We start from the raw sequence: 57,671 nt of genomic DNA on the forward strand, positions 1-57,671 counted from the left end.
ACTGGAATGATTGAATGTCGCACAGAAAAAATACAGACACTTGAAAATTCAGTCAAGCTATTTTGGGCCGTAGACATACTGAAAGACCCCACACAATCCATCGTATTTTCAGGCAATCCTTTACTCAGGCATAAAGTAGCGAATCGTCCTGCCTACGATGAGGCTTGGCGTTCGGCAGAAAATTCAGGGGGGTTTGATGCCCTTTTCACTAATGAAAATGGATTTGTCACCGAGGGTGGCCGGACAAACCTTTTTATCCAACCAGGCGACAGTAATGAATGGATTACCCCGCCTTTAAGTGCCGGTTTATTGCCAGGTGTAATGCGCTTTACCATGCTAAGTGACCCACAATGGCATGCCCATGAGGCCAACATTACTATTGAAGACGTAATGCAGGCTAAACGGATTATGCTTACGAATTCCTTACGGGGTTTTATTCCCGCCCATTTTTAGAAGGCCTGCATGAAGTTTTGTTCCCAGTGTGCAGCACCCATTACAGCAAAAATCCCAGCAGGCGACTCGCGTGAGCGCCATGTTTGTGAATCCTGTGGAATAGTTCATTATCAAAACCCACGTAATGTAGTGGGCACCATTCCCGTCTATGGCGATCAGATACTCTTATGTAGAAGAGCAATAGAGCCTAGGCATGGCTTTTGGACGCTACCTGCTGGATTTATGGAGTTAGGTGAAAGCACTGCAGCAGGGGCCGCAAGAGAGACTTTAGAAGAGGCCGGTGTGAAGGCTGCTATTGGGCCACTATATGCTCTTCTGAACGTACCTCATGCTGAGCAAGTACATCTCTTTTATTTGGCTAGTATGGCAACGTCTGAATTTGAAGCTGGCGATGAAAGCCTAGAAGTTGCTCTTTTTTATGAGCATGAAATTCCATGGCATGAACTAGCATTTCCTACGATCAAGCAAACTCTTGAGTGGTTTTTTGCTGATCGTGCCGCCGGGATCTTTAAGAAGTCACAACAAGTCAGTGTCCGTAGCCGAGATATTCTGTCATCAGAAAAAATTAAAGCGTAATTAGCTCAATGAGTAATGTCACCTGGTTAGGCGCGCAAGATCACTTTCCTAATCCACTTATTTGCCAAGATCCAGATCCAAGCGTTCCTGGCCTCATTGCTGTAAGTGAACGCATCTATCCAGGACAACTAGCGAAGGCATATCAACTCGGTATTTTTCCCTGGTATTCGGATAATCAACCGGTGTTATGGTGGTCACCCAACCCACGCATGGTGCTTAAGCCCAAAAATTTTAAATGTCATCAGTCATTAAAAAAAGCAATTAAGCAATTTATACAAGATCAAAATAAGTCAATTGTGATTGACGATAATTTTGGCGCAGTACTCCGTTCATGCGCAATGACTAAGCGCAAGGATCAGGATGGCACCTGGATAACCCATGAAATTATGGATTCGTATACCCAACTCTATGAACAGGGTTATGCTCATAGCATTTCGGTTGTGGAGCATGGCAGTCTTATTGGCGGTCTCTATTGCGTCTCTTTTGGTGGCATGGTTTTTGGAGAGTCTATGTTTAGCCATCATAGTGATGCATCCAAAATTGCATTGGCAGCGCTTTGTGCCTGGTGTAATCAGCATCAGGTAGAGCTAATTGATTGCCAGCAAGAGACCGCCCATCTGCGCTCATTAGGTGCGGCGCCAATTGCTAGAGAACAATTTTTAGTCTATCTGCAAAAAGCCTTAAAGCAATCTAATATTGATATTCCTTGGAACTTTAACAAAGCAATTCTGCAGCACTGGCTATGACTCGCGTAAAAGAACTACCGCTAACTGCTTTGCAATTTTATGCAACAGCACCCTATCCCTGCAGCTACTTGCCTGGAAAAACTGCACGCTCACAGGTAGCAACGCCTTCGCACGTAATTCATGCAGATCTTTATGGTGAATTAGTCAATCTAGGCTTTCGTCGCAGCGGACTGTATACCTACAGACCTTACTGCGATGAATGCAATGCGTGCACGGCTACTCGTATTTTAGCCAAGCAATTTATACCTAATCGCAGCCAAAAAAGATCAAAGAAAAAGCACGCTGGCTTAATTGCCCGTATTCTCAATTTAAGCTACCAAGAGGAGCACTTTGCCCTTTACCAGCAGTATCAAAAAGACCGTCATCCCAGCCAAGAAAGCAATCCGGATAACCAAGAGCAGTACCAACAATTTTTATTACAAAGTCGCGTAAATTCTCGCCTTGTTGAATTCCGTGATGGGCCGAATGATGCGAACCCAGGGCAACTACGCATGGTCAGCATGATTGATATCCTTGAGCAAGGAATTTCATCGGTTTATACCTTCTTTGATACTAGCGATTCTTCCACTAGTTATGGCAGTTACAGTATTTTGTGGCAAATTGAGCGGGCTATAGAGCTGGCGCTTCCCTACTTATACCTAGGCTACTACATTCAAGATAGTGAAAAAATGGCTTATAAAGCCAAGTTTCAACCACTAGAGGGTTTGATTGAGGATCAATGGCAATCCATCATTGGGCCATAATATCGAATTATGATCGATAGCTACCCACTCCTACGCCCTCTACTATTTTCCCTAGATCCTGAGCGTGCTCATGACCTGTCGATGAGCGCCCTAGATCAGGCGCACCGTTGGGGTATGTTGAATTTATTCACTCAGCAACCAGCACCTGACCCCCGCATAGTGTGTGGAATTACCTTTCCTAACCCTGTTGGTTTGGCTGCTGGCCTGGATAAAGATGGGAAGCATATTGATGCACTCGGTGCGCTGGGCTTTGGTTTTTTAGAAATTGGCACAGTCACACCTCAGCCCCAGCCAGGCAATCCGAAGCCCCGTATGTTTAGACTGCCGCAAGCGCAAGCAATTATTAACCGCATGGGTTTTAACAATGATGGTGTTGATGCCTGCGTAGAGCGGGTCAGAAATTCTGCTTATTGGCAAAACGGTGGCATTGTAGGATTAAATATTGGCAAGAATGCCAGCACCCCTATTGAAAATGCCGCAGATGATTATGTCGCAGCGATGAAATCGGTCTATAAAACTGCCGCCTACATTACCGTCAATATTTCCTCTCCTAACACCCAAAATCTGCGAGCCTTACAAGGCGAAGAAATGTTGCGCACTTTGTTGAGCTCACTAGATATTGCCAGAGAAAAACTGTGTGATCAGCACGGGGTTCGCAAACCCTTGTTCCTCAAAATTGCACCGGATTTAGCGCCTAAAGATATCGATTTCATTGCCGACCTCTTATTGGAGTTTGGTATTGACGCCATTATTGCCACCAACACAACTATTGCCAGAGATGCTGTCAGAGGACTTATTTTCGCGCAAGAGGCCGGAGGGCTCTCCGGTGCACCTGTTCGTCTACCATCTACCAAAGTAATCAAGACACTGAAAACAAGGCTAGATGGGGAAATTCCGATTATTGGTGTGGGTGGCATCTTATCTGGGGCCGATGCTAAAGAAAAGATGTCCGCAGGAGCAAGCTTGGTTCAAATTTACAGCGGCCTGATATACCGCGGTCCGAGGCTCATTTCAGATTGTGCGAAGGCGTTAAAAGCCTAATTAATCGCCCTCCTGACTCAAGCAACATAGCTTGATGATTTCATATTGTGCAATTTATAGAAAAATCGCTACAATTTAAGGTATGACTTTATCTAAAGTGGCAAAAGTATCCAAAACAACTAGTGAGGCGGGCAAAACAGCCATCCAGGTAATTGAGCGCATGATGAATTTGCTTGACGCCCTTGCTGTCCACGAAGAATCTACTGGCCTTAAAAATCTTGCTGAAGAAACCCAACTACACCCATCTACGGCGCACCGCATCCTAAATGACCTAGTGGCCTGCAGATTGGTTGAGCGCGGCGATGGCGGTACCTATCGACTTGGCCTCAAGCTACTAGAGTTAGGAAACTTAGTTAAAGCAAGGCTCTCTGTGCGAGAGGCGGCACAAGCACCAATGAGAGCACTACACAAGTTAACCGGTGAAACAATTAATCTATCGGTCCGGCAGGGAGATGAGATTGTCTATATTGATCGCGCTTATAGTGAACGCTCCGGTATGCAAGTGGTTCGTGCCATCGGCGGAAGAGCCCCGCTACACCTCACCTCAGTTGGTAAATTATTTTTAGCGAGCGATGATGCATCTCAGGTACGCGCCTATGTCACGCGCACTGGACTGTCAGGTCACACCAAAAACAGCATTACGGACCTATCAAAATTAGATATAGAGCTCAATCATGTCAAAAAAGATGGTCATGCACGCGATAATGAAGAGCTCGAACTAGGCGTTAGCTGTATAGCTGCTGAAATTTTTGACGATAGTGGCAAGTTAGTAGCGGGCCTCTCCCTTAGTTCACCCACTGATCGCATTCAATCCGAATGGCTACGTCAGCTACAAGATACAGCAATACAAATCTCCAAAGGCATGGGCTACATACCGAAGCCCGCTATCGCCTAAACCTACATTAACCTACGAATTGACTGTGGTTCACCGGCAGGCATTCGCTCATACCATTCTTTAATACGAACGGCATCTGCAAAGCGAGATTGCGTTCCAACTGAGTCTAAGAAAACAAGTAATAGGGGCGTATTGTTTACTCTAGCCTGCATCACTAAACACCGCCCAGCTGCGTTAATGAATCCCGTCTTTTGAAGTCCGATATTCATATCACCTGCACGTACTAATCGATTTGTATTTAAAAATTTCTGCGGGCGATTAGCAATAATCATCGTTAGATCAGGCCAGGTTGAAAATTCGCGAATCATTTTATACTGGTACGCGGCGCCCAACATCCGGGTAAGGTCTTCTGCAGATGCTACGTTCTCACTTAATAAACCAGTGGGATCAGAAAAATGGGAGCGAGTCATCCCCAGCTCTTTAGCTTTGCGATTCATGGCATCAACGAATGCAGGAACTCCCCCAGGGTAGTTTCTAGCAAGCGTATAGGCCGCGCGGTTCTCAGAGGACATCAATGCCAGTAACAAGGCCTCTTCTCTAGTCAGCACGGTACCGCCAGCAAGCCGAGAGCCATGATAAATGTGAACATCTTCAGCGTTGATCACAATAGTTTCGTCAAGCGGCATTTTAGAGTCTAATAAAACCATTGCCGTCATCAACTTGGTGATCGAGGCAATTGGCAAGCTGACAGAGGGGTTCTTCTCAAAATATACTTCTTTAGTGTCTTGATTGACTACCATTGCAACACTAGACTTCAGACTGAGATCGTCATGCTGTCCCCGTAAACCCAGAGCAGTTGCAAAGGACGGTCTGGCAGCAACAAGGGGTTCGGTACTGCGCGTAACCGTGACACGAACACGCTTTTGCTTCTTGGATGATTTTGCCGCTTGTTTGGAATCCGGTTTGCCAGCAGATTTTGCAGCAGGCTTGCTTGGTTTTGAATTTTGCGCCGTTGGATTGGCGGCTACCACTGAAATTGGATTTAAGGTCACAAAGGTGAGTACGGCAATCAATCCAAAAGCCCAAAAACGATTCAAACTCATCCCAAAATGCCTTCCCAAAATTTCAACATCCCCAATGATAGTTAACTTTTTCAATGCAAAGTACTTATTAGCAATGAAAAGCGGGGATAGCCTGATTTATATGAGCCTACTATTCAGCAATGGTTACCACGGCGTTTGTTTGGCGGGCATTGACCAATATCACGCCAAACATGGTGAGTGCTAACCCAGCAACCATTAGCAAAGTAAAAGGCTCATCAAATAGCAGCCATGCCATCACTGCCGTTGTTGGAGGCGTCAGATACAGCAGACTTGTGACCTTGGTAGCCGCCCCCTTTCGGATCATCATAAACAACAGACTGATCGATCCAATGGATAAGGGAAAGACAGCCCAAAGTAATGCGCCCACTACCGGCGCATTCCAGATCATGACGCCAGATTCGAAAAAATACATACAGAAAAAACATAGCACGGCAGAAATGCTAAATTGAATAGATGAGCCCGCCCTGAGATCAAAAACAGGGCAAAACTTCTTTTGATATAAGGTGCCAAAGGTAATGGAAAGTAAAGCTGCAAAAGCAAGCACGTAACTTGTTACAGGAATATGAGCAAAGCCAATTTTTTCGGCCACTACTAGTGCGACACCAGTAAACCCAAAGGCTAAGCCAATCCATTGCCTACTAGTGACCTTCTCAGAAATCCAGGCAGCAAACCAGGCCGTTAGAATTGGCTGAAGACCTACGATAATCGCTACCAGACCAGCAGTCATTCCAAGGCGAACTGCAAACCAAACACCCAGTAGATAGCCAAACTGAAGTAATGCCCCTGCTACGGCGATATGCCTGATTTGCGAGCGACTCGGCCAGCTAATCCGCCAGATGAGACTGAGGCAAGCCATCGCTATTAAGACCCCAATAAAACGCCAAAACAAAAAGGTTGCCGGCTCCACATAGGGCATTGCCAAGCGAGCAATGATAAAACCAGTGCTCCAGATCAGGACAAAAAATGGAGCAATGAGATTGTCCAGCTTCAAATGCATAAGGTATTCATTAAATGGAAGGGAAATTAATCTTGAATTACCAATATTGGTTGTGTTGCTAATTTTAGGCTTATTCAGTCGCTAAGCTCGGTATTTAGCCCAATTGCAACTTTTTATTGCTAAGCAGCAATACATTGGTAGCGCAATTTATTAGTTTATCGGTAGTATTAGGGAGAAGTCTTATGAAGATATGCCGGAAATCCACCAGAAAGCGATTGAGATGAATCTAACACCAGAACAAATGGCTGCAGCTCAAAAGGCCAATTTAGAAACCTTGACCGGCCTCACGAAGCAAGCACTGCAGAGCATCGAAAAATTAGTAGAGCTCAATATGCAAATTGCAAAACAAAGCTTGGGTGATAGCATGACGAGTGCGAAGAAAGCATTGGAGGTAAAAGATATTCAGCAGTTACTCGCCCATCAAGCAGAAGCTGTTCAACCGATGGCTGAAAAAATCATGGCGTACAGTAGACACCTATACGAGCTAGCGCATGACACTCAAGAAACCTTTACAAAATCTGCTGAAAAAGAATTGCAAGCCGGGCAACAAAAAATCAATTCTTTGGTCGAAGATTGGACTAAAAATGCACCGACAGGATCTGATGCTGCTGTCAAGGTTATGAAGCAGGCCATTGCTTCTGCTAATACCGCTTTTGAAACTAGTCAAAAAGCGATCAAACAAGCCGTTCAGCTAACTAAGGGTAATTTAAATACCGCAACTGACTCTGCGATGGATATAGTAAAAACTGCTACAAAGGGTTCAAAGAAATAAAAGAGTTAGCTGCCCTAGTTGCCACTAAAAATAAAAGCCCATATCACTGGGCTTTTATTTATTACTACTGAGCAGCATCCAAGGCTCAATGCCTCTTCTTAACCGGTGGCAAATCAGTGCAATGCCCACTAGCTGCTTCAGCTGCTAAGCCAACAGACTCACCTAAGGTTGGATGCGGATGAATAGTTTTCCCCATATCAATAGTATCTGCACCCATCTCAATGGCAAGACAAACCTCGCCAATCAAGTCGCCTGCGTGGGTGCCAACGATCCCGCCCCCAATAATGCGCTTGCTTGTCGCATCGAAAATTAACTTCGTAAAACCTTCATCCCGACCGTTGGCAATTGCCCTTCCACTAGCCGCCCAAGGGAACAATCCTTTTTCATAAGCAATGCCTTGCGATTTACATTGCTCCTCCGTTAGACCCGCCCAAGCCACCTCAGGATCAGTGTAAGCCACCGATGGAATTTGCTTTGCATCAAAATATGATTTCTGGCCAGCTGCAGCCTCTGCAGCAACATGACCTTCATGAACCGCTTTATGCGCCAACATAGGCTGCCCAACAATGTCGCCAATAGCAAAAATATGTGGTGCATTAGTGCGCATTTGATTGTCAACATGAATAAAACCGCGCTCATCAACCGCAACACCAGCCGCACTAGCATTAATCTTTTTACCATTAGGCGTACGCCCTACTGCAACCAATACCAGATCATAAATTTTCGGTTCTTTAGGGGCATTCTCACCTTCAAAACTAACTTGTATGCCGTCCGCTTTTACCTCTGCTTTTGAGGCACGGGTTTTCAACATAATGTTTTCGAAACGGCCGGAATTAAATTTCTCCCACACCTTTTCCAAATCACGATCAGCACCGGCCATTAAACCATCCATCATTTCTGCGATATCTATACTAGAGCCTAAGGTGCTGTAAACCGTAGCCATCTCCAAGCCAATAATGCCACCTCCAATCACTAGCATGCGCTTAGGAATACTCTTGAGTAACAAAGCGCCAGTACTATCTACAACCCGAGGATCTGCAGGCAGAAATGGCAACTTCACAGGCTGGCTACCAGCTGCAATGATGGACTTCTGAAAACGAATGATTTCTTTCTGACCTGTGAGCTCTTGTCCGTCACCAGAAGTTAATTGGACTTCGACATGATTTGCATCTAAAAAGTGTCCGAGACCACGAACCACTTTTACTTTTCTTGCCTTAGCCATACCAGCCAGACCACCAGTAAGCTTTCCAATGACAGAATCTTTGTAAGCGCGCAACTGATCAAGCTCGATCTTCGGAGCTCCAAAAGTAATGCCATGCTTGGCCATTGTTTTGACTTCGTCCATCACTGCCGTAGTGTGAAGCAATGCCTTAGATGGAATGCAACCTACGTTCAAGCAAACTCCGCCTAAGGTAGCGAAGCGCTCAACGATGATGGTATCCATTCCCAAGTCAGCGCTACGAAAGGCGGCACTGTAACCACCGGGGCCAGCGCCCAATACAAGAACCTCGCATTCGTGATCAACCTTACCGCTATATTGATCACCAGTAGGTACGCTCATCACCGGTGTCTCTACTTTGGCAACTGGGGTTGCCTCTAAAGCAAGGGCTGGGGATGAATTCGAGGTAACTGCCTCAATTTCGCAAACGATGCTCCCTTTACCCACTTTATCGCCCGCCTTAACTGCAATACTGGTAACTGTGCCGGCAGCATCAGATGGAATCTCCATCGTTGCCTTGTCTGACTCGAGTACTAGCAAAGGCTGCTCTTTTGCTATGACGTCACCTACTTTAATTAAAACTTCAATTACCGGGACGTCTGCATAGTCGCCAATATCTGGAACTAGAATGGATAGCTTAGCCATGATGCCTCCTTAAAGCGCTGCACGACGGAAGTCGGACATGAGCTGAGCGATATACACATTAAATCGAGTTGCAAGAGCGCCATCAATTACTCGGTGATCTGCACTCAGAGAAAGAGGGCAGATCAAGCGTGGCACAAACTGCTTACCATCCCAAACGGGCTTCATGGCAGCCTTACTAACACCTAAGATTGCCACTTCGGGTGCATTCACAATGGGAGAAAAATACGTCCCGCCAATACCACCTAAGGAGGATATGGTGAAACTAGCCCCCTGCATTTGATCTGGCTTTAGTTTTCCGTCACGAGCTAGTGCAGCTAACTCCGAAGTCTCACGAGCAAGCTCAACAATCCCTTTTTTGTCTGCATCACGAATAACCGGCACTACTAAACCATTGGGCGTATCGGCAGCAAAGGCAATATTGAAATATTTTTTGAGAACTAGATCATCGCCATCAATAGAACTATTGAACTCAGGATACTTCTTGAGTGCCGCTACTGCAGCCTTCATTAGAAAGGCTAACATTGTGATTTTGACACCCTGCTTTTCATTCTCCTTATTGGTAAGAACCCGAAATGCCTCTAGATCGGTAATGTCTGCATCCTCGTGATAAGTCACAGCAGGAATCATCACCCAGTTACGCCCCAAGTTGGCAGCGGTAAGTTTCTTAATGCGATTCAGTGGCTGACGCTCTGTATCACCGAATTTAGAAAAATCCACTTTAGGCCAAGGAATTAAGTTCAAGCCGCCCAAACTACCGCCCGATGCATTTGCACTATTAGCTCCATTACTAGCACCACCAAGCATCGCAGCTTTTACAAATGCTTGCACATCGTCTTGCGTAATTCTGCCCTTTGGACCGCTACCGCTCACCCGATGAATCGTTACCCCTAATTCGCGAGCAAATTTACGAACCGTCGGGCTAGCGTGGCTTGCAGTGGCGTCAATCTCCACTGGAGTATTAACCACTGGCAGCGGCACTGGAGCACGTTGAATTGGTGGCTCAACAGGCACTACTGAGCTGATTGATGCTGCAGGGGCCACCGCAACAGGAGCCAGTACAGCGGCGGCAGCCGGAGGAGCAGGAACGGCGGCCGCCCCATTTTCTTCCAATACAAGAACAATAGAACCCTCGGAAATAGAATCACCCGTTTTGACTTTAACTTCTTTCACAATGCCGGCATGCGAAGAAGGAATATCCATTGTGGCTTTATCGGATTCCAGGACAACGATGGATTGCTCCACCTCAACCCGATCACCAACTTTGACCAACACTTCAATAACGGGAACATCCTGGTAATCCCCAATATCCGGGACCTTGATATCAATTAATTGGCTCATAGTTTCTATCTCTTATCAAACCGTCATTGGGTTTGGTTTACTTGCATTGATCTCGTATTTTTTGATAGCCTCAGCAAGCTTCTGACGATCCATCTGACCAAAATCTACAAGAGAGCGCAGTGCTGTTAAAACAATCCAACGACGATCGACCTCAAAGAAATCACGCAATTGCTCGCGCGTGTCTGAGCGTCCAAAACCATCTGTACCGAGCACCTCAAATCGTCGACCTAGATGCTGAATTGCTGGACGAATTTGTTCTGCGAATAAACGCACATAATCTGTTGCAGCAATCACTGGGCCTACAGTATCTTTTAGGCACTTCTCCACATGAGAAAGGACTGGAGCAGAAGCTGGATTAAGCAAATTGTTACGATGGGCTGCAGTCCAATCGCGACCAAGTTCAGTAAAGCTTGGGCAACCCCACAAATCAGAGGAAACACCCCAGTCTTTATGCAGGATTTCTGCGGCTTCAATCACTTCACGGAAGATCGTTCCTGAACCCAGTAGCTGAACTCGCAACTTAGCATTCGCCTCACCAACGGAGCTCAGCTTATACATGCCCTTAATGATGTCCTGCTCAGCGCCCTTCGGCATAGCTGGATGTGCATAGTTCTCATTCATTAGAGTGATGTAGTAATAAACATCTTCCTGTTCAGTAAGCATGCGGCGCATACCATCTTGAATTACCACTGCAACCTCAAAAGAAAATGATGGATCGTAACTGATACAGTTAGGAATAGCTGAACTCCAAACTTGACTATGTCCATCCTCATGCTGAAGACCTTCACCATTGAGCGTTGTCCTGCCAGCGGTACCACCGAGCAAAAAGCCACGGCTACGCATATCACCAGCAGCCCAAGCCAAGTCACCAATGCGCTGGAAACCAAACATGGAATAAAAAATATAGAAAGGCAGCATGGGCACACCATGTGTCGAGTAAGCAGTAGCGGCCGCAATCCAGTCGCACATACCACCCGCCTCATTAATACCCTCTTGCAGGATTTGACCGGTCTTATCCTCTTTATAGAACATCAGCTGGTCATGATCCTCAGGCGTATAGAGCTGGCCCGCCTGACTCCAAATGCCAAGTTGGCGAAACATGCCTTCCATACCAAAGGTACGAGACTCATCAGGAACAATGGGCACCACGCGTTTACCAAGCACCTTGTCACGCACTATCGTGTTCAGTATGCGGACAAAAACCATCGTGGTCGATATCTCTCGACCCTCAGTCGTTGCCTCCAATAAAGGTGTAAAGACATCCAATGCTGGCACTGGCAAACTCTCCGCCTTCATACGACGCTGGGGCAAATATCCGCCTAATTCTTGGCGACGCGCTTTCATATAATCGAGCTCTGGACTACCTTCAGCAAATTTCACTAGAGGCATTTCTTCTAACTGCTCATCTTTTACTGGAATCTCAAAGCGATCACGGAAGCGACGAACATCGTCATCGTTCATCTTCTTTGCTTGGTGAGCAATATTCATCGCTTCACCAGAACCACCCATACCGTAGCCTTTAATGGTGTGAGCCAAAATCACAGTAGGTTGGTTTTGGTGGTTTACTGCAGATTGAAATGCTGCAAACACTTTGTGTGGATCATGTCCACCGCGATTTAGCTGCCAAATATCCTCATCACTCCAGTCACTCACTAGCGCTTTGAGTTCTGGGGTATTGAAAACTATCTCACGAACGTATGCACCGTTTTTTGACTTCATGGTTTGATACTGTCCATCGACAATTTCACCAAGACGCTGCATCAAAATTCCTTTTTTGTCGCGTGCAAACAGCGCATCCCAATTTCCACCCCACACAACCTTGATCACATTCCAGCCAGATCCACGAAATTCACCTTCGAGCTCCTGAATAATCTTGCCGTTACCGCGCACCGGACCGTCAAGGCGTTGCAAATTGCAGTTGATAACAAAAATAAGGTTGTCTAACTTCTCCCGGCCAGCCATGCCGATCGCACCCAAAGATTCGGGCTCATCAGTTTCGCCATCACCTAAGAATGCCCATACTTTACGACTTGCAGATTGGATAAATCCACGGTCTTGCATGTAACGCATAAAACGAGCTTGATAAATTGCCATGATTGGGCCAAGACCCATCGACACCGTTGGAAACTGCCAGAAATCAGGCATTAACCAAGGATGAGGGTAACTAGAAATCCCCTTACCACTGACCTCTTGGCGGAAGTTATCCAACTGCTCATCGCTTAAACGCCCCAGCATGTAGGCTCGAGCATAAATACCCGGTGCAGAGTGCCCCTGAACGAATATTAAATCGCCACCGTGCTCTGGTGAAGGTGCGTGCCAAAAATGGTTAAAGCCAACATCGTATAAAGTTGCGGCCGATTGAAACGAGGAAATATGTCCACCAACATTGGTATCCTTGTTAGCGCGCAAGACCATTGCCATCGCATTCCAACGCGTGTACGAGCGAATGCGATGCTCAATATTTTGATCGCCTGGAAGCCTAGCCTGCTGGTCCACCGGAATAGTATTGATATAAGGCGTCTCAGCATGAAACGGCTGGTTCACTCCGTTAACTCTGGCATGGGAGATTTGCTGATCAATTAGATAGGCCGCTCTTTCAGCGCCCTCATTTCGAATAACACCATCCAAAGCTTGTAACCACTCTTGGGTTTCCCCTGGGTCTGAATCTTGCTTGCCTGCACTTCCCAAAATTTGATCTGGAACCGCTGCCATAAACTGCCTCCATTAAATACATTGGTGTTATTGAACTACTTTATAACTCACATTTTAGGAAGGTCCGTGCAGGTAAACAAGCAATCTTTCACATAATGATAATATTTCTCATTATATGGAATAATGTTGCGTTGCATATATAGAGCTGTTACAGCTTAACTAATCCATAACCATTTGATAAGGCAAAATAAAGCCATCATATGAGCGCACTAGCACCACTAATCTTCAAACTAAGACCGACACTTTTGCTTCGCAAAATAAGAAGTTTCAGGCTTGTCTTCACGCCATTAATAGCGATCGTACTGTTTACGATGGTGATGGGCTTAATCCTAGGAACCCTTCAACTGCAAGAAAAAAGTCAGCAAGAGGCGGGATTATTCAGAGAACTCTCCATCGCAAAGCAGCGCATTCAATTGCGCTTCGCAAACAATACAGATTTAATGCAGTCGATGGGAAGGGAGTTTATTGGCAGTAATAATTATGACAAAGCCAAGAACAACTTTACGGCGGAAGCAGAAACGCTAGTCCACGCAAATCATGAAATCATCCAAATTTTATGGATTGATGAAAAAGAACAAAAGCAGTTGAGCATCCCGCCGAGCAATATCAAGTTAGATTGGCTGAGAACACCCAATAATTCACCGATCGTTAGTGAGGCACTTAAAAAAGCAATCGATTTAAGCGCAGCTACAAACCGGGCTGCATTTAGTAAATACCTCACTATCACCATTCCGGGCGATGAGCTTGTTGGCAAAGAAATACGTGATGTATTTTGGCAAACAGTTCCACAGTTTTCCGGAAACGAGATCCGAGGCATGGTGGCTGTTCTGTACTCAACTCAAGGCATCCTGGATATCATTCCGGGCGAACTAAAAGGGCAGTATCGCTTTACTCTAATAACGGATGAGGACAAGGTATTGGCAATCTCATCAGATAAAAATATTCCTAAACGGGCATTTAGCAATCAAACAAGTCTAGATTTAGGGGTGCTTAGTCCAAATCTCAGTTTACGCATTGACACGTATCCACCGCCAACAAACTTAAGTTTTCGCATGCTGATCGGCGTGGTACTTGGCTTGAGCGCCTTTGTTGTGTGGAGCCTGTGGTCAGTGTTAAAGCAAATGCAAGTAAGGCAAGAAGCAGAGGCGAATCTTCGTGCAGAAACAAATTTTCGTAGTGCAATGGAGAACTCAACACCAGTGGGTATTCGTGCACATGATATGAATAAGATGATTACCTATGTTAATCCGGCATTTTGCGATATGACAGGCCTGTCAGCCGATGAATTAATTGGCCAGAAACCACCTTTTGTGTTTTGGCCTGAGGCGGACAAAGATGCCTTAAATGAAAAGATAAATCGGGCATTAGAAGGATCGATGGGGGAGGAAAAAAAGGCCGGTATCGAGGGTTCCATTGTCCACCGCAATGGCACCATCATACAAACCCGCACTTTTATCTCGCCGTTAATTAATGAGAAAGGCAAGCAAACGGGTTGGGTAACTTCGTTAATTGATATTTCTGAGCCGAAGAAAATTCGTCAAGAATTGGCAGCTGCGCAAGATCGTTTTGTAACAGTGCTTGAAGGATTGGACGCCTCGGTATCCGTGGTATCAAATGAAACAGGTGAACTGCTTTTTGCAAATCGCTTTTATCGAGATACCTTTGGTGCAGATGCTCGGGGACACTTTGACTTAGTCGGCATTGATGCTGTAGCCCCCCCTATCAATTCAGAATTAGAATCCGAAGAAATTCAACTTCTCAACGAATCTACTGGAATATCAAAATGGTACGAAGTGCGCCGTCGTTTTATTCCTTGGGTTGATGGTCACTTAGCGCAGCTCTTAATTGCTACCGACATTACAGTTCGAATTGAAGCGGATGACTTAATGCGACAACATGAAGAGCGCATGCAATTTACTAGCCGCTTAACGACAATGGGGGAAATGGCCTCCTCTCTGGCTCATGAGTTAAATCAACCACTGGCAGCTATTTCAAACTACTGCATGGGGGTAGCCAAACGCTTACAAGGTCATATGGACCCTAGCGTACAAAATGATATTCTTCCGGCGCTGGAAAAAGCGTCTAGTCAGGCGCATAGAGCTGGAACCATCATTCAGCGAATCAAGGGCTTCGTAAAGCGCAGTGAACCCCAGCGATCCTCTTGCGATATAAACGACATCATCAATGATGCTACGGGGCTGGTTGAAATTGAAGCCAACCGCCACCGGCTTAGTATTAGGTCTCATGTAGAAGAAAACTTGCCAAAGGTAGATATAGATCCGGTCTTGATTTTGCAAGTTTTAGTCAATCTTCTGAAGAACTCGCTAGACAGTATGCGCGAGGCTTACCCCATTTCCTCCAGATGGTCGGCCCCTCCAGTGACGATTTCTGCGGACTTAGAAACCAGTACCTTTCCAGCCATGCTGCGCATTCAAGTAAGGGATACAGGTGCCGGGATCACTGAAAACGTTCTTGAACGTATGTTTGAGCCCTTTTTTAGCACCAAGAATGATGGTATGGGCATGGGCCTGAATATTTGCAGATCTATTATTGAGTCCCATCAAGGTCGTCTATGGGCAAAAAACCAGATGGATGAGGAACAAATAAAGCTCATTGGCTGCACCTTTACAATACTATTACCTCTTGAGATAACTGACTCTGGAGCCAGTGCCTAATTTTTACCCTTGGATTGACCTAAGAAAGTACACATGAACATCGCTACCGCTTTAAAACCCAATCAAGCCGAGGTGGTTTATGTTGTAGATGATGATGAGGCAGTTCGTGACTCCCTCACTTGGCTCTTGGAAAGTAATGGCTACTTGGTTCGCTGCCATGCGAGTGCTGAACGTTTTTTACAGTCACTGCAAAGTACCGATAAATCAACTATCTCATGCGCAATATTGGATGTGAGAATGCCCGGCATGTCGGGTCTTGAGCTTCAAGAGCGCTTAATAAGCGAGAATCTACCAATGCCCGTTGCATTTATCACCGGCCACGGAGATGTATCCATGGCTGTTTCAACGATGAAGCGCGGCGCCGTAGACTTTATTGAAAAACCTTTTAAAGAAAATGATCTCTGCCTCTTGGTTGATCGGATGCTTGCAAAAGCCCGTATTGATTATGCGCAAGCAAATCAACGTAAAACAAACAACAGTTTACTTAGCAAACTTACTGGGCGTGAGCGCCAAGTTCTAGAGCGTATTGTTGCTGGCCGTTTAAACAAACAATGTGCAGATGATCTTGGAATCTCTATTAAAACAGTAGAGGCGCATCGCGCTAATATTATGGAGAAGCTAAATGTCAATACCGTTGCCGATCTCCTGCGCTTGGCCTTATCCGATCCACAGTCTAATTAATTTTTCTTATGCCCGCTCAATTACTTGATGGAAATGCTCTATCCAAAAAAATTCGCTCTGAAATTGCAGCACGCACCGCTATCGTCACTGCAAAAGGAGTTAAACCAGGTCTAGCTGTCATCGTAGTTGGCGAAAATCCAGCAAGTCAAGTTTATGTCCGCAATAAAGTAAAAGCCTGTGAGGATGTGGGCTTTTATTCAATATTAGAGCGATACCCTGAAGCTTTTACTCAGGCGGAACTACTAAATCGTATCGCCGTTTTAAATGCTGATCCCGATATTCATGGGATATTAGTACAGCTGCCCCTGCCGATCCATATTGCCTCCGAGAAAGTGCTTGAGGCTATTGCCCCAGAAAAAGATGTGGATGGCTTTCATGTAGCAAATGCTGGCGCCTTAATGGTTGGTCAACCCGAATTCAAACCTTGCACGCCTTATGGGTGCATGAAGATTTTAGAGAATATTGACTACCCCATTCGTGGCGCTCGTGCCGTTATAGTTGGCGCCTCCAATATCGTTGGTAAGCCCATGGCAATGTTGTTACTACAAGCAGGTGCGACGGTGACTATTTGTAACAGCAAAACTCGAGATCTAGCCCACCACACTAAAGATGCTGATATTTTGGTGGTGGCTACTGGCAAACCCAAAATGATTACTGGTGATATGGTCAAAAATGGCGCTGTTGTCATTGATGTAGGTATCAACAGAACGCCTGATGGCAAGCTATGTGGCGATGTTGACTTTGATGCCGCTCAGTATGTTGCAGGCTGGATTACCCCCGTTCCGGGCGGTGTTGGGCCAATGACCATCACAATGCTGCTGATGAACACCTTAGAAGCCGCTGAAAAGTACTCAAAAGCATAAAGTTCTAAGGGAAATTATCTCCCTTTGTTGGTAAATTTTGTAGCAGTCCATTAAGCTAGAGGGATGACTACAATCACCACACATTTTCTTTCACCTGAATTACAGGCAAATCCTTTGATTTCATTTGGCAGAGGAATTGTTAATTATCGCGATGTAAAGCCCGAGCATATTACACCGGGCATTGGCCTCCTTCTAGAGAAAGCACAACTAGCAGTTGATCATGCCATTCAAGAGTCAACGCCAGCCACATGGAATGCTCTGGTTGAGCCCTTAGAAGACGCAACTGAATCTCTTAGCCGCTCCTGGGGTGTCATATCCCATTTAAACAGTGTTGCCGATACCCCAGAGTTGAGAGAAGCTTACGGCGATATGCTTCCTAAAGTAACCGCTTTCTTTTCTAGCCTTGGTCAAAATTTAGCGCTTTATGAGAAATTTAAACTATTAAGCCAGAGTCCCGAATTTACATCTCTAAAGGTAGACCAGAGAAAAGTCATTAACAATTCTTTAAGAGATTTTCATCTAGGTGGCGCTGAACTTGCAGATAAAGATAAGCCACGTTTTGCACAAATTCAAGATCAGCAAGCTATCCTAGGAAAAGTATTTTCAGATCACGTGCTTGATGCAACAAATCACTTTACACATCATATTTTAAATAGAGAAGAATTGATCGGACTACCTGAGGATGCTGTCGCAGCAGCGGCTGATCTTGCAATACAAAAAGATCTACAAGGGTGGGCTTTTTCGCTGCATTTTCCTTCCTACTACCCCGTGATGCAGTATTCAGAAAATCGTTCATTGAGACGTTTGATGTACGAAGCTTATGTCACTCGATCCTCAGAGTTGGCGCCCCAGTATGGCCAAGGAAAATTAGAGTGGGATAACGCTGAAAATATGTTGTTACAACTGCGCCTGCGCAACGAAGAAGCGCAGATGCTGGGGTTTGAGAACTACTCCTCGCTTAGTCTAGCTCCAAAGATGGCGCGGGATGTTGAGGAGGTGGATCGCTTCCTGAGTGATATCGCAATACGCTCAAAACCATTCGCAGAAAAGGATTGGGCTGAATTACAAGCATTTAGCCATTCACAGCTTCACCTTGAAGACGGTTTGCAGCCATGGGATATAGCCTTTGCTTCAGAGCGCCTAAAACAAGAGCGCTATGCTTTTTCTGAAAATGAATTGAAACAGTACTTCCCACTACCCCAGGTTTTAAAGGGCTTATTTGGCGTCATTCAGACTCTATTTGGTGTTCGTATTGAAGCGACTGATTTACCGACCTGGCATGATGATGTACAGTCCTTTTCAGTCAGCGATACTACCGGAAGCATTCTGGCCTATTTTTATTTGGACCCCTACTCAAGGCCTGGTAAGCGTGGCGGTGCTTGGATGGATGACGCAAGGGGTAGACGGTTGCTGGCTAATGGAGAAATCCAAATTCCGATTGCGTATTTGGTATGTAATTTTGCCGCCCCCATCAAAGTCGACGGCACGGTACAACAGCCAACGATTACCCATGATGATGCCATCACCCTATTTCATGAAAGCGGTCATGGCCTACACCACCTCCTCACTCAGGTAGGCGCATTGGGTGTGTCTGGTATCAATGGCGTAGAGTGGGATGCTGTTGAACTGCCCAGCCAATTCATGGAAAACTTTTGCTGGGAATGGGAAGTTTTAGAAACGATGGCTGCCCATACTCAAACAGGAAAGCCCTTACCTAGAACTCTCTTTGACAAAATGCTGGCTGCTAAGAATTTTCAAAATGGCTTGAGCACCTTAAGACAAGTTGTATTTTCATTAACGGATTGGCGTTTACATTCCAGCTTTCAGTCTGAGCAAGTCAAAAATTTAGCCGTGCTGGAGTTTTCTAAAACCATTGCCAACGAATTTAATGTCATTCCTCAGGCCGAGATTTCTCGCTGGCCAAATACATTTAGCCATATTTTTTCCGGTGGATATGCAGCTGGGTATTACAGCTATAAGTGGGCTGAAGTACTCTCCGCTGATGTGTATGCTGCATTTGAAGAGGCCGCCAAATTGAGTGGTAGCATTTTAGATGCGGAAATAGGGATTCGTTATCGCACCGAGATCTTGGAAGTAGGAGGGAGTCGGCCGGCCGCAGAATCGTTCAAAGCTTTTCGAGGTCGCGAACCCAGTATTGATGCATTACTTCGACATGGTGGACTAACGGTATAAAAGCCTACTGGTTAGGCCTGAATTTCAGCAATGATGGGGGCATGATCTGATGGCTGCTCCCACTTACGGGGCTCCTTATCGATGAGGCTGGCGCTGCATTTTGTTTTAAGGGCGTCACTTAATAAAATATGGTCAATACGCATGCCCGCATTTCGCCTGAAACCCATCATCCGGTAGTCCCACCAGCTAAATGATTTTGGTACTTGTTCAAACATTCGGAATGAATCCGATAAACCTAGATCAATTAAGCGCTGAAACGCTGCTCGCTCATCCACAGAAACAAGATTCTGTCCGATCCATTTAGATGGATCATGCACATCGATATCACTTGGAGCAATATTAAAATCACCCAGCAAGGCCAAACGGGGGTTGTTGGCCAATTCAACTTTTAGCCAGTTCTCCAGTGCTGTTAACCAGCCCAATTTATAAGCAAACTTATCACTATCCGGAGATTGCCCATTAGGGAAATAGGCTGATACCAATCGCAATGGCTGCAATCCACTAAAACAAACTGTGGCCGCCAAAATACGCTGCTGCTCATCGGCATTGCCGGGGATATTTCGGATGGGATTGATGAAGGTCGTCTCTATATCTGAGCTCATCGACGCCAATGCTGAGCGGCGAACAATAATAGCAACCCCGTTGTAGGTCTTTTGTCCGGCAACCAAATTAAGGTATCCAGCAGCCTCAAGCTCTCGATGAGGGTATTTATCATCTGACATCTTCAACTCTTGAAGGCAAAGAGCATCAATGGGCTTATCAGCCTTTGCTTGTTCACCGAGCCAACGAAGTACTTGTGGCAATCGCACTTTTAGTGAATTGACGTTCCAGGCTGCGATTCTTACAGATTTAGTCATTAATACCAAGTTCCTGTAATTTTCGAGTAATCGTATTGCGTCCGATGCCAAGGCGCTGGGCAGCCTCAACGCGTCGACCGCGAGTAACATCTAGGGCTGCCTGGAGCACGACTTTTTCAAACTTAGACGACAGAGCATCGTACACAGATACGACGCCATCTTGAAGCATTTGGGATGCTACGCGACTGAGCCCACTCTCCCAATCAGTAGGGAGCGATGAGGACGAAGTTATCTCACTAGACCCTGTAAGAGGATGCTCATTTGCTTGGGCCACAATATCGGCCGGCAAATCACTCGCACTAATTAAATTGGATGGAGTCATCACCGTTAACCAATGGCAGAGGTTCTCTAATTGACGAACATTTCCAGGAAAGAGCATTGCCGTGATTTCTTTCAAAACTTCATCAGATAATTTTTTAGGGGCAACGCTCAGAGCTTTTGCACATGACAGCATAAAATAATGGGCTAGCACTGGTATATCCTCAGCCCGCTCACGCAAAGGCGGCATACGCAGCCGAATAACATTTAAACGGTGCAGTAAATCTTCGCGAAAGGCACCTGCGGCAACCCGTGCCTCCAGGTTCTGATGTGTAGAGGCAATGATCCGCACATTGGCCTTAATAGGATCTTGGCCACCAACCCGATAAAAATGACCATCCGTTAGGGCACGCAATAATCGTGTCTGCAAATCTAAAGGAATATCGCCGATCTCATCTAAAAGTAGTGTCCCGCCATCGGCCTGCTCAAAGCGCCCGCGCCGTAGAGTCAATGCGCCTGGAAAAGCGCCACGCTCATGCCCAAATAATTCGGACTCCAATAAATCCTTGGGGACAGCAGTCGTACTAAAGGCCATAAAGGGCCCTTTAGCTCTTGGGCTATGCCTATGTAAAGCTTGAGCAACCAGCTCTTTACCAGTCCCTGACTCACCTGTGATGAGAACTGTGGAGTGCGATTGAGCAAGACGTCCAATAGCTCTAAAAACCTCCTGCATAGCTGGTGCTTGTCCAATAATTTCCGTGGCGTCCTGTCTCCAGCCATTCACTTCTTTGTTGCCTGACTGATTACGCTCGCCCTGCTCCATCCCACGACGAATTAACTCAATGGCTTTGTCAATATCAAATGGCTTAGTCAGATAATCAAAGGCACCGCCCTGAAATGAAGAGACGGCTGAGTCTAGGTCTGAGTAGGCCGTCATAATGATCACGGGCAAGAGCGGATGAGTCTCTTTGATATTCTGTAAAAGATCCAAGCCATTACCGCGAGGCATACGGATATCGGAAATAATAACCTGTGGCAACTCTTTCTCTAGAGCGCTTAAGACATCATTGGGATTAGAAAAACTCTTGTGCGCAATATTCTCACGGGTAAGTGCTTTCTCAAGCACCCAACGAATTGATTGGTCATCATCAACGATCCAAACGGGTTTCATAACGGCTTCTCCTGCTTACGATATGGGATTTGAATATGAAAATCAGTCCGACCGGGACTGCTGTCACAAGCTATAAAACCTTGATGCTGCTGTACAAAAGTTTGAGCTAAAGTCAGACCAAGTCCGCTACCGCCCTCTCGACCAGAAACTAAAGGAAAAAATATGCGTTCACGTATATCCTCAGGAATACCTGGGCCGTTATCAATTACATGCAAATCCATCGCCATCTTGTATCGATGTTTAGAAATCGTGACAGAGCGAGCGACGCGAGTTTTAAATTCAATCTGCGCTACACCCGCACTGATTTCATCTGCGAGAGCTTGAGCAGCATTATGAGCAATATTTAGAATTGCTTGAATTAACTGCTCACGATCCCCTAAAATTTCGGGAAGGCTTGTATCGTAACTACGAATGATCTTCAGACCCTTTGGAAACTCTGCCAAGACCAAACTACGGACTCTCTCTAAGGCCTCATGGACGTTAAATAATTCCATGGCATGCGCTTTGCGATGCGGGGCAAGTAGACGATCAACCAAGTCCTGCAAGCGATCAGACTCCTTAATAATCACTTGCGTATATTCGCGTAGACCTTTATCAGGAAGTTCAAACTCCAAAAGTTGAGCTGCACCACGAATACCCCCTAGAGGATTTTTAATCTCATGGGCTAAATTGCGCATGAGTTGCTTGTTTGCCTCAACCTGCTGAGTCACACGTTCATCACGCTCGCTGCGTAATTGCTGATCGATCGGGAACCACTCCATCATGATGAGCGATGGGTCCTCAAGACTAGCGACCACTACATGAGCGGGTATAGACTCCTGGTGAATACTTCCAGGCAATGAGTGCAGTACCATCTCTTGCCGCTCAGCAGAAAAATGCCCCGCTTTAATCTCTTCAATCATGTTGCTAAGAAAGGGATTGCTTCCAAATAAATCCTGAACGGATTGACCCTCTAATGATTTACGTGATAAGTCAAGGGCAGACTCAGCTGCTGCGTTTACATAGACTAAATGTAGATTGTTGGCCTCAAACACCACAATGGCATTCGGCATTTGGTCGAGCAATGTCGGAAAAAAAGGAGCAGCCGAAGCTGCCCCTTTTAGCGAATTGCGCAAAAGACCTGCGCTCAACTGTGCTTCTCGCTTACAGGGAGTAGTACATGTCAAATTCAATCGGATGTGTCGTCATGCGGAAACGAGTAACATCTTCCATCTTCAATGCGATGTAAGCATCGATCATTGAGTCAGTAAATACGCCACCACGAGTCAAGAACTCACGATCCTTATCCAAGGCTGCTAAAGCCTCTTCTAAACTTGCACAAACGGTTGGAATCTTTGCATCTTCTTCCGGTGGCAAATCATATAGGTTTTTATCTGCAGCTTCACCTGGATGAATCTTGTTCTGAACGCCATCCAAACCAGCCATCATCAATGCAGCAAAACAGAGGTATGGATTAGCCAATGGATCGGGGAAGCGCGTTTCAATACGACGACCCTTTGGACTTGAAACGTGAGGAATACGGATCGAAGCAGAACGATTACGAGCAGAGTACGCCAACTTTACTGGAGCCTCAAAACCAGGGACCAAACGCTTGTAAGAGTTTGTGCCTGGATTAGTAATCGCATTTAAAGCCTTAGCGTGCTTGATGATACCGCCGATGTAAAAGAGCGCAAATTCTGATAAGCCAGCATAGCCGTTACCAGCAAACAAGTTCTCGCCATTTTTCCAGATAGACTGGTGCACGTGCATACCAGAACCATTGTCGCCAACTACTGGCTTTGGCATAAACGTGGCTGTCTTGCCGTAAGCATGGGCAACGTTTTGAATGACGTACTTCTGCCAGATAGTCCAGTCAGCACGCTGTACTAATGTACTGAATTTGGTACCCAGTTCATTTTGACCTTGACCAGCAACTTCATGGTGGTGCACTTCAACAGGAATACCTAAAGACTCAAGAATTAAACACATCTCCGAACGCATGTCGTGGAATGTATCTACTGGAGCAACTGGAAAATATCCGCCTTTTTTACCTGGACGATGTCCTGGATTGCCGCCTTCGATTTCTGCACCTGAAGACCATGGAGCCTCTTCAGAATCTATCTTCACAAAGCAGCCCTGCATGTCAGCGCCCCAACGGACACCATCAAAAATAAAGAATTCTGGCTCAGGGCCAAAGTAAGCAGCGTCGCCTAAACCAGTGCTCTTCAAATAGGCTTCAGCGCGCTTAGCAATAGAACGCGGGTCACGATCGTAGCCCTTACCGTCGGATGGCTCGATCACATCACAAGTAATAACCAGTGTTGGCTCTTCGTAGAATGGGTCAATGTAGCAAGCAGTAGGATCTGGCATGAGCAGCATATCTGAAGCTTCAATACCCTTCCAACCTGCAATGGATGAGCCGTCAAACGCATGACCACTCTCAAATTTGTCTTCGTCAAAATGAGAAATAGGCACCGTTGTATGCTGCTCTTTTCCCTTTGTGTCCACAAAACGGAAATCTACGAAAGTACATTCTTTCTCTTTAACTAACTTCATCACATCAGCGACGGTCTTCGTCATGCAAATCTCCTCTATTAACTAAACGCGGAATTGAAAACTTGGGGATACACCCTTGTTTATTCCAGGCAACAAACATGCCCTTGGGGTGTATCTAATTTACTGAAGCAAACATTTGGGAATAATCATTATTGCACTGTTTAAGTGCTCAAATAAGCTATTTTGGACAAAAACTGCTCAATATTGCACCGATATAGTGCACTTAAGGTGGGGATAGATCATAAATTTCATAGCCCAGCGCTTCAGTGCCAGCACGAAGGGCAATCCATGCACTTTCCAGTAGGACGGTGTTGCCTTTAATGCCCAACTCAATATGGCGATCAGCGTATACCCCTCCACTAGTAGCATCACCAACGGAAGGCAAGCTAAAGACCTTTACCCCTGGAAAACTAGCCTCTATGCGCTCCATTAGCGGGGTTAATGTCGACTCAATCCCCTTGGGAACAATAAAGCTCCGCTCAGATCGATTATCTAGATGAAAAAGTGCATGGTAGTGATGATCCAAACACCAAGCCATCATTGGCGAGGCCATGACCGGAAAGCCAGGCAAAAAATGGTGATCCCGAATACGAAATCCAGGAATTTGATTATAGGGATTGGGAATAATCTCACTTCCAATAGGAAACTCGCCCATCTTGAATCGATGCTGATTCTCTGGCGTGTTGAGGTCCGCTTTAATCGGATCCCCTTCACTCATCGACTGAATACGACCAGCGATGAGCTCTTTTGCAGTCTGATGTAGCTCCGTTTTTGTGCCAAGAGCTAATGCAGCGCATTGCCTAGTATGGTCATCAGGGGTGGCGCCAATGCCGCCAGTGCTAAAAACAATACCGTTGCTTGCAAAAGTTTCTTTCAGGGTATCGATAATTTGCTCTGAATCATCAGCGACGTACTTGGCCCAAGATAAGCTTAGGCCCCGCTCGCTCAATAACTCAATCAACTTACTAAGATGTTTGTCTTGACGGCGCCCCGATAAGATCTCGTCGCCGATAACGATGAGACCAAAGCGTCTACTCGTAAGCCCGGAAACATTAGTCGACCTATTTTCCTTGGCATTAATCATGATCAATAAGCTCCATATTTATTACTCGTGCCTCAGTATTCAACGATCTCTCCTCTTCTATGACTCGTAGATTTTTTAACGCATGCAATAAAAAATGCGTAAACCATAGCCCTGCAAACACAAAAATAATGGAATAGATCCATAAAGCAATAAAACTCACTAAAGGGAAAAGTACTAAAGCCAAAGCTGAAGTAGCCCAGAAAAAAGTAGGCACAGCACCAAGCATCCCGGAGGCAATACCCATGCCAAATAACTGCCAGCGATGCTGATCAAGCAAAATACCCCGCTCTCGCTCACTTGCATGCTGAGCTAAAACGTCATATGACATTAAGCGCATTGTTAACCAGCCCCAAATTAATGGTGGTATGACTGCCACCATAGGAGGGATCCACCAAACAGGGAGCGTCAGCATAATCAAAGCCAAGGAAATCAGCATAGACCAAACAGAGTAGATGACACTCCCGAGGAGACTACCGCCATTTTTCTTCTCAATATTTTTATAGCTAGGCTGTCGCGAAACAGTACGTACTATTGCAGGGACCGTCGTGAAAGCAATCACCACCAATAAGCTGATGGCGATGAGCGGGATGAGCAGCATGACGAAAAATAGTGGTGCTATCCATGCCCTAGCATTTTCAAAGCCGGCCCAAATTAATCCATCCTGAATCCAGCTTGTGAATATTGATGAAGTTAAAAAAAGACTGAGGATCTCAAGAGCAGGTGCCCAGCTTAACCAAATGACAACTCCCCACAAAACCGAAACAATCAAAAATGGACGAAAGCTCAACCAGAGCATTCTGGGGTGCATCGTACCTACCAATGCAAAGCCTAAGGATTTAAGAACCTGCTGCATACTATTTAAGAATTCATTGAAGGGCTATGAGCGCTTTGGAAAGATCTCATGTACCGCATACATCAAGACCTGCCATTGCTGCTTAAAAATCTGGTGCGATACAGACATGTTTCTAACGCCTGTGGGATGGACTTCAGTTGAAAAAACTGCCGTATTAAAAAGCATGTCCCACCATGGAAACAATACCCCAAAATTGCATCCCCCCAAAACGCCTGGCTTACCCTTAGCCTCGTGCCCGTAGCCAACCGCGTGATGCAGACGGTGGAATAGCGGTGAAACAAGGAAGTATTTAAATTGTCCTAAGTGGACTTTGATATTGGCATGTTGCCAGCTTTGAATTAGCTGACTGAGTACCACTAGCAAGATAAACTGGCCAGGAGACACACCGATCAGCAGTGCGAAAAAAGAAAATACAACCGCGTGCATAACATCATCTAAAAAATGATTGCGATCATCTGACCAAGCGGTCATCACCGTTTGACTGTGATGCAAGGCGTGTAGCTGCCACCACCAATTAAACACATGCGAGGCTCGATGGTAGAGGTACTCAACAAAATCGAGCAGTACGAAGTAGATACAGAAACTGATCAGCGGAATAGCCGTCAGTGGGGGATACCAGGACTCCACATTCATCCTACTAAAGCGAAAATCATGTAGCAAGGAATCAATCTCAAAAAAGAATCCTGATAGGACTATAAAAATGAGACCATGAAAAATGCCTGATCGATGCAGCAAGGTATAGGCAATATCTGCTTTTGATGACTTTGAGAGACGCTCTTGGGTTTCAGCAGGCGCAAAACGTTCCCATGTACGCAGCACCACCACAATCAAGAAGATCTGAATACAGCCAAACAAAAACCAATCAATACCGTCAAAAACATCCTCAGCTAAAGCCATCAAGTCAAGTTGGTATAGCAATGGTCCAGCCACATGAGCAAACAACCATTCTTGAATATTTGCGTAAGTAGCAGAAATGCTTATGAGGAAAGAATTGAGCTCCATACCTTCAATTGTGACTCATTTAGCCTGATTTGGCAGCGTGGCAAAGCAAAAACCACGGTTCTTGAGGTTAATGATGAGTTGCTCTAAGACAGCAGGTGCCCAAGGGTCCTTTCTGGACCAAATTCCCAGATGCGCCATCGTAATATCCCCATCCTGAATTTGAGCGCTCGCCTTTGCCAGCAACATCTGGTTGGGGTGAGTTTGAGAGCTCAGCTCATCCCCCAAAAACCCTGCCGGGCTCCAACCTACATGGTGATATGAACACTGTTTGACCATATTTATGAGACGGGGAGATGTTTTACCACCCGGTGCCCGCCAAATCTTTTGGAGATCCACCCCAGTCAATGCCTTAAATCGATCATCGACACGCCGAATTTCACGACAATAGTTAGCCTCGTTATACAAAATAGTCACACCAGCTTTGGTGCCAAACTGAGGTTTTGCATAAACCTCACCCGCGGGGCCATCCTTAATAAAATAGACGTGATCATAGGTATGGCTTCCAAAGTGATGGCCTTCACGAACACGTTCTCGCCAATAGTCACCCCAAGAATCATCTAGCGAAAAGTCACCCCGATTGGTTTTCTCATTAGCCAGGAAAAAAGTGGCTTTCACATGCTGTCTATTAAGTACATCAGCAACCAATTGGGCTACCGACATATTGCCTGTATCAAAGGTGAGATAGACGGTATTTTTGCAAGAGCCCGTCTGCGCTAAACCCAGCGCAGAGAAAGACATGGCCCACAGAAATGCAGTCAGACGCACCAGAAGGCTGAGGCGCCACTTCACAAAACTACTCCCAACTTGCACGTGGCGTAAAGAAAACACCATGCGGAGATTTTCCTACCGAAATAACGCTCACTAATTTCATTGTGGGTATATCAATCACTCCCGCCTTACGAGAGAATCGGAACGTAACCCACAATGATTTTCCATCCGGCGTTATTTCCATATCGTCAGGGCCAGCAGGCAGTCCAAGAATATCGCCGGTCTTTTCAAGTGTTTGCATATTGATCTGACTAATACTAGAAGCAATTCGATTAGTCACAAACACATGTTTTTTATCGCCCAAAGGACGGAAATTATGAGCCCCCTTGCCAGTAAAAATTCGCTTCACTTCCTTGCGATTTTTCCAATCGATTACCTGGACATAATCCTCACCGGTAATCCCTACTAATAAATATTGGTCGCCTGGGGTCACCCATAAACCAGCAGGTACTTTTCCAGTGGGCATTTTCCAGATCACTGTTTGCGTATCCAAATCGATTGCAGCCAATTCATTGGAATCTTGTAATGTAATAAATGCCGTTTTACTATCGGCAGTAAAGGCTATGTGACTGGGTGTTTTTCCTAGCTTTACTGATTTAGCTAATTTCAAATCCGCCCCCTGTGAGCGATAGACGTCCACTCTATCAAGTCGATTTCCATTTACAATGAACCATTTATGGTCTGGCGAGTAACCAATTTGATATGGGTCAATGATGTTTGGAATCTTTCCGGTGAGCTCACCGTTAACCGGATTTAGCAAATCAATATCATTACCAGCAGCATTTGCAATCAGTAAGGTTTTTTGGTCTGGAGTCAACATGAGATGATGCGGCTCTTTCCCTACCGGAATAGTTTTGATGACCTTACGCGTAGGCATGTCAATCAAGCTGACTGTAGCCTCTCCAGAATTCAAAACAACGGCAATCTTAGGCTCTGCTTTAAGCTCTCCAACCACAGGACTCTGTGCAAATGCTCGACTTTGAAGCATAACAAAGACCGTAATCGCTAAGACCGAAAAAATACTTAATTTTGTTTTACTAGCAAATGTGTTCATGGCTTTGATTGTAAACATTTATGGGCAAAACAAAGCTAGCGGAAACTGCCGAGGATCTTTTCTAGGCGCTTCAAAGACATTGGGGTGGGCGTTTTTAACTCCTGGGCATATAAGGCAACCCTTAATTCTTCTAGCTGCCACCGAAAATCAAGCAAAACCTGATCCTCATCCACTCCATGCCCAGATGAACCGCGATTAGCCAGAAGCAGTTTTTGCCAAGGTCTAGCCACCGACTCCCAATCCTTTTGACACTGCGCATCCCTGCTTGGGTTGGCCCGAAGCTTATCAATTCTCAATGCAATCGCTTTTAAGTATCTTGGTAGATGAACTAACTGTTCGTACGGAATGTCAGCTACAAACTGAGGAAAGACCAAACCTTGCATCTGCGCTTGAATATCGTTAAAAGCACTTAGTGAAGATGCTTTTGCTTGTGCTGTCTTTTTTTGAAGATCGGCATGGGCCTGCAATGCAGCTAGCGCATGCTTTGCCATCTCCTGAGCGATTAAAGCCAGCCTAGGCTTGCCTGCTTGGAGGCGCTCTGCAAATTGTTCTGCGTTAGCTGGCAAAGGATCATTCATAAATGCCCGCTCTATTGCACAGTGGAGTATTTGCTCTACAAGGCGCTCTATTGAGCCAATATTAATAAATAACAAGCCTAGCTCTCGAGCGCCGGGAAGTTGTTTCTGCAATGCTTTTAAAGTGTCTTTATTCGCCAAAGCAAGAAGGCGACGCAGACCCTGCCAATGCTGTTTTCTAGCCTCCAGCAGATCATCAAATACCTCAAGATCACAAGATTCACCACAGTCGACCAGTGCAGGGTAACCAAATAAGATGCGGTTTCCTTTTTGGATTTCGAGAGTCTCGGGTAAAGGACCAAAGTCCCAGCTTTTATATCCGCCCTGCTCAATAGCCCTAACTGAAGCTAATGCTGACGCTGCCGTTGATGCTACTGCTGTTCTAGCGTCCGATACAGCGACGCCAAATTCCTCCTGAGCCGCCTGCTGAGCAATCGCCTGAAACGCAGTTCTGGCTGTCTGGCCATACTCTGCACGCAAACGCGCTAAGTTACGCTCTAACTCAAGCTGGCGACCATGCTCATCTACTAAACGGAAGTTCATGGATAAATGTAATGGCAATGCCTCTGGTCTGAAATCTGTGCGCTTAATTTCTAAACCACGCTCTTTACGGATATACGTAATTAGGCTGTCCAAGAAATCACCCTCACCAAATTTCTTTTCATCCAATAAACGTTCCAATGAAGACTTAGCAAACTCAGATAATGGAATGCAATGTCGGCGTAATTTTTGCGGAAGTGATTTCAGCAATAACAAAATCTTTTCTTCACACATACCCGGAACAAGCCACTCACAGCGGCGACTATCGACTTGATTTAACAAGGTCAGTGGAACCACAAGCGTGACACCGTCCTTTGGGCTGGATGGTTCGAAGTGATAAGTTAAAGCGAGCTCTCCACCGCCAACAAGCATTTTTTTAGGATAACGATCAACCGTAATACTAGCCGCTTCATGACGCATCAAGTCTGCCTTAGACAGACGTAAATGGGTATCAGCATTGGAAACGGAAGTAGCAGCATCAGCTTGAGTAGTTCCATTTTTATTGGATTCCCTTAGCCATGCTTTCATACTTTCCCGACTGAGCACCTGTTTCGGTATTCGCGAATCATAAAAAGCAAACAAGAGATCGTCATCAACCAAGACATCTGGACGTCGTGAACGATGCTCTAGGGCCTCAATCTCTTTAATTAATCGTCGGTTATGCCAAAAGAACTCAAAGCTTCCAGGATATTTTTTCCTAGCATCAGCTTCCGTTTCTCTCATTAAGGCAGGAGTATCCATACGACCAAACATTTCCTCTTGAACTAATGCTTGACTTATAAATAGCGCGCGCGCCTCTTGAGGGTCGTGGGATTCAAAACGCACGCGGCGACCGTGATAAATTGGTAGCCCATACAGCGTACCTCGCTCAAAAGCCATCACCTCACCTTGACGAGCATCCCAAAAAGGATCACTCAAGGATTTAATCAGTCTATGACCAGCGACGCGCTCTATCCACTGTGGCTCAATCTTGGCAATCGTACGGGCATACATGCGGTTGGTTTCTTGAAGCTCACCAGCCAAAATCCAGGCGCCAGCCTTCTTACCAATAGTTGACCCAGGCCAAATGAATGGACGAATACCTCGTGCGCCAATGTAACCACCCGTTTTACTTCCGCGCTCTTGTGATTTTTCATCCTCTTCTTTTTTGGCAACATAGCCCAATAGTCCAGTCAATAGGGATAAATGAACTTGCTCATAAGTGGCTGGCAAAGGATTTTCTTTCCAGCCTTTTTCACCGAGCATCGTGTGCAACTGACCATGGACATCTCGCCATTCACGCAACCGTCTAGGAGACAAAAACTGACTTCGGCATAAATTTTCTAACTGACGATTACTCTGTTTATGTTGAAGCGCATCCTGATACCAATTCCATAGCTTTACAAAATTTAAGAATTCTGATCGCTCGTCGGCAAACTGCAAATGGGCTTGATCGGCAGCGGCTGCCTGCTCTAACGGGCGTTCACGCGGATCCTGGGTTGCTAGAGCAGAAGCAATAATGGTCACTTCACGTAAAGCCTGCTGCTCTTTAGCCGCTAACAGCATACGTCCAATGCGGGGATCTAGCGGAAGATCGGCTAATTGCTTGCCGATTGCAGTTAATTTAAAGTGGTTGTTGATGTCGCTGTTATCACCGACTATATTTTGGTCATACGCAATTGCACCCAGCTCATCTAGCAGCTGAACACCATCAGCAATAGCGCGACCCAGGGGTTTATCAATAAAGGGAAAATCTTGCACCCTAGGTAGGCGTAAGGAACTCATACGCAATAGCACTGCCGCTAAAGAGCTGCGTAAAATTTCAGGATCGGTAAATTTTGGACGACTTAGGTAATCTTGTTCGCTATAGAGCCGGATGCAAATACCATCCGATACACGACCACAACGACCAGCGCGTTGATTGGCCGCCGCTTGTGAGATAGGCTCAATTTGCAGCTGCTCAACCTTATTACGATAAGAGTAGCGCTTAACTCGTGCTAGGCCACTATCAACTACGTAACGAATATTGGGAACTGTGAGCGACGTCTCCGCCACATTGGTGGTCAAAATAATGCGTCGTCCATTCCCCGGATTGAACACACGCTCTTGCTCTGCAACAGATTGGCGCGCAAACAAGCTAAGCACCTCAGGGTGAAAACGTTGCTGCAGTACATGATCTTTTCTAATGGCCTCGGCACAATCCCGAATCTCCCGCTCTCCGGGTAAAAATACTAAGACATCCCCCGCTCCAGCGGCACCCTCTCTCCAAACCTGCGTAATTGCCTCTGTAACCGCCTCAGGAATTTCCTTGGCTTGCTTGGACACTTTTTTACTATCAGGCTTTACATCGGGCTCTACAGGCTCATAGCGCTGCTCTACAGGGAAAAGACGTCCACTGACCTCAATTACAGGAGCGGCCTTACCAGCAATCGTAAAGTGCTCAGAAAAACGCTTTGCATCAATAGTTGCGGAAGTAATGATGAGTTTTAAATCAGGGCGCTTAGGAAGTAACTGCCTTAAATAGCCCAACAAGAAGTCAATATTGAGACTACGTTCATGGGCCTCATCAATGATGAGCGTGTCATAAGCACGTAGCTGGGGGTCTCGCTGGGTCTCAGCAAGCAAGATGCCATCCGTCATTAACTTGATAGAGGCACTCTGACTAGTTTTATCGGCAAAGCGTACCTGATAACCAACATCTTGACCGACGGGGCTTCCAAGCTCTTGGGCAATTCGTTTTGCAGTGGCTGTTGCCGCTATGCGACGTGGCTGGGTATGTCCAATCAGGCGCCCTCCGTTGATCGTGCCTCTGCCTAGGTCTAGGCAAATCTTTGGCAGCTGAGTGGTTTTGCCTGATCCGGTCTCTCCACAGACAATCACCACCTGAGAGTTGATGAGGGCATCTTTGATAATTTGACGCTGACCAGATACCGGCAACTCTTCCGGGAATCGAATTTCTAAGCGGCGCGTAGTGTTGGAAGCAGGCACAGCCATAGGCGATGATTTGGGTTTTTGTTGTTGATTAGGCTCTTGCACCCTATAATTTTCTCACTATGCCAACAAATGCACCTAACTCAGGCTTAAACACAGAAGAATCAAGTCCTAATTTTCCTTTTGTGGGGTGGCTACGTGACGTTGCGCCCTATATTCACAGCTTTCGTGAAAAGACCTTTGTAATTGCCTTTGCTGGTGAGCTAGCCCAAGAAATCGGCCTAGAAAATCTGATTGAAGATATTGCAATGCTTCATGCCATGGGCATGAGGATCGTCTTAGTGCACGGAATACGCCCACAAATTGAAGAGCAACTCTCATTACGCAATATTAAGAGCCAATTTGGTAGTACCACCATGTATAGCCACCGAATTACTGATGCCGCCGCTCTTGAGTGCGTCAAAGAAGCCGCAGGTGAATTACGCCTAGATATCGAGGCTGCGTTTAGTCGCGGCTTACCAAATACCCCAATGGCAGGATCACGTATATCTGTTATTTCTGGAAACTTTATTACTGCGATGCCGGTTGGCGTTGTAGAGGGTACTGACTACATTCATACTGGCCTTGTTCGCAAAGTTGACTCCTCATCCATTAGACAGTCGCTAGATAGCAATAAGATCGTACTGCTTTCGCCTCTCGGCTTTTCTCCTACCGGCCAGGCTTTCAATTTGGCTTTTGAAGATGTTGCTGCCTCAACCGCAGCCGCACTCAAAGCAGACAAGCTGATTTTCTTGAGTCCTTATGCAGGTTTGAAAGATGATGAGGGTGACTACATCACCGAGTTATCCATGCGTCAGCTTCAAGAATACGTTACACATCATCAAGAGCTAGATGTTGGTATGAAGGGTTTATTAAGTATTTCCGGTAAAGCGATTCGAGCAGGTGTAAGTCGGGTGCACTTTTTACCTTGCAATCAAGACGGTGCCTTGCTTGAGGAACTATTTACCCACGATGGTATCGGCATGATGCTCGCCTCATCTGATATTGAAAATCTACGTGAAGCTAATCAGGATGACGTTGGCGGGATTCTCCAGCTCACCAGCCCCCTTGAAGATGAGGGTATCTTAGCTGCCCGTGGTCAAGATGTCATTGAACGTGACATTCAGCGTTTTTCTGTCATTGAGCATGACCGCGTTCTATTTGGTTGCGCAGCCCTCTTCCCTTTTCCCAATGGAGTTGGTGAACTTGCTTGCCTGGCAGTAGACCCGGATGTTCAGGGATCTGGTGATGGAGAGCGTTTACTAAAGCGGATTGAAATGAGAGCAAAGCTAGAGGGCATCAAAAAGCTTTTTGTTTTAACTACCAGAACAGAGCATTGGTTCTTAAAGCGCGGATTCAAACGAGCATCTGTTGAAGATCTGCCTGAAGAAAGAAAGCAGATTTATAACTGGGATCGTAAGTCAATGGTGCTTACTAAAGAACTTTAAAACAGCAGCGCTTGAGACATAGAGCGCAATTGATTATTTATATTCGTCATGAATTAACTGTATTTGAAAGGCATCACAGATGGCACGCATGGTTCAATGTATCAAACTCAATAAAGAATCTGAAGGAATGGACTTTGCACCACTCCCAGGAGATTTAGGTAAGAAGATTTGGAATCAAGTCTCCAAAGAGGCTTGGGCAGCTTGGTTAAAACATCAAACGATGTTGATTAATGAAAACCGCCTCAATATGGCCGATCCCCGCGCTCGTCAATACCTGCTAAAACAAGTTGAAAAATACTTTTTTGAAGGTGGCGTTGATATGGTGCAAGGTTACGTTCCACCAACAGAATGATTATCCTAAAAAAATAATGTAGGGCCTCTTGACGATTGAAAATAAGGGGCATAGGATGAAGGGGTAGTTAGTCAGCTATTGTGACTAGCTACATTGGCGAAAGCCAGTACTCATAAGCATATCTATATGCTTATTGGCAAAAGGAACTCAATCTCTTCCTACTGCTTAGCCATGATTAACATGGCAAATAAACCCGACGGGCGTCCTAGACTGCTCTGTCGGGTTTTTATTTTTATAGCAGGATCTTGCTTACACCAGAGACATTGCTAACCAACAGAATATGGGCCCTTTCTTTAGCAAATAACCCCACCGTAATGACGCCAGCAATTTGCTTGATTTGCGATTCAAGCGCTATAGGATCAACAATTTTCAGGCCAGCTACATCTAAGATCCAAGCACCGTTATCTGTCACAAAGGGCTCACTTGGAGTTTGCTCTAAATCAGCACGGGTGTTTTTAGCGTGACGCAGAGAAACCTGACCACCCAATTTTTCCAACTCACGAGTAACGACTCCCTGGGAAATGGGAATGATTTCAACTGGTAGGGCAAAGTGACCTAGTATGGGCACCTGCTTTGATGAATCGCAAATACAAATGAATTGCTTAGCCATTGAAGCAATGATTTTTTCTCGGGTTAATGCCCCGCCGCCGCCCTTGATCATGTAGCCAAAGGGATCGATTTCATCAGCTCCATCGACATATACAGGTAGAGTTTCGACTGCATTAGGGTCTAGAACCTGAAATCCATGCTTGAGTAAACGCTCAGTTGTGGCATTCGAGCTCGATACCGCTCCCGCAAATCGATCTCGATGGGGCGCAATGGCATCAATAAAACAATTTACAGTAGACCCTGTGCCAACGCCTAAGACTGCTCCGGCTGGCAACTGAAGCACTTCATCTCGCGCAGCCTCACCAACTAACCGCTTTAGTTCATCTTGATTCATAGCCTCGCTAAATGCCTTTATTTATCTTGGATCATCGTAATACACACATCTATCATATGATAATCAGATAAGCTCCCATCAATCATTTATCGCCTCAAAGAACATTATGAACACCCGTGCCACCGAACCAAGCCAATCTAGCCAACTCAGCCAATTAAAAAAACTCACTACTGTAGTTGCCGATACAGGCGATTTTGAGCGCATGCAAGAATTTCAGCCCCAGGATGCCACGACTAACCCTTCACTCATTCTGAAAGCGGTTCAGCAACCGAACTACCAAGCATTGGTACAAAAAGTTAAAGCGGCCCATCCGGGATTAAAGCCAGTCGATTTAGCAGATTATATTTTGGTCGCCTTTGGCCTAGAAATTCTAAAAATTATTCCAGGTCGCGTATCAACTGAAGTAGATGCCCACCTGTCTTTCGATACAAGCGCGACGATCCACAAAGCTAAACACCTGATTGCTCTGTACGAATCCAATGGAATTGATCGAAAGCGGGTTTTAATTAAACTCGCGGGAACATGGGAAGGCATTCAGGCGGCTAAGGCACTAGAGGCCGAAGGCATTCATTGCAATATGACGCTTTTATTCTCCTTGGTACAAGCAGCCGCTTGTGGCGCAGTTAATGCAAAACTGATCTCGCCATTCGTTGGCCGCATTACTGATTGGTATAAAGCTAAGCTTGGCTCTGGATGGAATGATGTGGACCATGGCGGCGCTAATGATCCTGGCGTAACTTCAGTCAAGCGCATCTTTTACTATTACAAACATTTTGGAATTCAAACTGAAATTATGGGTGCCAGCTTTAGAAGTACGAATCAAATTTTAGAGCTTGCTGGCTGTGACTTACTAACTATTAGCCCCGAACTATTGGCGGAGCTTCAGGCAAATACAAATCCAGTTTCTCAAAAATTAGATATTGCGCATTCAACGGCTGCTTTGGCTGTAGAGCATATTGAGCAATTGCAATTAGATGAATCTCACTTTAGATTGCAACTTAATCAGGATGCAATGGCCACTGAAAAGTTGGCTGAGGGAATTCGTAATTTCTGCATCGACACTGATAAGCTTGAGGCACTGTTGAGCACATCCGCATAAAAAGGAAACTAGATGATTATTGCTTGTCCACATTGCTCTAAAGGCAATCGCGTGCCTGTAGAGAGACTCAACCAAAAACCTGTATGCGGGGCTTGTCAGCGAGACTTACTCGCATTACCAATCAACGCAACAGCAACGAATTTTTCCGAACTTATTTCACAAACCGCAATGCCCGTAATTGTTGATTTTTGGGCGCCTTGGTGTGGGCCCTGCAAAATGTTCGGCCCCACCTTTCAGACAAGTGCAATAGCCCATGCCAATAAGGTGCTTTTTATCAAAGTCAATACAGAAGCAGAGCAAGGGCTGGGGGCGCAGATGAATATTCGCTCTATACCAACCCTAGCAGGCTTTAAAGATGGCACAGAGGTGCACCGGGTGAGTGGCGCTTTACTGCCAGCTCAACTAGAGCAATTAATCAATCAACTACTGTAATTATGTTGCAGGTTTAGCTAAACGCTGCCTTAAAGCCTCGTACAAACAAACGCCACTTGCGACTGATACGTTCAAACTTTCTACCACGCCTTGCATCGGAATGCGCACTAGCTCGTCGCAAGTTTCTTTAGTTAAGCGACGCATACCCTCACCTTCGGCTCCCATCACTATCCCAATAGGCCCAGTGAGATCAATGTCGTAAATAGATTTTTCAGCCATATCATCTGTGCCGATCAGCCATACTCCAGCCTCCTGCATTTCGCGCATACTGCGTACAAGATTGGTTACCGTAATGACCGGCATGACTTCAGCAGCACCACTAGCTACTTTGCTTACCGTAGCATTAATCGATGCTGATCGATCCTTTGGAATCACTACCGCATCAACACCAGCACCGTCTGCAACACGTAAGCAGGCGCCAAAGTTATGGGGATCTGTTACGCCGTCTAATACCAAGAACATCGCCTTGGCCTTACTACTCTGTGCATCCTCAATCACTTCAGTAATCGTACGCGCTACTGTCATCTTATCGGCTAAGGCAACCACCCCTTGATGGCGGTCATGGCCTGCTAACTTATGAAGACGCTCAGAATCGGCAGCGTGCAATCGCTCACCTAGTGCCTCTTCAGCTTGCTTTAAAAAGTCACCCATACGGCGATCGCGACGTCCCGGATCAAAGTAGACAGACTTCAAACTATCCGGGTCTACTCTAAGACGCGCTTGTACTGCATGAAAACCTACTAATATTTGCTTCATCTTTGCTTAATCTCGATTTCTTTTCTGTGATTCTGTTCTTTGGTTCTTTGGTACTTTGATTCTTTTATTTACGGCGTGCTTTAGTAATTCGAACGGGCGGTTTTGTGCCAGCCGTTTTACCCACGGGCTTTGCAGATTTACTGGACTTCACTACTGTCACAGCACTACGGGTTGATTTACTCTTCGATTGATTGGCACCTAAATTGCCCGCAGACTTGGCGGCATTAACATTAACCCCACCAGGCTTTTGGGGTTCTTTATTACCTGCCCTTCCTTTTCTGGGTGCAGACTTTTTATTAGGGCGGCCAGTATCACGTACAAGAACCGTTTGACGACGATCCAAGGTAGCACCTGCCTCTTGGGCAGTTGACTTTACTAGGCTAAACTCAATCTTGCGAGCATCTAGATCTACCCTACTCACTAGGACGTGTACACGCTCACCGAGTCGATACCGAATACCAGATCTTTCGCCGCGGAGCTCCTGACGAGCTTCGTCATACTGGAAGTAGTCACCCCCAAGCTCAGTCACATGAATCATGCCCTCAACAAAGAGATTCTCCAGTTGCACAAATAAGCCAAATGAAGCAACGCCAGTAACAGTACCGGCATATTCCTGACCCAAGTGATCGCGCATGTAATAACACTTTAGCCAAGCCTCCACATCACGAGAGGCCTCATCTGCACGTCGCTCATTAGAAGAGCAATGAACGCCTAATTGCCCCCAAATGGGTAGCGCTGCATTGGCACCCTTTGCTGATTTAGGTAACGGAGTCCCATTTCCACTGGCTTCTTTTGCATCATGATGCGATTTTTTTGCATTGACTGCATTCTCACGACCCTTACCCTTGCGGGGTAAAGTCAGATTGAGCGGAACAGTTGGCGGCAATACTGGCACATAAGGCTTTTTTGCCAAAATAGATTTGATTACTCGATGTGTTAACAAATCAGGATAGCGTCGAATAGGGCTTGTGAAATGCGAATATGCAGGGTACGCTAAGCCAAAGTGGCCTTCATTATCAGGCTGATACATCGCCTGTTGCATCGAGCGCAATACAACCGACTGCAGCATATTGGCATCTGGACGCTCTTTAACCTCGCGCATTAACTTGGCATAGTCTCTTGGCTTAGGCTTTTCGCCACCCCCTAGCGACAAACTGGAGGTACGCAGAACCTGACGCAATGTGACAAGCTTCTCTTCGGAGGGTTCGGCATGAACACGGTATAGGCTAAGGTGCTTATTCTTATCAATAAAATCAGCAGCGCAAACGTTAGCAGTAAGCATGCATTCTTCGATGAGGCGATGCGCATCGTTACGAAGACGAGGCTCAATCCGTAAAATCTTACCTAGCTCGTTGCTGATAATTTGGGTCTCAGTAGTCTCAAATTCAATTGCACCACGCTTATGGCGTGCCTCCAAGAGGATCTTGTACAAAGAATAGAGATTGACTAGTAGAGGCCTAAGTTCAGCATAGCGTGTAGCCTCCGGACCCTTACTATTAGAGAGTGTTTCCCAGACAGCGTCATAAGTAAAGCGCTGAGCAGAATGCATTACTGCTGGATAAAACTGATAAGCCAGCACAACACCGTTGTTATCAACGACTGAGTCACAAACCATACAAAGGCGATCTACCCCTGGATTAAGCGAACATAGGCCATTAGAGATTTTCTCTGGCAGCATCGGAATCACCCGTCTTGGAAAATAGACTGAAGTGGCCCTTAATAAACCTTCGTCATCTAATGGCTGGCCTGGCTTAACGTAGTGGGATACATCAGCAATAGCCACAATTAAACGCCATGCTTTTGTTTCACCATACATCACTGATTCACAATAGACGGCGTCGTCAAAGTCACGGGCATCAGCGCCATCAATGGTAACCAAAGGAACGTCTCTCAAATCGACCCGACCCTCTAGGTCTGATTGCTGGACAGTATCCGGTAGTGCTGCAGCTTCTCTTTTGACGGCATTGGAAAACTCATGAGGAACGCCGTACTTACGCACAGCGATTTCAATTTCCATACCTGGGTCATCGATCTCGCCTAATACTTCGATCACTCGACCGACAGCCTGGCGATAGCTATCAGGATAATCAATAATCTCAACGCTAACGACCTGCCCTAATTTAGCATCGCCTTGGCCCTTGGGTGGAATGAGAATGTCATGCCCAATACGCTTATCTTCCGGAGCAACAATCAGTACGCCACTTTCATTTAAAAGGCGTCCGATAACCACTTTATTGGCATGAACTAGAACATCTACGATTTGACCTTCAGGTCGGCCACGGCGATCCGTACCCAATACTCTGACATTGACCTTGTCGCCATGCATGGCGCGGGACATCTCTTTTTCTGAAAGAAAAATATCCTCACCACCGTCATCGGGGATCACAAATCCAAAACCATCTCGGTGTCCCTGAACTGTACCTTGACGGTCAGCCTCTCGTGACACCAAATCTTTTGCTTTACGCATTTAATTCCTTCGGCAATCTCTGCCTTATATTTCAATCATTATTCTGAATCAGCCTACTCTACCAAACCACCAAGTCTGAGGGGAAAAAAGGCAAATAAGGTTATGTAAGGCACTTTAAGGCACATCCCTTATAATAATGGCATGCCCAGGTGGCGAAATTGGTAGACGCACCAGCTTCAGGTGCTGGCGATCGTAAGGTTGTGGGGGTTCGAGTCCCTTCCTGGGCACCAAACATGCTGCCTAAGATCTATATGGGGACTTTAGGGTCCTTTTTCAATAGATACTTAGGCTTCCATCATTCGATGCAGAATCTTGGGCCTCATCTCATTCCAGAGCGCCTCAAACTCCTCCACTTGATCTTCTGAAAGCTGCAATGGCTTAAATAGGCCGCCAAAAAAGATTGTTTTCTTGGGAGCTAAAGTCTTCTCAAACTCAGTGAGTCCAACCGGTCTGTCCTCCAGATCTCGCATTAATTCTGCCGAGCACACAATCGCCTCTTCATCGTCATGATCAATCACCGCAAATTCGATTAATTGCTGCGATTTTTCCAAAATAACGAGCGTACCCCTGGCATAACAAACTGCTTGATGCTCTTGAACAATATAGGTTAAAAATTGGTTTTCCTTCTCTACCTCCATCTGTAAGTCGTCAACGAAGAAAAGGTATTGACTACCTTCACTATTTACCAGAGTGAATACTTTTGGAATGACACCGTGGCCTAAGGCAAGGTTTCGGTAATAGGAGGAAATTTCAACTGCGAGGTTTTCGGAGAAAAGGTGCATAAGAAGAGTAAAAAATAGGATTAAAAGCAGTAATGACTAGTTACTTAAATTTGTCTTGAGAAAATCTATTGAGCGATCCCAAGCCAAATTGGCGGCTTCAGAATTGTATTCAAGTGGAGGCAAATTTCTAGTGCTTGATTTTGGGTTGGCAAAAGCATGTTTTGCATCGTAACGCTGGAAATCGTAATCCACATGAGCAAGCTTCATTTTTTCTTCAAGTTGATCTACACCAGCTATATTAAAAAAATCGTCGTGAAGCGCCCAGTGCGCCAACATCGGCTTTTTAATCGCACTAGCATCCACATATTCCAGTGGAGGATAGCCGTACCAGACAACGGTTCTATCGCACTCTGGTACCAAACCAGCCGCCAATACTGTCAGGGCGCCACCCATGCAAAAACCAGTAATCGCCACTCTAGCGCTACCGCTAGCTTTGAGATATTGAACTGCACCACGAATATCCTGACTCGCAGCATCAGCAAAGTTTAGGTCATTCATTAAGTGCTCAGCCTCATGAGTTTCGAGCGCTAACTTCCCGCGATATAAGTCAGGCACTAATGCTCTATAACCCGCTTTTGCTAAACGATCTGCAACATCTTTAATCTCTTGATCTAAACCCCACCACTCCTGAATGACAACAACACCAGGGGCATTGCTGCCATTACTAGGCTCGACTAAATAGGCCTCGACAGTTTTACCATCAGGTCTTTCGAAATTTATCATGATGTTTTCTTTTCTCTTTTCTATTTCTGAATTTTTATATTTTTTTTAATGCATATCAATTAAATTTGGTAGATTTGGAAGAATCCCCCGGGGGATTAATTTGGGGATCACTGTGAATATATCCGACCAGCCAAAAGGTTAACAAGCCACACAATGCAGCACCATAACCAACTAAGTCGTAATGCTCCATCTTTCCATCCACCCCAATAGTCACAACTACGCCCGCGATAACAGAGGCGATACCTGAAGCGAACATCTGCACAGAGCCAACCAGACTCATAAAAGTACCTCTCGTACGTGGCTCAACAACTTGACTCACAATAGCCATCACAGGAATCATTCTGCCAGAGATCAAAATGAAAAATGCCGTCTGATTGATCAATACAATCCAAAGTGGAGCCTGGGGTAAGTTAGTCGTGATTAGCAAGGGTATCAAACTAATGATCGCCAAATACTTAAATACCGTTACCTTACCGAATTTATCGGCTAAGTGGCCGATGTATCGCGAACTAATCAGAGTGGCAATGCCTCCACAGAGATATACCAAGGATATATAGGAATTATCGATGCCAACGTTTGCAGTTAAATACAAGGCGATGTAGGGAATAACAGAGAAGCCGGTGATCATAATTAATGCCATAAAGACAAAGGCACGTAGATGCTGATGCGCAAAAAATATATCCATAATTTGACGCAGTCTTGAACCCCCATAAACATGGCCAAGATGCCCTGATATTTTAGGAATGTTGCGATAAGCTAAATACAAAATAAAACTTGAAATCAAGCCTATAAAAAAGAATGGTGCCCGCCATCCAAGTGAAGGAATATGGTTGGCCAACATTAAACTAAGGGGAACTCCGGCAACTGTAGAGACCGAAAATGCAGCCATGACCGTGCCAAGTGCTTTGCCTCTTCGCTCAAACGGAATAGCATCGGCAATAATGGTCTGCACTAATGAACCCAAGATGCCGCCAAACGCACCGGCACATGCTCGAGCAATAAACAAGGAATGATAGTCTGGAGCAATTCCGCAAATAAGCGTTGCAATAATGAAGCATGCATACAAACTTAACAATAAGACTCTTCGCTCAAAACGATCTATGAAGTAAGTGGCAAAGATGCCCGCTAAAGCTGCGGCAAAAGTGTAAGACGATAGCAGCAGGCCAAACTGATGCGTGTTGATGTTGAGTTCCCGAATAAAATCAGGTCCCAAAGGCATCATGATCATAAAATCCAAAATGTGGGTAAATTGGATTCCAGCCAAAGAGAGTAAGAAAAAAAGCTCCTTTCTCTTTGCTACTGGGCTGTATTGCTCGATCAATGTATTCTTTGCTTGTAGTGGTAATGACACCATTATCAACCTTAAGCTCTTAAAAAGCCTGAATTAAAACTTTATCTAAAAGCCCCCATGAATCTAGCAGACCTCACTTTTCCTATTTTAAACTTCCCATTTCTCGCTCTTTTTAGAGACGTTGGCTTTGGGCTTTTGGGCCTCATGATCATTTTGTTTTTTCATGGATTTTGTATCATTAGGGTGTGCATGAGGTTTGAGCGTCGAGCTCAAACTAGCCTACAAAAAAATCAATATAACCGTGTTTTTATCCACTTTTATATTGCTTTTATCCTCATTTCTTTAATTCATATGAGTGAGATTTTTATTTGGACAATGCTCATTCAACGATTTGATCTCATTGCCAACCCCATCGACACCATTATTTTTGTAGGGAGCTGCTACACCACTGTAGGCTTTGCTTCTGATATTTTGCCGCAAGGCTGGAAAAGTGTTGCCTTTTTTATATCCTTTTCAGGACTCTTCACCCTAGCTTGGAGTACAGCGATGATGATTGGCATGATTAGCTCCTTTAAAGAGGCTTGGAATAGGAAATATTCCAACTAAAGTCCCACCCTACCCAGAAGTGAAAGCTCTTCAGAGAACCAGTGAATCATTGCCCAAATCTTCCCTGAAAACTGGCCGGCCTTTATGTTAATCTTGCCAAAATTACGGGTTTACCCTAGATATTGATGCTTTTGGTGATACAATCAGGGTTAACCCTTAAGGAGCCCACCATGGCAAGCAGTAACCAAGCGATTTACCAGACATCATCTGTTTTTAATTTGACCCCCATGATTGCAGTAAAAGATATTTTTACTATTCTGACTCAGTCCTTTGCAGAGGCTAAGGCAATGGAATATACGACTCGTAAAACTAGTGGAAACTGGTAATTAGCACCCAATCGCTATAAAGAAGTTTTAACTAGCCTCGTCATTACTAAAAAGCCTCCTTTTTTTGGAGGCTTTTTTTATGCAGGGTATCTTTTAATAGTCAGCGCTACTGCTTTAGATAGTATCCGTAAACACAACGTTGCCCAGCCCGAGAGGGATTATGTGTATCCTGAATAACGCCATCGATAACTGTAGTCAGGTGCTTAGATACCCTCACAATCAGTACGCCAGACGGCAATTCATTTGACCGCAGATGAACCTGACAGCCCGAGCCAATCTGCATTGTAGGCACCCATTTAAATCCATGCCTCAGAATATATTCATGAAAAACATTTCGATGATTACCATTTCTGGGGGATGTGCCACTGGCATTCAGTCTGCGGGCAAGTTTATCGCTTCGTGATTGGGCGTAAGTTGCATTTGCCACCCTCAAATCTTCATATACCCTCAAATAGGGTAGCCGCAAGGCAATGGCAATAGATCGAACAACGCAGTCCCCTGCACTTCCCTGAAAGCCCGCAGCCTCTCTACCTCCATCATTAAAGCAAAATCCAAGTGCCTTAGCTTCGGCCGCCTTTACCTTGGTAAATAGATTTAGAAAGTAAAACATATTGCTATTAATTAATAATCACAATCGAGGCAATGATCCAAAAGAAAAAAATGGATTTGCCTCACGACAAATCCATTCATCTTGACTAACTAAAAACTTAAGCGAGTGCTTTTTTAACTTCCAAGCGCCAAGCATGCAACAGGGGCTCCGTGTAGCCATTCGGTTGCTCGAGCCCCTTAAAAATAAGATCGCTGGCAGCTTTAAAAGCATAAGAATCATTAAAGTCAGGCATCATCGGGTGATAAAGAGCGTCGCCTGCATTCTGACCATCCACTACTTTAGCCATACGCTGCAAAGTCTCATTTACCTGAGTCTCGGTCACGACGCCATGCAATAACCAGTTTGCAATATGCTGACTAGAAATACGTAAAGTTGCGCGATCCTCCATTAATCCTACATTATGAATATCGGGGACTTTAGAGCAGCCGACCCCTTGATCAATCCAACGAACTACATAGCCCAAAATACCCTGGCAATTGTTATCCAACTCTTGCTGAATTTCCTCTGAAGACCAGTTAGCATTTTCTACAACGGGGACAGTCAACAAATCATTAATTAAAGCTTCCGCTTCGGCAGCCGTATCTAACTGTTCCATTTCTTTTTGCAGTTGAGCCACATTCACTTGGTGATAATGAAGCGCATGTAAGGTGGCGGCAGTAGGCGAAGGAACCCATGCCGTATTTGCACCCGCCTTTGGATGCACGATTTTTTGCTCCACCATTGCCTTCATCAGATCTGGCATCGCCCACATCCCTTTACCGATTTGCGCGCGGCCACGCAAACCGCAATCCAAGCCAGCCAAGACATTACGTCGCTCATAAGCAGACAACCATTTGCTGGTCTTCATGTCACCTTTACGCATCATTGGTCCAGCATGCATCGCAGTGTGCATTTCGTCACCAGTACGATCTAAAAATCCGGTGTTAATAAAAGCTACACGTGCACCTGCGGCCGCAATAGCAGCTTTAATATTGGCACTCATGCGACGCTCTTCATCCATAATGCCCAGCTTGACAGTATCTTCCGGTAGACCTAACAATTTCTCAACACGACCAAAAAGCTCAGCAGCAAATGCAACTTCCTCTGCACTATGCATTTTTGGCTTAACAATATAAACAGAGCCCTTACGAGTATTGCCGATAGCCTGCGTAGCAGGACGGTTGATGTCATGCATCGCAATCAATACAGTCACAACTGCATCTAAAATACCTTCGTAGATTTCTTTACCTTCAGCAGTAATAATTGCTGGATTCGTCATCAAGTGGCCAACGTTACGCAAAAATAATAAAGAGCGGCCGTGTAATGTCACAACGCCATCTTGAACATCGCGCGCACCAATACCAGCGATATATTGACGATCAGGATTTAATGTGCGGATAAAAGTTTTACCGCCCTTACTTACCTCCTCAACAAGAGTGCCCTTCAAAATGCCTAACCAATTTTCATAGGCGAGCACTTTATCGTCACCATCGACAGCGGCAATCGAGTCCTCAAGATCCAAAATAGTCGATAGAGCAGCTTCGAGAACAACATCATTGACTCCTGCCAGATCCCCGGAACCAATTATTTTACTTGCATCGATTTGAATATCAATATGAATCCCGTGATTACGCAGTAATATCGATGAGGGTGCGGATGCGTCCCCCTGATAGCCAACAAACTGCTTCTCATCTACCAATCCTGTGGAGCCACCATCTTTGAGAAAAACCACAAGCGTGCCGCTTTTTACTTGGTAAGCAGTAGCGTCACGATGCGACGCATTAATCAGTGGTGCCGCCTGATCGAGAAAATTACGGGCAAAAGCAACCACCTTGGCACCACGAATTGGGTTGTAGCTGCCTGCTTTGCCTGCTCCATCCTCCTCAGAAATGACGTCCGTACCGTATAACGCATCATACAAAGAGCCCCAACGCGCATTAGCTGCATTCAAGGCATAGCGCGCATTCAATACTGGAACTACCAGCTGAGGACCAGCTTGAAGAGCTAACTCATCATCAACATTTTGGGTAGTACCATGCACCTTACTAGGCACTTCGTCCAAATATCCAATTTCTCTAAGATGCTTTCGGTAAGCTTGCATATCTTTAATCGGGCCGGGGTTGCCTTGGTGCCAATGATCTAAATCAAGCTGGAGTCGATCGCGCTTTGCTAGCAATGCCTCATTTTTTGGACTGAGGTCATTGACGATCTCATCAAAGCCTTTCCAAAAATCAGCGCTCACTACACCGGTTCCTGGCAATACCTTATCCTCTATAAAGCGATAGAGCGGAGTTGCTACCTTGAGGTTTCTGCAATCAGTGCGAGCGGTCATCTTAAAATCCTTCAGCGAATGTGAATGTGTAAATTAAATGTATTAAATAATGCTTTAGAGAATGATCTTAAGCTTACTTATCAAAGGGGTGTTGCAATAGAATCGTCTCATCGCGCTCTGGACCAGTTGAGACCATCGCAATGGGCTTGCCCGCCACCTCTTCGATACGACGCAGAAAATGCTGTGCCTCAGCTGGCAGCTTATCCCATTCACGAATCCCAAAAGTGGTGCCCTTCCATCCTGCGAAGTCCTCATAAATAGGCTCACAGCGAGCGACAGCTTCAGCACCACGGGGCAATACATCTAGTCTTTGGCCATCTAGCATATAACCAATGCACAGTCGAATAGTCACGAACCCATCCAAAACATCTAACTTGGTGATACACAGTCCCGATAGACCATTAATCTGAATAGAGCGCTTCAGAGCAGCGGCATCAAGCCAACCAGTACGACGTGGACGACCTGTTACAGAACCAAATTCTTTACCAACCTCGGCCAAACGAATGCCTACAGGATCTTGTTTGGCTGGGTTATCAAAATCATACAATTCACTCGGAAATGGACCAGCGCCAACGCGAGTGCAATAAGCCTTAGTAATGCCCAAAATATATTGCAACGAATCTGGGCCAACGCCAGATCCAGCGGCTGCATTGCCTGCGACACAATTACTAGAAGTGACATATGGATAGGTTCCATGATCAATATCTAATAAAGTACCTTGAGCACCCTCAAACAATAAATTCTGCCCTGCTTGCTCTGCCGCGTAAAGCGCACTAGAAACGTCAACCACCATAGGCTTGAGACGCTCAGCAAAGGACATAGCCTCTTCTAATGTCTTTTGAAAATCTACTGGCTCTGCGCCATAGTAGTTAGTCAACATGAAGTTGTGATACTCCAAATTCTCACGAAGCTGAGCAGCAAACTTGTCTGGATAAAATAAATCTTGAACGCGCAGTGCACGACGCGCTACCTTATCTTCATAGGCCGGCCCAATTCCCCGTCCGGTAGTACCAATTTTTGCATCGCCACGTTTTTTCTCACGGGCATGATCAATTGCTACGTGGTAGGGCAGAATTAATGTAGTTGCCTCAGAAATTTTTAAGCGCGACTGCACATCCAAGCCTGCTGCCTCTAGCTCACCAATTTCTTTGAAAAGAGCCTCGGGAGAAAGTACTACACCGTTGCCGATATAACAAATGACATTTTTATGCATAATCCCCGATGGAATCAGGCGCAGGATCGTTTTCTTATCACCAACAATTAGTGTATGGCCTGCATTGTGCCCACCCTGAAAGCGCACTACCGCTTGAGCATGATCAGTTAACCAATCAACGACTTTGCCTTTGCCTTCATCGCCCCACTGGGTACCAATGACGACGACATTACGACCACGAGTTTGTTGCTTCAAAGACATAATAAAATCCAAAAGGTTGTTGCAGAATTAATGAATAAAAAGGGTGTAGTAAAAAATATGAACTGAGTGTCAAAGAGTCTGTTTTTATTTAAGTCGCTTGTGCGTTATTTCTTTTTGACTTCCCATAAGGAGCCCTGTCTAACTAACTCACGATCGCATAAATATTCAGCAGTCTGCAGCGTATCACCAGACATTGCCTGAATAACTACTTCCCCCCCATGACGTAAATCCGAAATTTTCATCAGCAATTCAACATCATTAATCCAAGGAGCCACAATTGCGGATTTGCGTCCAATTGCTGGAGATAAACTAGCCAGGGTCAATAAATCTATCGAAAAGCCAGTTGCTGGACGGGAGCGACCAAATGCCTGACCTACATGATCATAACGGCCACCCCGCGCAATAGGCTGGGGCAAGCTATCTACATAAGCGGCAAACATGACGCCGCTATGGTACTGATAGCCGCGTAAATCAGCCAAGTCAATACTTAACTCCAGCTCTTCAGAAAGCAAGGATGCTGCAGTGAATATCTTCGTTAGCTGACTTAAGACTTCATCAATTAATTTATTTTTCGGCAATACTTGCTTAGCTTGGGCCAAGACGTCAGAACAAGAGCCATTTAGCTCCGTAAGCGCCATCAGGGCATCAGCCGACTCAGTCGGCAAACATTTTGCCCAAAGCGCCAAGCGTGGACGATCTTTGCTTTGCAGCAAAGAATAAATAGCGGCAATATCTTCTTTAGCAATATCCTGCCCATCTAATATGCCGACAAGAACACCAGCATGAGAGAGATCTAGGTGCACCTTGTTTAAACCAGCCAAACTCAGCGTTTTAAGAAGTAAGGAAATTGCCTCAACATCCGCTTCCCAGGTAGCGCAGCCATAAATTTCAGCCCCTAGCTGTAACTCTTCACGAGCAGAGCTGCCGACTGGTGTGCGCGCATGCGCAACAGAACCTGCATAGCAGAGGCGAGTTACCCCTTCACGGTTTAATAAATGCGCATCAATCCGCGCAACTTGTGGAGTCATGTCCGCACGTAAACCTAAGGTGCGGCCTGAAAGTTGATCAACCAACTTAAAGGTTTGCAAATTAAGATCAGAACCAGTGCCCGTAAGTAAAGAATCCAGAAACTCTAAAAGCGGAGGGGCAACTAGCTCATAACCATATGACTGATATAGATCTAACATCGCACGGCGCAAAGTCTCTACCTTGCGAGCCTCTGCCGGCAAAACATCAGCGATATCTTCGGGAAGTAACCAACGGTTCATCATCTAAAAAACGCTGTCCTCAGTTTTTCTTATTCAAAAACTTAAAGAATTCGTTATTAGGCTCTATGACCATAACATCCTTCTTATCCTTGAAAGAGCTTCGGTAGGCCTGAAGGCTCTGGTAAAACTGAGCAAACTGAGCATCACGCCCAAATGCTTCAGCATACAAAGCGGTAGCCTTGGCATCACCAGCTCCCTTAATCTTTTGGGCATCTCGATAAGCTTCAGCCAGAATAGTATCGCGTTGACGTTCAGCGTTAGCGCGCGTTTTATCGGATTCAGCAGCGCCAGTAGAACGCAATTCATTAGCAACCTGTTTGCGTTCCGCTTCCATACGGCGATAAACAGAGTCGCTAATTTCAGCAAGTAGATCGATTCTTTTTAAACGGACATCAACAATCTCAACGCCGATATCTGCAGCATCGTTGGCCACTTTTTTACGGATACCCTGCATCACCTCTTCACGCTGCTCTGAAATAATCTCTCGAACAGTGCGCTTGGTAAATTCCTCATTTAAGGCCGAGCGGATAAGCTGACTGAGGCGATCTTGCGCCAAACGCTCGTCACCCTTAAAGCTAACGAAGAACTTGCGTGGATCAACAATTCGCCATTTCACATAAGAGTCCACCAAAAGATTCTTTTTTTCAGCAGTGATGTAACGCTCTGCCTCTGGTGTATCAATGGTCAAGATTCGACGATCAAAGAAACGAATATTTTCAAATGGCGCTGGTAACTTCACCTGCAGACCTGGCTTCTCAATGACTCGAACAATTTGCCCAAAAGCAAACACTACTGCAAACTTACGTTGGTCAAGAATAAAAATACTCGATGACAAAACGTAAACTAAAACGATCACACCGGCAATAGCCGCTAAGAGACGATTTGGATTCATTATCTTGACTCCCTATCACGGCTACGTAAGCCAGAATTGCTAGGACCAGGCGCAGGGGCAACTACGCCAGGCAGAGGATTAGCAGCTGGGGCACCAGGATTGCCTGTCACGCCACCAACAGTCACTGAACCTGTGGGCGTACTCGTAGGAGCCTGGCCGGTCGAGACTTGGGCACTTTCTGCCGTTACTTGTGCCACGAGCTTATCGAGCGGCAAGTACAGCAGGCTATTACTCTTAGTTGTATCCACTAAAATCTTGGTGACGTTGTTGTACATCTCGCGCATGGTGTCGATATACATTCGGTCACGAGTAACGCCAGGTGCCTTGGAATATTCAGCCAGCACTTGTTTAAAGCGCCCTGCATCACCATCAGCAGTTGCAATCACGCGCGCCTTGTAACCTTCGGCCTCTTGCATTAATCGAGCCGCCGTTCCTTTGGCGCGCGGAATGATGTCATTCGCATAAGCCAATCCCTCACTCTTTAAGCGCTCTTGATCCTGACCAGCTTTGACAGCATCATCAAAAGCTGCCTGGACTTGCTCTGGCGGTTGAACATTTTGAACGGTCACACTAGTAACAAAAATACCAGTCTTGTAACTATCAAGAATTTTCTGAATTGAGTTGGCCAAATCGATGCCAATTTTTTCGCGCCCCTCATACAAAACCGTATCCATCTTGCTACGTGCAACGATCTCACGTACAGCCGTTTCAGCCGCCTGCACTACTGCAGTATCTGGATCACGATTATTGAAAAGATAATCCGTTGGGTCCTTTAAGCGGTACTGCACTGCGAAACGAACATCAATAATATTTTCATCCTCAGTGAGCATGGAAGAGTCTTTTTGGTTTGTCGCTTTGATCAAAACAGAGCGACCCACCTCAACCGACCTTACTCCAGATAGATTGACTGTTTCATCAGACTGAATCGGCCAAGGCATGCGCCAATTGATACCAGGCGTGGAAGTGTAGTCATACTTACCAAAGGTGGTGATGACTCCAGCCTGTCCCTCTTGGATCATATAGATGCCAGTAGCCATCCACAACAAGAAAATGCCAGCTATTGCACCAAAGACGGTAGATTTTGCTGAAAATGGATTTATAAAATTAAATTCTGGTGCCCTCATGCCGCCACCGCCGCCACTACCGCCATTACCACCGCCATTGCCGCGCTCGGATGGCGGAGGAATATCGGTGCTACTGGGTTTATTGGCAGGCTTACGCGCACTAGGGTTTGGATTCTTCTTACCGCCGAAAAGACCACTCAAACGATCATTGAAATCGCGCCACAACTCATCTAAATCTGGTGGGCCATCTGGTTTGGCAGGTTTTTGCCCTGGCTGGGGATTTCTAGGCTGCAACTCTGTTGGCTGATCAGCATTTGGGGTTGGCTCAGCTTGAGGAGCTTGGCCACCAGGGCCGGACTGCCCATCTTTGGCATCCTTAGATCCACTACTCGAGTGGCTGTTACCCCAACCGGGGTCATTGATCGAGAATAATTCAAAAAATTTACGCGTCATGGGGTAAGTATTTTCGTATAGGAATTGGATTAAATTCGGCAGTTTCTGGTCGTTCTGGCAATGGTGCTACTAATTCATCTGGGGCTAATTGTGTCTTGGCGCGATTTTGCCCAACCTTCATTCTATCAGTCATTTGAGAGCATTCCGCCAGAGCTGAGCGCAATAAATCCATGCCAAGGCCTGACTTGGCAGATAAGAAAACCTTACTCGGAATCCCATCGGAGTCGCGCTCAAGCACCGCCCCTCGGGTAAAAGTCTGAGGCATTTGGTCAATTTTATTCATCACCTCAATACGCGGTATGTCCTCAGCACCAATTTCCCGTAGAACAGCCTCTACTTCTGCCTTTTGCTCTCTCGCGACAAGGCTGCAAGCATCAATTACATGCAAAATTAGATCCGCGTGAATAGTCTCATCCAAAGTAGCTCTGAAAGCCTCTACTAATTGATGCGGCAGCTCTCGAATGAATCCAACAGTATCGGAGACCACAATCAAGCCAACCTCCTCTAAGTGCACCTTTCTGGAGGTGGTATCCAAGGTAGCAAATAGCTGATCTGCAGCATATGCCCCCGCCTTTGTGAGTGCGTTAAATAAGGTTGATTTGCCAGCATTGGTATAGCCTACCAATGACACTGAAAAAATCTCTTTGCGGTTTCTGGCCCTTCTCTGAGTCCTTTGCTGACGCTGGAGCTTTTCCAGCTCATTCTCTAGGCGCTTTGCTTTAGTGGCCAGCATCCGTCGGTCTAACTCCATCTGGGTTTCACCAGGACCACCACGCACCCCGATGCCACCTCTTTGGCGCTCAAGATGACTCCAAGCCCGAACTAAACGAGACATCCGATAACGCACTTGAGCGAGCTCAACCTGGGTTTTACCAATATGGCTTTGAGCTCTTTGGCTAAAGATATCTAAAATCAGGCCTGTGCGATCCATTACATGAAAGCCAATTTGACGCTCTAGATTGCGTTGTTGCGATGGAGACAGTGGATTGTTGAAGATAGCAAGCTCAGCACCCTGCTCCTCCATGAGCTTTTGTAGCTCATTAGCCTTTCCTGTACCGATATATAAGGCAGGATCGATTCTGCCTTTACGCGCAATCAGGCTAGCAGTGGGAATAGAGCCAGCGCTATCCGCCAACAAGCTCAATTCAGCCATGCTGTCTGCGAAATCTTCGCGGCCAGTATCCACTCCAACAAGAACTGCTCGGGCTGCATCAACCCCAGTTTTAATCAGGATTAATCTCTTCAGTACGGAATTCCACAGCGCGGGCAGGAACAATCGTTGAGATCGCATGCTTGTAGACCATCTGCGTCACAGTGTTCCGTAAAAGCACCACATATTGGTCGAATGATTCAATATTGCCTTGGAGCTTAATGCCGTTCACTAGGTAAATAGAGACTGGCACATGCTCCTTACGTAGGGCATTCAGGAAAGGGTCCTGGAGTAATTGGATTTTGCTGTTATTCATACTGCTCCTTATTGGATTTTTTATTGGGAGTCTTGCTTTTGTTATTCAATACTTCGCTGCTACCTCTAATAAAGAGGGGTCTGATTCCAGGAAATCAAGACCCTTAATTAGGAAGGATATTAAAACTGTAGCTTGTTTTAGCGATTCTTATTTCTTTTTACCTTTTTTGCCTTTGTCATCATCGACATAAGGGTTTTTTGCGGTATTCATCTGAATTCTTAATGGAGTGCCACGCAATTTAAAGACTTCCCTAAAGCGACCCTCCAAATAGCGCTTATAACTGTCGGTAACACCACTTAAAGATGTGCCATGAATCACCACAATTGGGGGATTCATGCCACCCTGGTGGGCATAACGCAGTTTTGGACGCCCCATACCAACGCGCTTAGGCTGCTGGTGCTCAATGGCCTCTTGCAAGATACGCGTTAATTTAGGTGTTGGCAATTTAGCCATTGCCGCCGCATAGGCTAAGTCAACATCTTTAAAGAGCTCTTTCAAGCCCGTGCCTTTTTTGGCCGAGATGGGATGTACGTTGGCAAAATCTAAAAAGCGAAGCTTTTGGGCAATCTCCAAGCGGGCACGTTCTTTTACGTAAGTATCCAACCCATCCCACTTATTGACAGCAACCACTAAAGCGCGGCCCGCCTCAACAATAAAGCCCGCGATGTGGGCATCTTGCTCTGAAATATCCTGCTGAGCATCCAACATTAAAATAACCACGTTACAGTCAGCAATAGCCTGCAGCGTTTTTACCACTGAGAATTTTTCGATTGCTTCAAATACTTTCCCGCGGCGACGCAGACCCGCTGTATCGATCAATATGTAGGGCTTACCGTTGCGCTCAAATGGCACCTCAATAGCATCGCGAGTGGTACCGGGCATATCAAAAGCAATCACCCGTTCTTCACCAATTAACTTATTAATTAGCGTTGACTTACCAACGTTGGGACGACCCACAACTGCGATCTTCATCGGACGGTTTGGATCAAGCTCAGCCTCTTGAGCCTCTGGTTCAGGAATACCAAGAGAATCCAGGGCATCATCAATCAAGCCGCGCACACCATCGCCATGGGCAGACGAAATCGGGAAGGGCTCGCCTAGACCCATCTCATGAAAGTCTGCGGTAACAACACCAGCCTGCATACCCTCAGTTTTGTTGACAGCCAGGATCACTGGTCTACCGGTCTTGCGTAGAAAGTCAGCAATGACGCGATCCTGCGGAGCCATTCCTAGACGGCCATCAACCAAAAAGATGATGATGTCTGATTCTGCAACCGCTTGCTTGGTTTGCTTGGCCATCTCAGCAACAATGCCTGTTTTGGCTACAGGTTCAAAACCACCGGTATCGACACAAATAAAGGCACGCTCACCAATGCGACCCTTACCATAGTGGCGATCTCGAGTTAAGCCTGAGAAGTCTGCGACTAAAGCATCGCGTGAGCGCGTTAAGCGGTTAAAAAGTGTTGATTTACCAACATTGGGACGACCGACAATAGTAATTACTGGATTCATTTTGGACTGTACGCTGCTAGTTTTCCACCTTGAGATTGAATCAAGATGAGGCCGTTCACCGCAATCGGTGCAGCCGTAATGGGACTACTATCATGGCGAATGCGTGCCAGCATTTCGCCCTTCGCTTGCGACAGCGCATGCACATAACCTTGTGCATCACCCATCAATACCACTTTTCCCACAGCCATCGGTTCGCCAACATCCCTGAACGTTAACTGCGAATTTTCCCAGGCTTGGGCTCCATCCTTCACAGCAAACGCGGTGACATGGGATTTTTCATTCGATGAGAATACCAAGTCTGGGCTTTGTGCTGTACCTGTATAGCTTGAATAATCTTTAAACCAAATTAAATTACCGGTACGGGCTTGGCCACAACCGACTCTACCTTGATAAGAGACGGCACAAATAATATCGCCATCCATACTGGGCTTGGCGGTAACATCATTTAGGCGTTCGATTTCAGAGAAGCCCTTCGGAAACGAAATTGGTGTTTCCCAAACAAGCCCGCCATTCGCAATCGCAATCATGCCAAAACGACCGCCAGAAAAGCCCGTCACAATCACCTCGTTACCAATGGCCAACATACCGTATCCGACTCGTAACGATAAGGCGGCCTGCTGGCGCTGATAGGACCATTTACGCACACCCGTTTGTGCATCTAAACCAATAAATCGATTATCTAGGGCGCGAATAACCACCACCCCGCCAGCAACGACAGGCTCCGTCAATACTTCGCTTCCTACACTTACATTCCAGATTGGCTTACCAGTATCATCATAGGCATATACAGTACCTTTAGTAGTGACCACTGCAGTAGTGCGACCATCGGAACCAGGGCCGATCGATAGGCGGTCCGGCACAGAAACTTCCCAGATTTTTTTTCCAGTCAGTAAATCAATTTTTGCCAGATTACCGCGATGGGAAGCCGCATAAACAGAGTCACCAGCAACTGCCGGATGAAAGTTAAATGATTCAGATGAACCTACACTAGTTGACCAGACTGGAGCTAAGTCAAATTGATTTGTAACGGCAACTAACTCAGCGGGCTTACGAACTCTGGATCCACCAGAACAAGCAAGCAAAGCAACAGCTGTAGAGCCCAGCACTAAAAATAAGGTCAACCGCTTTAATGCGCGTTTTGCAAAACTAGTGTTATTGATCATCACTGAGCCACTCCTCCTACTGCATCTAATTTCACCTTCAAGAGACGACGCGCTTCTTCAGGAAATTCCTTGGCGTCATTGAGCTGCTTCCATGCGGCTTCGTAACTTGTTTTTGCTTCGCTTATTTTCTTCTGCGCTAAGTACCAATCACCACGACGCTCTGACCAAAGCGCCTCGAATCCCGTAATCGGTTTTTCGCTCAAAATAGCATCCGCTTCGACTAAATCTTTGTCGGAGCCCACTTCAATTAACTGTGCCGCCAAGCGTAACTTAGCCAGGGCCAGATAAGCTTTATCGGAAGCATTCTTAGCGGCCCATCGCAGATAATCCATCGACTTAGCAGAATCACCTGCATCCAAAGCAATTCTGGCTGCAACAAGACTGGACATCGCAGCATAAGGAGTGCCCCCATACTGCTTTTGCAAATCATCCGCCGCGCGCAAGGTGAGGTCTTTATCGCCATTACCAATAGCAGCTACCATCGTTTCATATAACTGAGAGGCAGCAGCTGCTTGACTGGTTTTCCACCACTGATAACCGCTGTAGCCAGCATAGGCAAATAAAGCTACCGTAACAACACCAGTGATGACATTGCGGTATTTTTGCCAAAACGCTTTTAGTTGATCTACTTGCTCTTGCTCTTCTAGGTCTAATGGCATATCTATCCAGGCTAAATACAGTTAATAAGGGGTAATTTTATGCTCAGGCGCCCACAATAGCGTCAATTATTGCGTCTACAACGCTATCTAGGGAAACGGTCCTTTGCTCACCACTAGTTCGTAGATTCTTGATCTGAACTTCATTCGCTGCTAATTCATCGGGCCCAATGATGATCGCATACGTTGCCCCACTCATATCAGCCTTCTTCATTTGTGACTTAAAGCTCGCGATTTGTCCGTCTGGCGGGCAGAACAAAATCACATCAATTCCAGCGCTACGTAGGCGTTCCGCAACAATTAGGGCCGCCGTTAGGGTTTCTCCACCCTGGTGCAGCACAAACGCATCGCATTGCGCTAGCGGTTCGGGTAACGAACCCGATACCTTCATTAGCTCCA

General features: G+C 45.8%; 50 protein-coding genes and 1 tRNA gene (2 of these 51 cut by a window edge). 18 read left to right on the forward strand and 33 right to left on the reverse strand.

The window, feature by feature from the left end; genetic code table 11:
* The 6 genes from B0G85_RS01230 to B0G85_RS01255 all read left to right on the forward strand — a co-directional run.
* Positions 1–453 carry the final stretch of a bifunctional chorismate-binding protein/class IV aminotransferase gene (locus B0G85_RS01230; protein ID WP_232725884.1) on the forward strand. 1,389 nt of this gene lie to the left of the window's left edge, so 453 of the gene's 1,842 nt are visible here — the last part of the coding sequence; its start codon lies off the left edge, out of view; the stop codon is at positions 451–453.
* A 9-nt stretch (positions 454–462) separates the two neighbouring features.
* Positions 463–1,029 (forward strand): NUDIX hydrolase, encoded by a 567-nt coding sequence (locus tag B0G85_RS01235; RefSeq protein WP_100378623.1) that lies wholly within the window; start codon positions 463–465, stop codon positions 1,027–1,029.
* Positions 1,030–1,037: 8 nt separating this feature from the next.
* Positions 1,038–1,775, forward strand: coding sequence for a leucyl/phenylalanyl-tRNA--protein transferase (aat, locus tag B0G85_RS01240; RefSeq protein WP_100378624.1), 738 nt, complete (start codon positions 1,038–1,040; stop codon positions 1,773–1,775).
* Complete coding sequence (locus B0G85_RS01245) at positions 1,772–2,518, forward strand: arginyltransferase (protein ID WP_100378625.1); 747 nt, start codon at positions 1,772–1,774, stop codon at positions 2,516–2,518. Before aat ends, B0G85_RS01245 begins: the two co-directional genes overlap by 4 nt.
* A 9-nt stretch (positions 2,519–2,527) precedes the next feature.
* Complete coding sequence (locus B0G85_RS01250) at positions 2,528–3,559, forward strand: quinone-dependent dihydroorotate dehydrogenase (protein ID WP_100378626.1); 1,032 nt, start codon at positions 2,528–2,530, stop codon at positions 3,557–3,559.
* A gap of 82 nt (positions 3,560–3,641) precedes the next feature.
* A complete protein-coding gene (locus B0G85_RS01255) occupies positions 3,642–4,454 on the forward strand; it encodes an IclR family transcriptional regulator (RefSeq protein ID WP_100378627.1) in 813 nt (270 codons plus the stop codon).
* A 2-nt stretch (positions 4,455–4,456) separates the two neighbouring features.
* Here the strand turns inward: B0G85_RS01255 and B0G85_RS01260 are convergent, their stop codons facing one another.
* Together B0G85_RS01260 and B0G85_RS01265 are read right to left on the reverse strand one after the other, a co-directional pair.
* The gene (locus B0G85_RS01260) at positions 4,457–5,497 is read right to left on the reverse strand and encodes a serine hydrolase (protein WP_100378628.1); all 1,041 of its coding nucleotides are present in this window, start codon (positions 5,495–5,497) and stop codon (positions 4,457–4,459) included.
* Between the two features lie 109 nt (positions 5,498–5,606).
* Positions 5,607–6,494 (reverse strand): DMT family transporter, encoded by an 888-nt coding sequence (locus B0G85_RS01265; RefSeq protein ID WP_100378629.1) that lies wholly within the window; start codon positions 6,492–6,494, stop codon positions 5,607–5,609.
* Positions 6,495–6,714: 220 nt separating this feature from the next.
* On the opposite strand from B0G85_RS01265, the gene B0G85_RS01270 reads away from it, so the two are divergent.
* Positions 6,715–7,266 carry a phasin family protein gene (locus B0G85_RS01270; protein ID WP_100379135.1) on the forward strand — a complete coding sequence of 184 codons (552 nt, stop codon included), beginning with the start codon at positions 6,715–6,717 and terminating at the stop codon, positions 7,264–7,266.
* An 85-nt stretch (positions 7,267–7,351) separates the two neighbouring features.
* Here B0G85_RS01270 and lpdA read toward each other — a convergent pair whose 3' ends face one another.
* Genes lpdA through aceE form a run of 3 tightly spaced genes read right to left on the reverse strand, consistent with a single transcriptional unit; the run spans position 7,352 to position 13,180 of the window.
* Complete coding sequence (gene lpdA, locus B0G85_RS01275; protein WP_100378630.1) at positions 7,352–9,130, reverse strand: dihydrolipoyl dehydrogenase; 1,779 nt, start codon at positions 9,128–9,130, stop codon at positions 7,352–7,354.
* Between the two features lie 9 nt (positions 9,131–9,139).
* Positions 9,140–10,468, reverse strand: coding sequence for a dihydrolipoyllysine-residue acetyltransferase (gene aceF, locus B0G85_RS01280; RefSeq protein WP_100378631.1), 1,329 nt, complete (start codon positions 10,466–10,468; stop codon positions 9,140–9,142).
* Positions 10,469–10,483: 15 nt separating this feature from the next.
* Entirely contained in the window at positions 10,484–13,180 is a 2,697-nt protein-coding gene (gene aceE, locus B0G85_RS01285) for a pyruvate dehydrogenase (acetyl-transferring), homodimeric type (RefSeq protein ID WP_100378632.1), read from the reverse strand.
* A 317-nt stretch (positions 13,181–13,497) separates the two neighbouring features.
* Here aceE and B0G85_RS01290 point away from each other — a divergent pair, with 317 nt between their 5' ends.
* The 4 genes from B0G85_RS01290 to B0G85_RS01305 all read left to right on the forward strand — a co-directional run bounded on the left by B0G85_RS01290 (position 13,498) and on the right by B0G85_RS01305 (position 19,592).
* On the forward strand, positions 13,498–15,855 hold the full coding sequence (locus B0G85_RS01290) for a PAS domain-containing sensor histidine kinase (RefSeq protein ID WP_232725885.1): 2,358 nt from the start codon (positions 13,498–13,500) through the stop codon (positions 15,853–15,855).
* A 33-nt stretch (positions 15,856–15,888) separates the two neighbouring features.
* Positions 15,889–16,536, forward strand: a complete 648-nt coding sequence (locus tag B0G85_RS01295) for a response regulator transcription factor (RefSeq protein WP_100378634.1) — start codon at positions 15,889–15,891, stop codon at positions 16,534–16,536.
* An 8-nt stretch (positions 16,537–16,544) separates the two neighbouring features.
* Entirely contained in the window at positions 16,545–17,399 is an 855-nt protein-coding gene (gene folD, locus B0G85_RS01300; protein ID WP_100378635.1) for a bifunctional methylenetetrahydrofolate dehydrogenase/methenyltetrahydrofolate cyclohydrolase FolD, read from the forward strand.
* A 63-nt stretch (positions 17,400–17,462) separates the two neighbouring features.
* Positions 17,463–19,592 carry a M3 family metallopeptidase gene (locus B0G85_RS01305; protein WP_100378636.1) on the forward strand — a complete coding sequence of 710 codons (2,130 nt, stop codon included), beginning with the start codon at positions 17,463–17,465 and terminating at the stop codon, positions 19,590–19,592.
* A gap of 11 nt (positions 19,593–19,603) precedes the next feature.
* Here B0G85_RS01305 and xth read toward each other — a convergent pair whose 3' ends face one another.
* From xth to hrpA, 10 genes are all read right to left on the reverse strand, one after another.
* Positions 19,604–20,449 (reverse strand): exodeoxyribonuclease III, encoded by an 846-nt coding sequence (gene xth / locus B0G85_RS01310; RefSeq protein WP_100378637.1) that lies wholly within the window; start codon positions 20,447–20,449, stop codon positions 19,604–19,606.
* Positions 20,442–21,878 (reverse strand): nitrogen regulation protein NR(I), encoded by a 1,437-nt coding sequence (gene ntrC / locus B0G85_RS01315; RefSeq protein ID WP_100378638.1) that lies wholly within the window; start codon positions 21,876–21,878, stop codon positions 20,442–20,444. Before ntrC ends, xth begins: the two co-directional genes overlap by 8 nt.
* Positions 21,875–22,993 carry a nitrogen regulation protein NR(II) gene (gene glnL, locus B0G85_RS01320; RefSeq protein WP_369405921.1) on the reverse strand — a complete coding sequence of 373 codons (1,119 nt, stop codon included), beginning with the start codon at positions 22,991–22,993 and terminating at the stop codon, positions 21,875–21,877. Before glnL ends, ntrC begins: the two co-directional genes overlap by 4 nt.
* 28 nt (positions 22,994–23,021) lie before the next feature.
* Positions 23,022–24,437, reverse strand: coding sequence for a type I glutamate--ammonia ligase (glnA, locus tag B0G85_RS01325; RefSeq protein WP_100378640.1), 1,416 nt, complete (start codon positions 24,435–24,437; stop codon positions 23,022–23,024).
* Positions 24,438–24,636: 199 nt separating this feature from the next.
* Complete coding sequence (locus B0G85_RS01330) at positions 24,637–25,497, reverse strand: competence/damage-inducible protein A (protein WP_100378641.1); 861 nt, start codon at positions 25,495–25,497, stop codon at positions 24,637–24,639.
* Entirely contained in the window at positions 25,490–26,350 is an 861-nt protein-coding gene (locus tag B0G85_RS01335) for an EI24 domain-containing protein (RefSeq protein ID WP_100378642.1), read from the reverse strand. Before B0G85_RS01335 ends, B0G85_RS01330 begins: the two co-directional genes overlap by 8 nt.
* Positions 26,351–26,374: 24 nt before the next feature.
* The gene (locus B0G85_RS01340; protein WP_100378643.1) at positions 26,375–27,352 is read right to left on the reverse strand and encodes a sterol desaturase family protein; all 978 of its coding nucleotides are present in this window, start codon (positions 27,350–27,352) and stop codon (positions 26,375–26,377) included.
* A 15-nt stretch (positions 27,353–27,367) separates the two neighbouring features.
* Entirely contained in the window at positions 27,368–28,141 is a 774-nt protein-coding gene (locus B0G85_RS01345; protein ID WP_232725886.1) for a polysaccharide deacetylase family protein, read from the reverse strand.
* Positions 28,142–28,145: 4 nt separating this feature from the next.
* Positions 28,146–29,174, reverse strand: coding sequence for a YVTN family beta-propeller repeat protein (locus B0G85_RS01350; protein ID WP_369405922.1), 1,029 nt, complete (start codon positions 29,172–29,174; stop codon positions 28,146–28,148).
* Positions 29,175–29,209: 35 nt separating this feature from the next.
* Positions 29,210–33,262 carry an ATP-dependent RNA helicase HrpA gene (gene hrpA / locus B0G85_RS01355; protein WP_232725887.1) on the reverse strand — a complete coding sequence of 1,351 codons (4,053 nt, stop codon included), beginning with the start codon at positions 33,260–33,262 and terminating at the stop codon, positions 29,210–29,212.
* 59 nt (positions 33,263–33,321) lie between these two features.
* On the opposite strand from hrpA, the gene argA reads away from it, so the two are divergent.
* A complete protein-coding gene (gene argA / locus B0G85_RS01360; RefSeq protein WP_100378646.1) occupies positions 33,322–34,686 on the forward strand; it encodes an amino-acid N-acetyltransferase in 1,365 nt (454 codons plus the stop codon).
* A gap of 79 nt (positions 34,687–34,765) precedes the next feature.
* Positions 34,766–35,038: an oxidative damage protection protein gene (locus B0G85_RS01365; protein WP_100378647.1), complete on the forward strand. Its 273-nt coding sequence runs from the start codon at positions 34,766–34,768 to the stop codon at positions 35,036–35,038.
* 232 nt (positions 35,039–35,270) lie between these two features.
* Here the strand turns inward: B0G85_RS01365 and rpiA are convergent, their stop codons facing one another.
* Positions 35,271–35,981 (reverse strand): ribose-5-phosphate isomerase RpiA, encoded by a 711-nt coding sequence (rpiA, locus tag B0G85_RS01370; RefSeq protein WP_100378648.1) that lies wholly within the window; start codon positions 35,979–35,981, stop codon positions 35,271–35,273.
* 106 nt (positions 35,982–36,087) lie between these two features.
* Between rpiA and tal the strand changes: the two genes are divergently transcribed.
* Both tal and trxC read left to right on the forward strand, forming a co-directional pair.
* A complete protein-coding gene (gene tal / locus B0G85_RS01375; protein ID WP_100378649.1) occupies positions 36,088–37,080 on the forward strand; it encodes a transaldolase in 993 nt (330 codons plus the stop codon).
* Between the two features lie 12 nt (positions 37,081–37,092).
* A complete protein-coding gene (gene trxC, locus B0G85_RS01380; RefSeq protein WP_100378650.1) occupies positions 37,093–37,512 on the forward strand; it encodes a thioredoxin TrxC in 420 nt (139 codons plus the stop codon).
* On the opposite strand, the gene rlmB is transcribed toward trxC, so the two are convergent.
* A complete protein-coding gene (gene rlmB, locus B0G85_RS01385) occupies positions 37,513–38,268 on the reverse strand; it encodes a 23S rRNA (guanosine(2251)-2'-O)-methyltransferase RlmB (RefSeq protein WP_100378651.1) in 756 nt (251 codons plus the stop codon).
* A gap of 64 nt (positions 38,269–38,332) precedes the next feature.
* A complete protein-coding gene (gene rnr, locus B0G85_RS01390; RefSeq protein WP_100378652.1) occupies positions 38,333–40,735 on the reverse strand; it encodes a ribonuclease R in 2,403 nt (800 codons plus the stop codon).
* Positions 40,736–40,878: 143 nt separating this feature from the next.
* Between rnr and B0G85_RS01395 the strand changes: the two genes are divergently transcribed.
* A tRNA-Leu gene (locus B0G85_RS01395) sits at positions 40,879–40,965 on the forward strand.
* Positions 40,966–41,019: 54 nt separating this feature from the next.
* On the opposite strand, the gene B0G85_RS01400 is transcribed toward B0G85_RS01395, so the two are convergent.
* Genes B0G85_RS01400 through B0G85_RS01410 form a run of 3 tightly spaced genes read right to left on the reverse strand, consistent with a single transcriptional unit; the run spans position 41,020 to position 43,594 of the window.
* Positions 41,020–41,517, reverse strand: a complete 498-nt coding sequence (locus B0G85_RS01400; RefSeq protein ID WP_100378653.1) for a hypothetical protein — start codon at positions 41,515–41,517, stop codon at positions 41,020–41,022.
* Positions 41,518–41,553: 36 nt separating this feature from the next.
* Positions 41,554–42,240 carry a dienelactone hydrolase family protein gene (locus tag B0G85_RS01405; RefSeq protein WP_100378654.1) on the reverse strand — a complete coding sequence of 229 codons (687 nt, stop codon included), beginning with the start codon at positions 42,238–42,240 and terminating at the stop codon, positions 41,554–41,556.
* Between the two features lie 55 nt (positions 42,241–42,295).
* The gene (locus B0G85_RS01410) at positions 42,296–43,594 is read right to left on the reverse strand and encodes an MFS transporter (protein WP_100378655.1); all 1,299 of its coding nucleotides are present in this window, start codon (positions 43,592–43,594) and stop codon (positions 42,296–42,298) included.
* A 186-nt stretch (positions 43,595–43,780) separates the two neighbouring features.
* Here B0G85_RS01410 and B0G85_RS01415 point away from each other — a divergent pair, with 186 nt between their 5' ends.
* Positions 43,781–44,137: a hypothetical protein gene (locus tag B0G85_RS01415; RefSeq protein ID WP_198508668.1), complete on the forward strand. Its 357-nt coding sequence runs from the start codon at positions 43,781–43,783 to the stop codon at positions 44,135–44,137.
* A 170-nt stretch (positions 44,138–44,307) separates the two neighbouring features.
* Positions 44,308–44,463, forward strand: a complete 156-nt coding sequence (locus B0G85_RS10230; RefSeq protein WP_157799262.1) for a hypothetical protein — start codon at positions 44,308–44,310, stop codon at positions 44,461–44,463.
* Between the two features lie 106 nt (positions 44,464–44,569).
* On the opposite strand, the gene B0G85_RS01420 is transcribed toward B0G85_RS10230, so the two are convergent.
* The 12 genes from B0G85_RS01420 to hisS form a co-directional block, all read right to left on the reverse strand.
* Positions 44,570–45,073 (reverse strand): hypothetical protein, encoded by a 504-nt coding sequence (locus B0G85_RS01420; protein WP_100378657.1) that lies wholly within the window; start codon positions 45,071–45,073, stop codon positions 44,570–44,572.
* Between the two features lie 97 nt (positions 45,074–45,170).
* Positions 45,171–47,384, reverse strand: a complete 2,214-nt coding sequence (locus B0G85_RS01425; RefSeq protein WP_100378658.1) for a malate synthase G — start codon at positions 47,382–47,384, stop codon at positions 45,171–45,173.
* A 73-nt stretch (positions 47,385–47,457) separates the two neighbouring features.
* Complete coding sequence (locus B0G85_RS01430; protein ID WP_100378659.1) at positions 47,458–48,798, reverse strand: adenylosuccinate synthase; 1,341 nt, start codon at positions 48,796–48,798, stop codon at positions 47,458–47,460.
* 104 nt (positions 48,799–48,902) lie between these two features.
* Complete coding sequence (locus tag B0G85_RS01435) at positions 48,903–50,066, reverse strand: ATP phosphoribosyltransferase regulatory subunit (RefSeq protein ID WP_100379137.1); 1,164 nt, start codon at positions 50,064–50,066, stop codon at positions 48,903–48,905.
* 19 nt (positions 50,067–50,085) lie between these two features.
* The gene (gene hflC, locus B0G85_RS01440; protein ID WP_100378660.1) at positions 50,086–50,958 is read right to left on the reverse strand and encodes a protease modulator HflC; all 873 of its coding nucleotides are present in this window, start codon (positions 50,956–50,958) and stop codon (positions 50,086–50,088) included.
* A complete protein-coding gene (gene hflK / locus B0G85_RS01445) occupies positions 50,958–52,475 on the reverse strand; it encodes an FtsH protease activity modulator HflK (RefSeq protein ID WP_100378661.1) in 1,518 nt (505 codons plus the stop codon). Before hflK ends, hflC begins: the two co-directional genes overlap by 1 nt.
* Positions 52,465–53,766 carry a GTPase HflX gene (gene hflX / locus B0G85_RS01450; protein ID WP_100378662.1) on the reverse strand — a complete coding sequence of 434 codons (1,302 nt, stop codon included), beginning with the start codon at positions 53,764–53,766 and terminating at the stop codon, positions 52,465–52,467. The genes hflK and hflX overlap by 11 nt, the downstream gene beginning before the upstream one ends.
* Positions 53,699–53,941, reverse strand: coding sequence for an RNA chaperone Hfq (hfq, locus tag B0G85_RS01455; RefSeq protein WP_100378663.1), 243 nt, complete (start codon positions 53,939–53,941; stop codon positions 53,699–53,701). The genes hflX and hfq overlap by 68 nt, the downstream gene beginning before the upstream one ends.
* A 147-nt stretch (positions 53,942–54,088) precedes the next feature.
* Positions 54,089–55,453, reverse strand: coding sequence for a ribosome biogenesis GTPase Der (der, locus tag B0G85_RS01460; RefSeq protein ID WP_100378664.1), 1,365 nt, complete (start codon positions 55,451–55,453; stop codon positions 54,089–54,091).
* On the reverse strand, positions 55,450–56,616 hold the full coding sequence (bamB, locus tag B0G85_RS01465) for an outer membrane protein assembly factor BamB (protein WP_100378665.1): 1,167 nt from the start codon (positions 56,614–56,616) through the stop codon (positions 55,450–55,452). Before bamB ends, der begins: the two co-directional genes overlap by 4 nt.
* Entirely contained in the window at positions 56,616–57,275 is a 660-nt protein-coding gene (locus B0G85_RS01470) for a YfgM family protein (protein WP_100378666.1), read from the reverse strand. The genes bamB and B0G85_RS01470 overlap by 1 nt, the downstream gene beginning before the upstream one ends.
* A 43-nt stretch (positions 57,276–57,318) precedes the next feature.
* A protein-coding gene (hisS, locus tag B0G85_RS01475) for a histidine--tRNA ligase (protein ID WP_198508669.1) crosses the window boundary here: on the reverse strand, positions 57,319–57,671 show its final stretch. It continues 1,006 nt past the right edge of the window; the window shows 353 of its 1,359 coding nt (coding positions 1,007–1,359); its start codon lies beyond the right edge, outside the window — the gene reads right to left on this strand; the stop codon is at positions 57,319–57,321.

This window comes from Polynucleobacter brandtiae (genome assembly GCF_002797575.1).
GTDB lineage: Bacteria > Pseudomonadota > Gammaproteobacteria > Burkholderiales > Burkholderiaceae > Polynucleobacter > Polynucleobacter brandtiae.

Excerpts from the sequence above, each read along its gene's own strand:
- B0G85_RS01235 (WP_100378623.1), top strand. The coding sequence starts at position 463 with ATGAAGTTTTGTTCCCAGTGTGCAGCACCCATTACAGCAAAAATCCCA.
- aat (WP_100378624.1), top strand. The coding sequence starts at position 1,038 with ATGAGTAATGTCACCTGGTTAGGCGCGCAAGATCACTTTCCTAATCCA.
- B0G85_RS01245 (WP_100378625.1), top strand. The coding sequence starts at position 1,772 with ATGACTCGCGTAAAAGAACTACCGCTAACTGCTTTGCAATTTTATGCA.
- B0G85_RS01250 (WP_100378626.1), top strand. The coding sequence starts at position 2,528 with ATGATCGATAGCTACCCACTCCTACGCCCTCTACTATTTTCCCTAGAT.
- B0G85_RS01255 (WP_100378627.1), top strand. The coding sequence starts at position 3,642 with ATGACTTTATCTAAAGTGGCAAAAGTATCCAAAACAACTAGTGAGGCG.
- B0G85_RS01260 (WP_100378628.1), bottom strand. The coding sequence starts at position 5,497 with ATGAGTTTGAATCGTTTTTGGGCTTTTGGATTGATTGCCGTACTCACC.
- B0G85_RS01265 (WP_100378629.1), bottom strand. The coding sequence starts at position 6,494 with ATGCATTTGAAGCTGGACAATCTCATTGCTCCATTTTTTGTCCTGATC.
- B0G85_RS01270 (WP_100379135.1), top strand. The coding sequence starts at position 6,715 with ATGAATCTAACACCAGAACAAATGGCTGCAGCTCAAAAGGCCAATTTA.
- lpdA (WP_100378630.1), bottom strand. The coding sequence starts at position 9,130 with ATGGCTAAGCTATCCATTCTAGTTCCAGATATTGGCGACTATGCAGAC.
- aceF (WP_100378631.1), bottom strand. The coding sequence starts at position 10,468 with ATGAGCCAATTAATTGATATCAAGGTCCCGGATATTGGGGATTACCAG.
- aceE (WP_100378632.1), bottom strand. The coding sequence starts at position 13,180 with ATGGCAGCGGTTCCAGATCAAATTTTGGGAAGTGCAGGCAAGCAAGAT.
- B0G85_RS01290 (WP_232725885.1), top strand. The coding sequence starts at position 13,498 with ATGGGCTTAATCCTAGGAACCCTTCAACTGCAAGAAAAAAGTCAGCAA.
- B0G85_RS01295 (WP_100378634.1), top strand. The coding sequence starts at position 15,889 with ATGAACATCGCTACCGCTTTAAAACCCAATCAAGCCGAGGTGGTTTAT.
- folD (WP_100378635.1), top strand. The coding sequence starts at position 16,545 with ATGCCCGCTCAATTACTTGATGGAAATGCTCTATCCAAAAAAATTCGC.
- B0G85_RS01305 (WP_100378636.1), top strand. The coding sequence starts at position 17,463 with ATGACTACAATCACCACACATTTTCTTTCACCTGAATTACAGGCAAAT.
- xth (WP_100378637.1), bottom strand. The coding sequence starts at position 20,449 with ATGACTAAATCTGTAAGAATCGCAGCCTGGAACGTCAATTCACTAAAA.
- ntrC (WP_100378638.1), bottom strand. The coding sequence starts at position 21,878 with ATGAAACCCGTTTGGATCGTTGATGATGACCAATCAATTCGTTGGGTG.
- glnA (WP_100378640.1), bottom strand. The coding sequence starts at position 24,437 with ATGACGAAGACCGTCGCTGATGTGATGAAGTTAGTTAAAGAGAAAGAA.
- B0G85_RS01330 (WP_100378641.1), bottom strand. The coding sequence starts at position 25,497 with ATGATTAATGCCAAGGAAAATAGGTCGACTAATGTTTCCGGGCTTACG.
- B0G85_RS01335 (WP_100378642.1), bottom strand. The coding sequence starts at position 26,350 with ATGCAGCAGGTTCTTAAATCCTTAGGCTTTGCATTGGTAGGTACGATG.
- B0G85_RS01340 (WP_100378643.1), bottom strand. The coding sequence starts at position 27,352 with ATGGAGCTCAATTCTTTCCTCATAAGCATTTCTGCTACTTACGCAAAT.
- B0G85_RS01350 (WP_369405922.1), bottom strand. The coding sequence starts at position 29,174 with ATGAACACATTTGCTAGTAAAACAAAATTAAGTATTTTTTCGGTCTTA.
- hrpA (WP_232725887.1), bottom strand. The coding sequence starts at position 33,262 with ATGGCTGTGCCTGCTTCCAACACTACGCGCCGCTTAGAAATTCGATTC.
- argA (WP_100378646.1), top strand. The coding sequence starts at position 33,322 with ATGCCAACAAATGCACCTAACTCAGGCTTAAACACAGAAGAATCAAGT.
- B0G85_RS01365 (WP_100378647.1), top strand. The coding sequence starts at position 34,766 with ATGGCACGCATGGTTCAATGTATCAAACTCAATAAAGAATCTGAAGGA.
- rpiA (WP_100378648.1), bottom strand. The coding sequence starts at position 35,981 with ATGAATCAAGATGAACTAAAGCGGTTAGTTGGTGAGGCTGCGCGAGAT.
- tal (WP_100378649.1), top strand. The coding sequence starts at position 36,088 with ATGAACACCCGTGCCACCGAACCAAGCCAATCTAGCCAACTCAGCCAA.
- trxC (WP_100378650.1), top strand. The coding sequence starts at position 37,093 with ATGATTATTGCTTGTCCACATTGCTCTAAAGGCAATCGCGTGCCTGTA.
- rlmB (WP_100378651.1), bottom strand. The coding sequence starts at position 38,268 with ATGAAGCAAATATTAGTAGGTTTTCATGCAGTACAAGCGCGTCTTAGA.
- rnr (WP_100378652.1), bottom strand. The coding sequence starts at position 40,735 with ATGCGTAAAGCAAAAGATTTGGTGTCACGAGAGGCTGACCGTCAAGGT.
- B0G85_RS01400 (WP_100378653.1), bottom strand. The coding sequence starts at position 41,517 with ATGCACCTTTTCTCCGAAAACCTCGCAGTTGAAATTTCCTCCTATTAC.
- B0G85_RS01405 (WP_100378654.1), bottom strand. The coding sequence starts at position 42,240 with ATGATAAATTTCGAAAGACCTGATGGTAAAACTGTCGAGGCCTATTTA.
- B0G85_RS01410 (WP_100378655.1), bottom strand. The coding sequence starts at position 43,594 with ATGGTGTCATTACCACTACAAGCAAAGAATACATTGATCGAGCAATAC.
- B0G85_RS01415 (WP_198508668.1), top strand. The coding sequence starts at position 43,781 with ATGAGGTTTGAGCGTCGAGCTCAAACTAGCCTACAAAAAAATCAATAT.
- B0G85_RS10230 (WP_157799262.1), top strand. The coding sequence starts at position 44,308 with ATGGCAAGCAGTAACCAAGCGATTTACCAGACATCATCTGTTTTTAAT.
- B0G85_RS01420 (WP_100378657.1), bottom strand. The coding sequence starts at position 45,073 with ATGTTTTACTTTCTAAATCTATTTACCAAGGTAAAGGCGGCCGAAGCT.
- B0G85_RS01425 (WP_100378658.1), bottom strand. The coding sequence starts at position 47,384 with ATGACCGCTCGCACTGATTGCAGAAACCTCAAGGTAGCAACTCCGCTC.
- B0G85_RS01430 (WP_100378659.1), bottom strand. The coding sequence starts at position 48,798 with ATGTCTTTGAAGCAACAAACTCGTGGTCGTAATGTCGTCGTCATTGGT.
- B0G85_RS01435 (WP_100379137.1), bottom strand. The coding sequence starts at position 50,066 with ATGAACCGTTGGTTACTTCCCGAAGATATCGCTGATGTTTTGCCGGCA.
- hflC (WP_100378660.1), bottom strand. The coding sequence starts at position 50,958 with ATGAATCCAAATCGTCTCTTAGCGGCTATTGCCGGTGTGATCGTTTTA.
- hflK (WP_100378661.1), bottom strand. The coding sequence starts at position 52,475 with ATGACGCGTAAATTTTTTGAATTATTCTCGATCAATGACCCCGGTTGG.
- hflX (WP_100378662.1), bottom strand. The coding sequence starts at position 53,766 with ATGCGATCTCAACGATTGTTCCTGCCCGCGCTGTGGAATTCCGTACTG.
- hfq (WP_100378663.1), bottom strand. The coding sequence starts at position 53,941 with ATGAATAACAGCAAAATCCAATTACTCCAGGACCCTTTCCTGAATGCC.
- der (WP_100378664.1), bottom strand. The coding sequence starts at position 55,453 with ATGAATCCAGTAATTACTATTGTCGGTCGTCCCAATGTTGGTAAATCA.
- bamB (WP_100378665.1), bottom strand. The coding sequence starts at position 56,616 with ATGATCAATAACACTAGTTTTGCAAAACGCGCATTAAAGCGGTTGACC.
- B0G85_RS01470 (WP_100378666.1), bottom strand. The coding sequence starts at position 57,275 with ATGCCATTAGACCTAGAAGAGCAAGAGCAAGTAGATCAACTAAAAGCG.